The organism is Nocardia sp. NPDC055053 (assembly GCF_053608285.1).
The window spans coordinates 1-57,671 of record NZ_JBSGVD010000026.1; the positions used below are offsets into that span (position 1 = coordinate 1).

Below are 57,671 nucleotides of genomic sequence, written 5' to 3' on the forward strand. Positions count from 1 at the left end.
ATGTGGTCGACGTGCTCGATATCGACCGGGCACTGCTCGACGCAGGCACCACAGGTGGTGCAGCTCCACAGGACTTCGGGGTCGATGACGCCGTGGACGTCCTCGGCACCGATCAGCGGACGCTCGGCCTCGGCGCGGGCGGCCTCGGAGATCTTGGCCAGCTTCTTCTCGTCTGGCTTGCCGTCGGCGTCGACCAGACCGATCTCGTCACCACCGGGATCCTTGCGGCCACCGGCCAGCAGGTACGGGGCAGCGGCGTAGCCGTGGTCGCGCAGCGACATGATCAGCAGCTTGGGCGAGAGCGGCTTGCCGGTGTTCCAGGCGGGGCACTGCGACTGGCAGCGACCACACTCGGTGCAGGTGGAGAAGTCCAGCCAGCCCTTCCAGGAGAAGTCCTCCATGCGGCCGACGCCGAGGTTGTCGACATCGGGGTCGACGTTCTCCATGTCGAGGACCTTGCCGTTGGACATCATCGGCTTGGCCGCGCCGAGGGCGACGCTGCCGTCGGCCTCACGCTTGAAGTAGATGTTCGGGAAGGCCGAGAACCGGTGCCAGGCCACGCCCCAGGTGATGTTGCGGCCGACTACGAGCAGCCAGACCATGCCGGACATCAGCTTGACGAACGCGAAGATCGAGATCAGCGTGACGTTGGCCGGGATGATCTTGGCGAGCTGGCCGGTGACCGGGTCGGTCCAGGTGGAGTGCCCGGTCAGCGACAGCACACCGGCCTTCACCAGCACCATGCCGATGCCCTCGGTGAGCACGACCCACTCGACGAAGTACGCCGGACCGAACTTCGAGCCGCTGAAGCGGGAGAGACGCGCGGGCAACCGCGGGTGGTTCAGCTGGCGGATGATCATCAGCGTCGCGATGCCGACGACGGTGCCGACGCCGAGGATCTCGTCACCGAGATGGAACCACCAGGTCTCGCCGATGAACGGCCACGACCAGGTGGGCTCGAAGGTCTGCCCGTAGGCCATGAACCAGAACTGCGCGCCGGCCAGGAAGCCGAACATGACCAGCCAGTGCGCCCAGCCGACGGTGCGGAACTTGTTCATCCGCGTGTGCGCGATGAACTCGACGAGCATGGTCTTGAACCGCGGGAAGAACGGTCGCCACCGGTCCGGCGCGGACTGGCCGATTGTCACGGCCTTGCCGATGTTCCATGCGCCGCCGAGGAACGACGCCCAACAGAACAGGCTGAGCACTGCTCCAATCGTGCCCAACGTGATTGTCAGGGCATTCATGTCGCGACCTTTCTTTAGAGGCAACACGAGGGTCTTGGGGCGAGACGAACTCACCCGGTTGGCTCGTATCGTAACCGGCGCTAAGTTACCGGCCAGTAACTACCGGTGTCCACCGTAGGATCGGCATTCGTGCTCTGACCTTGTTTACTGCGGCTTGACCTGGGGTTTGCCTGTGAGCAATATCACATAAATGTTTGCCACAAGGTATCCAAGTCCGCTGGTGAACACCGTAAACCGTGCGTGATCTGCGGCGAAGCTAAGGTCAGGCTTACTTGGGCGACCGAGATTGCTTCTGGCTTCCCAGGTTTCGGTCCATTAGGCTCCAGCTGTTCTGCTGCTGTGCCGGTCTTCACACTGCTCGGGGAGAAGTAAGGGACACCTCATCGTGTGTCCCTGCTTGACGGGTCTCGCGTGTCGCGGATCGCACCGCACCACACCTGATGGATTGGAACCCAAATGAACTTCCGTAGGACCACTGCGGCAGCCGCACTGGTTATCGGCGCAATGACCGTGGCTATGGGCACTGCCCACGCCGAAGAGGCCCCGAAGGACATCAAGTACTCGGTGAAGCTGGTCGACAAGACCGTTGTCGCCACTCTGCAGAACGGCACCTTCTCGCTCGTCGAGGAGGCCGGCGAGACGCCGGAAGCGCCCAAGACCAAGGTTGCCGAGATCAAGGACAGTCGGGGGGCTGTCGTGATCTCGCTGCCCATCGAGTACACCATCGGTGGCACCGCGATCCCGATCAAGACCGAGGTCGACAAGGACTCGTCGACCCTGTCGCTGACCCCGGAGAAGCCGGCAGGCGTCGAGATCAGCCGTGATCAGCTGGCCCCGTCGCCGGTGCTGAAGGCCGCCCCGATCGCGTCGGTTCAGGAGAACCAGCGCGCGATCAACGACTTCTCCGGCAAGTTCAGCATCGGCACCGCCATCGGTACCTTTGTCGGCACCGCGATCGGTGCGCTGGTCGGCTGCGTTGTCGGCGGGATCATCATCCCGGCGATCGGCTGCATCCCGGGCTTCGGCACCGGTGCCGCGGTCGGTGGCATCCTCGGCATGGTCGCCATCGGTGGCCCGACGATGGCGGTTGCGGGCTTCGAGCTGCTGCAGGTCATCCAGGCGCCGGACGGCACCACCGCGTGGGCCGACAAGCCGCAGGCGAAGTAAGGCGGCGCTCAGCCGAATAACTATCGCGAAGGCCCCGCTCCGATCCGGAGCGGGGCCTTCCGCGTTCTCAGCCGAGATCGACGACCCCGGACAGTGATTCCGAGCCCCCCGCTTCGCCATGACGGCCGAACGTACGCTCGGCCATGGTGTAGTGACCGTCCTCGCGCACCAGCAGCACCGTGCTCGCGCGGGTGCCGTGCAGATCGTGGGCGACGAAGCGAGCCGAGGCGGCCCGCTCGAACTCCAGCGGGATGCCGGTGCGCGGCAGGAGCTCGTCGGGCGCTTCGGTGCGGTCGGCGAGCAGCGTGAAGTAGTCCTCGACGGAATGCGGCGCGGTCGCGACGATGTCGTGCAGACCGGCCAGCCCGGTGGCGACCTTCGGCCACAGCGGGGGCGCGCCGGTGACCACCGGAGCCTGGGGACGGGTGTGGATCAATCCGGGCTCCGAGGCCAGGTGGGCGGAATTGGACAGCGCGTGCAGACCGGGCGCCAGTTCGGTGGGGCCGGTGCCGCTGCGATTGGAATGCCACCACAGCCTGCGCAGGTCGCCGACGAGCAGGTTGTAGCCGATGTAGTCGTCCGGCGCGGCGGCGATCCCGGCCAGGTAGTCCGACGGCGCCGCGGCACCGCGCAGGTAGTCCATCAGCAGTGCGCCACGGGAGCGCGGGTGCGGCGGGGTGTCGTGCGGATTGCGGACATTGGTGACCGTGGCGAACCGCGGGTCGTCGGTGCGCAGACCCAGCCAGGTACCCGGTGCGACGGCGCCGAGATCACGCCCGGCCAGCAGCATTTCCCCTGTCCAGCGGCGTAGCGACTCGGTGTCGCGGGTGTAGAACTCGTCCCGGTTGGCGGCCACGATCAGCCGGTACTCGGGGTGCGCCCGCCAGGCGAGCAGAACCAGACACATGCCCCCAGCATGCCCTGGACGCCGGAAAGGCCGGTAGCGCACTGCTACCGGCCTTTCCGAGCTGCTCTGTGCCTGCGGAAACCGCGATCAGTTGGTGCGGACCGCCAGGCCCGGGTTGTCCGAGAGGACGACGCTCAGCGGCTGCGCGAACAGCTGCGGGACGTCACCGGTGATCGCGCCGATGATGTTCGGGATCTCGCAGATCGGGTAGTCGGCGACCGACGACGCGCTGGAGATGCCGAGCGCGAGGCGACCGGTCACGATCGCGCCGCCCGAATCGCCGGGCAGGGCGCAGATGTTGGCCGAGAAGCTCTGGGTCATCTGACGATCGCCGACCTGCACCGTCTGGTCGACACCGTTGATGATGCCGCAGCTGAAGCCGGTACGCGCACCCGACTTGCAGACCGGGGCGCCGACCACCGGGGTGGCAACGCCGTCGACCGCGATCGGGGCGTTGCCCGGCACGCGTACGAGGTTGTTCTCGAAGCGGGGACGGGAGTTGTCGTTGATCCGGATGATCGAGTAGTCCTGCGCGCCGAGCACCGACTTCTGGAAGGTGCCGACCTGGGCGCCGGCGCGATCACCGTTGAGCTCGTAGACGGCGGCCGCGTCGGCGGTACCGGCCGTACCGAGATCGGGGTTGCAGTGACCCGCCGAGATGTTGACGACGTTGCCCGCGCGGTCGGTGCCGTTGAAGCCGAGCGAGCAGCGCAGCGAGCTGCGGCCGACCACCGAGGCGTAGCCGTCGCCGCCGGCCAGTGCGCCGTTGCCGTCGCCTGCCACGGGGGTGGCGTTCAGCTCGACGCGCTCGCCTGCCACGGGCGGCGCGGTGACGACGACGCGGGACGGGTCGATGAAGCTGGGCAGCGGCAGCCCGGCCTGGTCGACACGCACCGCGATCGCGTTGTTCACGGGATCGACGACGACGCCACGCACGAGGGCGGCGACCTCCGGCGGCGCGGCGGCCAGCCAGTTCTCGAACGCGGTCTTCTCGCCGCGCAGCGCGGACTCGCTCTTGGCGACATTGCGGACCTCGAAACCGGCCGACTCGGCGGCGTCGCGGGCCTGGTCGATGCCGGGGCCCTGCGCGAGCGCGACGACGGCGTTACCGGCGTCGTTCAGCCAGGCGCCGGCGAACGTCGCCGGGAACTGCCGCTGGGCGGTGGTGGAGAACGCGGCGACCTGCTGCGCGATATCGGCGCGGCGCAGGTACTCCTCCGGCGAGATCTTCAGATCGCGGGTGACCGCCTCCACCAGCTGGGCGGGCAGGTCGGGGGTGGGCTGCGCATCGGCAACCGCCATCGTGGGGCCGAACAGCAGAATCGCCGCCGAAGCGGCGATCACGGACTTCCGAGCTCTTCTCGAGCTTCGCGCGGACGGGGTGCGACCCATACGTGGCAGGAGCATGATCGAACTATATGGGCTGGAGCGGGTTATGCCTACTCGGACCGGGCAAGAGATTTCGCTCACCCGGTCCGTGTGTTCACTTCGTTATCGGCTCAGCCTGCGTTCGGCTTGGTGCGCACCGTGATTCCGCTGCCGAGACCCCCGCCGGAGGTGGCCTCGATATCGGCCAGAATGGGCCGGATCGGGATGCCGAGCGAGGCGGTGCCGCCGTAGGGGGCCAGCTGGGTGTTGGCCTCGGTGCAGTTGGGCGCCTCGGAGGCGTTGGAGCCGCTGGTGATGCCGAGCGCGAGGGTGCCGGAGACGATCGCGCCGCCGCTGTCGCCGCCGAGGGTGCAGGCGGTGCTGGCGAAGCCGCGGATGGTCTTGCTGACGCCCTCGGCGGTGAACAGCTGGGTCTCCACCCGATCCGCCGAGACGAAGCCGCAGGTGAAGGTGGACGACTGACCGGTCTTGCAGACCGGGGCGCCGGTGACCGGCTCGGCGGTGCCGGTGATCGCCAGCGTCGTGCCGTTCGCGCCACGCACTCGTGGCTGATCCATGCCCGCGTTGACCGCGCGCTCGTTCAGCGTGATCACCGAGTAGTCCAGCGCGGCGGGCCCGCCGAGCACGGCCTTGACGAACGAACCGACCTCGGGGCTGCTCGGGATGTCGCGCACGTTCGGCACGTAGACCGGCGCGCTGCCGCCGTTGTCGATGTTCGGGTTGCAGTGGCCCGCGGAGATATTGAGCGCGTTGCCCGCCGCGTCGGTGCTGTTGAAGCCGAACGAGCACACGTCGACGCCGCGCAGGGTCGCGTCGTGCAGGTCCTTGGTCGCGGTGATGTAGGTGTCGCCGCCCATCGGCTTGCGCTCGACCGGCCCGCCGCCGCCGGGGGAGAGCACCACCTTGATGGTGGCGATCAGGGTCGGCAGGTTCAGCAGATGACCGGTGCCGGTGTTGGCGACGTTGAGCACCAGCTGGCTGTTGAGCGCGTCGATGGCGATCGAGCTGATCGGCGCGGAGATCTCGCGCGGCAGGCTCGCGATCCACTGGCTCAGTTGCAGCAGCGCGCCTTCCAGGCCGCCGGCCGAGATCGGCGCGAGGTGGGTCTGGTACCCGTCGGCCGCGGCGAGCTTGCCCGCCTCGGCGTTGGTGACCGCGACGACGGCCTTGCCTTCCGGGGTCAGCCAGGCGCCCGCGAAGGAGTCGGGGTTCTCGGCGCGGAAGTCGGTCGCGTAGTCGCGCAGCTGCTGCGCGCGGGCGGCGCGGTCGAGGTATTCGGTCGGGGTCATCCCGAGGTCGCGCGAGAGTGCCGTCACCAGCTCGGCGGGCAGGGCGTCCGCGGAAAGCTGAAGCGGCGCAGCGGGTTCGGCGGAAGCCAAACCTGAGCCGACTAGTGGTGCCAGAAGAACAGTCGCGGCGAAACCGGCGGAGGCTGCCTTGACTGCGGCGCGACGCGCCACCAACTTGCGCATGAAATCCCTTCGTCGGCACGAGTGATCGAGACCACCGCCGGCGGCTGTGATGTCGATCAGCGCATCACTCTAGGGCACGATCGCGCAGCGGGCGCGGTTACGGTACCCCCGCACCGGATCAGTTGTAGCCGGGAATCCGCATGGGTGACGGGAGGGTGCCCGGCGGGTAGTTCTCGAACGGCAGCAGCGGACGGGTGGTGCTGCGGCCGGGTGTGGTCGACGGGGCGGTGGTTGTCGGTTCCGGCGTGGTCGTCGGTGGTGCTTCGGTGCTGGTCGTCGGCTCCGGTTCGGGCTCGGTGGTCGCGGTGACGACCGGCGCCGGCGTGGCGGTTTCGGCGACCGGCGGCGGGGGCAGCACGGGCGTCGGCGTCACGGTGAGCGAGTCGGGGCGCGCGTCGGAGATCGGCGGCGGCGGGGTCGGCTCGGCACCGCCGAGCACCACCGAGACCGCGACGCCGCCGAGCAGCAACCCGACGAGCGCGGCGGCGGCGATCAGCAGCGGGGTCCGGCTGCGCTGCGTCGGCGCCGGCGGTTCCACGGGCACGACCGGCATGGCCGTGGTCGGGTTCAGCGCCTTCGTCGGCTGCGACATCACCGGCATCGCCGCCGAATACGCCTGCGCGGTCGCCGCCGGACGCTGCAGCGCAGGCATCACATCGGTAGCGACCATCGCGTTCTCGGTGACGATCGGATCGGGCGGGGTCGCGCCCGCTGGCGTCGCCAGCACCGCGACCAGCGCGGCCTCGGCGGCGGCCGTCGCGTACGAGCGGCCCGCGTCGGCATCGGCGGCGGCGGGCGGCAACTCGTCCTCGCCGAGCAGCGCCACCGACTTCAGGCCCAGATAGTCCAGTGCCTCGCGCACACCGCGCACGATCTCCGGCGACCAGTGCGCCGGATGCGTCGCGTAGAACTCGGCGGGGCCGCTGAGGTGCTCGGTGGTGAGATCGATGAGACAGAACATGGCCGTCGCCAGCAAATCCTCGGCGCGGTAGGCCTCGCCGCCGTCGACATCCACCCCGGCCGGGTCGCCGACCGCGCGGACGAAACCGGCGATCGAGTGGGTGTGCCCGGAGGGCGCAGGCCCGCCGAGCGCCGCGTCACCGTCGTCGGACATGTGCAGCACCGCATCGCGCGCGACGATCCGCACCGTGTCGTCCTCGGTGACGACCGCGGCGATGCACTCGTCATCGGCCATGCGCAGGCCGACCCCAGTGGCCATCCGATTTACCTCGCTTCGGCGTCGACGTCGTCCGCGTCGAGTTACACCAGCAGTGAACCGTGTCCCATGGCGCGGAGCATTGACAATAATTCCGATCGTGAGCGCGCGCCTATCCGGCGTCGGATTCGCGCGACGTGATGCTCCACGGTTTTCGCGGAAATGTACAGCCGTGCGCCGATCTCCCGATAGGTCAGACCGAGCAGCACCAGCTCGGCAACCTCGCGCTCGCGATCGCTGAGCGCGGCGGCCTCGCTGGTCAGCGGCGCGGGCCCGTCCGGTGTCTGCGGCAGCGGCTGCGCCGTGGGTCGCGACGGTTCGACGGGCTGGGATTGCACCCGCACCGACCTGGCGAGCTTGAGCAGGGTGGTCGCGGTCGCCGAATCGCCCGCAGCGAGCGCGGCCTCGCTGGCCAGGCGGGCGGCGTCCCAGGTGAGCCCGAGTTCGGCCAGCGCCGACACCGCGGCCTGCACCTCGGCCGCGGCCACATTGCCGCGCAGCACGAGCACCCAGGTGCGTCCGGCGTCGGCCAGCACGCCCGCTTGCCGGTCGCCCGCCTCCGCGGCCGTCTTCAGCGCGTGGGCGTGGGGTAGTAGCTCCTGTGGCGATTCGTCGGCCAGCGCGGCCTGCACGCCGTACCAGTGGAAGGAGTTGGTCCAGGCTGGTGCGCGACCGAGCTTGCGCAGCAGGGTCTTGGCCGCGTCGACGAGCGGGTCGATCCGGCGCGCATCGCGCAGCCGGATGCCGGCCAGCCACAGTTCGCCGATCGGCAACAGGCTCAACAGGTCGGCCTCGAGCTGGTCGAAGAGCGGGCAGGCGGCTTGCCAGGCGCGCGCGAGGGCCGCGTGATCGCCGCCGCGGCGGGCCAGCCCCACCGCGAGCGCGTGCGCGAGGAGCTGATCGCGCGGGGCGAGCGCGGGGATGTCGATCTCGGCCAGGGTGCTCGCCGCGCCGCGTTCGTCGCCGCCGAGCAGGGCTGTCCAGGCCGCCAGCACCGGCAGCTGAGAGCCGGCCGCCCTGGCCAGCGAGTCCCTGGCACGGCTCGGCTCACCGGCGCCGAGGCAGAGCAGTGTGGCGATCGAGACCGCGGTGCAGGGCAGGTATCGATCGTCGCCCGCGTTGCCCGCTTGGATCAGTGCGGAAATCGCGGCGGCCGTGCCCGCGCCGTGCGGGTCGAGCGATTCGTGCAGCGCGGAGGCGATGAGCCGCGCGCCCGCGTCGGCCTCGGTCGGCGGCCAGTGCTGTGCGGCGCCGGACATCCGCGCCGCGCCCGCGAGGTCGCCCGCGAGGGTGAGCACCATCGCCGCGGAAGCCCAGTCCGCGCCGACGCGGTCGGGGCCGAGCCAGGTGTACAGCCCGGCCGCGCGGCTGACCAAGCCGCGCCGGGTGAGCACGCCCGCGCAGATGCGTACCGCGGCAACGAGTTCGGTGTGCGCGGCGTCGGCGGTGGTCAGCAGTGGTTCGGCCAGGCGGAGCGCGGTGTCGGTGTCACCGGCGTGCGCGGCGGCTTCGGCCCAGCGCACCGCGATCGACTCGACCGGGGCACCGGCCGCGGCCGCGGCGGCGTAGTAGCGGGTCGCCTGATCGGACTTCTCCGCTGTGCGGCACAGGAATTCGGCGAGACGAGGGTCGACGACGCCGGACTCGGCCAGGATCAGTGCCGTCCGGTCGCGCAGCAGGCCCGAGTCGATCCGCGCGGTGAGCAGCCTGCGCTGCACAGCGACATAGCGGCGGTCGCCGAGCAGGGTGCGCAGCGGGGCCACCGCGGGCGCGAGCAGCAGGTCGGCATCGGTGACCAGTGCGCCCGCCCTGGCGCGGTCGATCAGGTCGTGCGCGGTGTCGGCGCCGACACCGAGTACTTCGGTGAGTTCGGTTGCGTCCAAGCCGGTTCCGGTCGCGGCGATGACCAGAGTCTCGAGCAGGTCGGGTTCGATCGTGTCCAGGATCGTGCGCGTCCAGGCGGCGATGGCGTCGTCGACGGCGCTCACGCACGACTCGAGCGGCGCCGAGCGGGCCGCGGTCAGCGCCGCGACGACGCCGCCGGGGATGCCCGCGGTCAGCTGGTGGATGTGCAGTGCGAGTGGCTGGGACACGGCCATGCCGAGTTCCCTGGCGAACGACGCGATGTCGGCGCTGCCGAGCGCCCGTAGGTCTACCGTGCGGCCGTGGCGCGCGACGGCTTCGGACAGGGCGCGCAGCCGGGGGTCGTGGGGGCGCGGCTGGGTGGCGAGAACGATCGATCGATTCCCGGATTCGATTGCCGCGCACAGGGTGTGTAGCTCGGTGTCGGTGTAGCGGTGGACATTGTCGGCGATGAGCACCGAACGGCCGTTGTCGCGCGCGGATTCGGCGACCGGGATGTCGCGGCCACGAAGGTGCGCGCGAACGGCCTTGAGCAGCACCGACTTTCCCGTACCCGCCCGGCCGCGGATCAGTAGCAGTACCGGCTGCTGAGCCGCGGTGTCGAGTTCGCGGAAGATGGTTCGGGCGTTCGGGAAGGTGTCCAGGGCGATATCAGCCACCGTTTCCTCCGAGGACCCGGCCCGGCAGTTGCGTGCCCGTTTCGATGGTCTCCTCGACCGCGCCGCCGACGCCGTCGAGCAGGTCACCGGGGTTCACCTTGATGGGCGGGACCTGCGGGCGCGGGGCTGGGGAGGGCGCGGGTGCGGGGGCAGGCGCGGGAGCGGGTGCGGGGGACTGCGGCTGTTCGGCGGGTGGAGCCTGCGCGGGTTGCCCGGTAGCGGGCTGTCCACCCGCCGGTGCGGGTGCCGTTGTGCCGTCGGTGGTCGCACCGGCAGGCGCCGGCGTGCCCGCGGCGGGCGTGCCGACGGGTGCCCCGGCTTCGGTGGTGCCGACCGGGATCGCACCCGGCGGCACGGCGGCGCTGGTCGCGCCAGGCCGGGATGGATCGGCGATGGTCGAGTCCGTGGTGTTCGGCGCCGACCCGGGAGTTCCGCCGGTGCTGGTCGACGCGGCGGCGCCGGGGGCCGGCGGCGCGCTCGTCGTCGCGTCGGGTCCGCTCGGCGTGGGCTGGTTGACGCCGCCGATCGCGAGGGTGCCGGTGGCCAGGGCGGCCATGGTCAACGCCGCCGCGGCGACGAGCGCCGCGCGTTTCGCGGCCGACATCCGGGCGGGGGCTGGATCGGCAGGCGGCAGCGCGAGTTCCTCGACGACCGGTGCCGCCGGTACCGGGGCCATACGCACGGCGGGGATGGCCTCGGTGGGCACGGAGATCGCGGCCACATCCAGCGCGATCTCGGCCGCGCCGTGCGCCGCGCTGGTCGCCGGGTCGGCGCAGGCGGTGACGGGCAGCCCGAATTCGGAGGAGATCAGCTCGGCGACCAGCGGGATCGCACCGCCGCCACCGGTGAGCAGCACCCGGTTGACGTCGCCGGGGGTGAGTCCGGCGCGGCGCACCGCGTCGCGGAGCAGGTTCATCGAGTCGAGCAGGATCGGCCGCAGCAGATCTTCGAGTTCGCCGCGGGTCAGCCTGACCTGTTCGATGCGGCCGGTTGGGTCGAGCATGCCCACTGGAACCACCGTCGCGGTAATTCTGGAGAGCTCCTCTTTCGCATTTCCGCAGCGGGCTCGCAATGCCGAAAGTTCTTCTTCGACGACCGGGTCGAATGGATCGATATCATTTCCGTCCAGAATATTTGCCAGGACGTAGCGCATCGTCAGCAAATCGAATTCCGAGCCGGCGATCGCGGTGCTGTGCACCGGCGCGCCCAGCAGGCCCGCCTGTTCGCCGGTGCGTAGCACGGTGACCGTCAGGCCGCTCGCGCCCAGGTCGTACACGGCCAGCGCGCCGTCGTCGAGCAGGCCGTTCTCCATCTCGTACCGGCGCACCGCGGCCAGTGGCTCTGGGACCAATGTCACTTCGGGCAGTCCCGCGCGCGCGAGCGCGGCGCGCGCGTTCTCGATTGTGTGCTCCGGCCACCACGCCGGGCAGCACGCGACGATGGTCGCCACCTCGGTGGATTCGCCTGCGGCGCCGGACAGTTCGGTGACCAGCGCGCGTGTCGCTGCGGCGACGAGGTCGGCCGCGTCGTGCGTGGAACCGTCTTCTGCCAGCATGTCTACCGGGTCGCCGACCCTGGAAAGATAGTCGTCGACGACCACTCCGCGCGCGTGACGCGTTGCGTCGGCGAAGCCGATCGAGCCGTCCGCGCCGAGTAGCAAGGTGCTTCGATGTCTGCGGACAGTGGCACCAGCCCCGTCGGCGGTCGTGGCCGCGGCGACTGAATTCGCGGCTCCGACAGTGATGCCGAGCGCCAGACGCTCTGTCATTGGACAACCCCGTTCGCAGGACTTCCGGTGGACCGGTAGGCGGTGTGGACAACGAGATCGCCAGGGTGGCCGACGTCCCACCCGATCTGTCGGTTGCCGGTAGGCCGCTGTTACCTGCGCCGGGGCAAATACGGGGAAATGCCCCTAATCGGGGACAAGCCCCTAATGGATGCGCCCCGAGTGAACTAGGTATTCGCCCCATTACCTGTAACGACTGGCGGACCTAGCGTGAAAGACATTCCGACGACAACGGATCGGGCACCACCGCCCATGATCTGGAGGAGCTGACTTCGATGACCCCCAACGCGATTCTGGAATTCATCCTGAACCTGCTGCGCGACCCCGACGCGGCGGCGAGCTACTGCGCCAACCCGTGCGTCGCGCTGGCCCAGGCGGGACTCGAGGTGACCCCTGAAGACATCTCCGCCGTCGCCCCGATGGTGGCGGAATCCGCGCTGGTCAGCGGCGGCTCCCAGCTCCAGTCGATCGTCGCCGCCGGCGCCGCGGCAGGCACGAGCGCGGCCCTCGCTTCCACCGCGACCGCAGCCGCCGCCGTCACCGCCGCGGCCGCCGCCGACGCCGAACTCGGCATCGGCCTCGACGTAGGCCTCGGCGCGGCCGCCTCGGCAGTCGCCGACGCCGCCGCCCAGGTCGGCGCAGGCCTCGATGTCGCACTGTCCACCGTCACCGGCGCCAACGTCGACGTGAACGCGGCCGCCGACCTCGCCGCAGGCCTGAACGGCGCGCTCGGCGCAGGCCTCGGCCTGAACGGCGCGATCGACACCGCCCTCGGCCTCGGCGCAGGCCTCAACGGTGCCCTGAACGGAGCCGTGGGCGCAGGCGTCGACCTCGCTGCGGGCCTGAACGGTGCGCTGACCGGCGCGGCAGGCGTGGGCGCTGGTCTCGGAGGCGCCCTGAATGGCGCGGTGGGTGCTGGCGCGGACCTCGCTGCCGGTCTCGGCGGTGCCTTGAACGGTGGGGTGGGTGCTGGCGCGGACCTCGCCGCGGGTCTCGGCGGTGCCTTGAACGGTGGGGTGGGTGCTGGCGCGGACCTCGCCGCGGGTCTCGGCGGCGCATTGAACGGCGCCGTCGGCGCAGGTGTCGACCTGGCTACCGGCCTGAATGGCGCATTGAACGGAGCGGCGGGCGTTGGCGCCGGTCTCGGCGGCGCCCTGAATGGCGCGGTCGGCGCAGGCGGCGACCTCGCTGCCGGCCTCAACGGTGCCCTGAACGGCGCCGTAGGCGCAGGTGTGGGCCTGGACGGTGCGTTGTCGGGTGTTGTCGACGCGGGCGGCGACGTCACTGCGGGATTGGGCGGCGCGCTGACCGGTGCGGGTGCCGGTCTCGAAACTGGTCTCGGGGGAGCCCTTAATGGTGCGGTTGGCGCAGGCGGCGACCTCGCTACCGGTCTCGACGGTGCCCTGAACGGCGCGGTAGGCACTGGCGCCGGCCTGGACGGCGCGTTGGCAGGTGTCGTGGACGCGGGTGGCGACATCACTGCTGGACTGAGTGGCGCGGCGGGCGCGGGCGCCGGTCTGGAAGCTGGTCTCGGGGGCGCCTTGAACGGCGCGCTGGGCGCAGGCGCCGACCTCGGTGGTGCGTTGTCGGGTGCGGCTGGTGCGGGCGCCGACCTGGCTGCAGGCCTGAACGGCGCGGCTGGTGCGGGTGCCGACCTCGAAGCTGGCCTTGACGGCGCCTTGAACGGCGCGGTAGGCGCTGGCGCCGGCCTCGGTGGTGCGTTGTCGGGTGGGGTGGATGCGGGTGTCGATGCCGCTGCCGGTCTGGGGGGCGCGCTGAATGGAGGGGCTGGCGTGGGTGCTGGCCTCGATGGCGCCTTGAACGGTGTGGTGGGCGCTGGCGCCGGCCTCGGTGGTGCGTTGTCGGGTGCGGCTGGTGCGGGCGCCGACCTGGCTGCAGGCCTGAACGGTGCGTTGAACGGCGCGGCGGGTGTTGGTGCTGGCGTCGAAGCCGGCCTCGATGGCGCACTGAATGGTGCGGTGGGCGCTGGTGCGGGCCTGGACGGCGCGTTGTCGGGCGTCGTGGACGCGGGTGGCGATGTCGCTGCCGGGCTGGGCGGCGCATTGAGTGGTGGAGCCGGCCTCGGTGGTGTGCTGTCGGGTGCGGCTGGTGCGGGCGCCGACCTGGCTGCAGGCCTGAACGGTGCGTTGAACGGCGCGGCGGGTGTTGGTGCTGGTGTCGAAGCCGGTCTCGATGGAGCCCTGGACGGTGCGGTAGGCGCTGGTGCCGGCCTCGGTGGTGAGCTGTCGGGTGCGGCTGGTGCTGGCGCCGACCTCGCTGCAGGCCTGAATGGCGCGGCGGGTGTGGGTGTCGGTGCAGAGGCCGGCCTCGATGGCGCCTTGAACGGTGCGGTAGGCGCTGGTGCCGGCCTCGGTGGTGCGCTGAACGGCGCGGCTGATGCCGGCGCGGGCATCGGGGCCGGCCTCGATGGTGCGCTGTCGGGTGTGGCTGGTGCGGGAGTCGGGATCGGCTCCGGCGTCGAAGCCGGCCTCGATGGCGCCCTGAATGGGGCCGTAGGCGCTGGCGCCGGTCTGGACGGCGCGTTGTCGGGTGCAGTCGACGCTGGTGGCGATCTCACTGCCGGAGTGGGCGGTGCCCTGGCTGGTGCCGGCCTCGATGGCGCGCTGACCGGCGCCGCTGGTGGTGGTGCCGGTCTCGACGGTGCCTTGGAGGGGGCGGCCGGTGTCAGTGGGGATGTAGCCGCTGGACTGGGCGGGGCTCTTACCGGTGCGGCAGGTGCCGGTGTGGACGGTGTGTTGTCGGGTGCGGTTGACGCTGGTGGCGATCTCACTGCCGGATTGGGTGGCGCCTTGACCGGCGCGGCTGGCGCTGGCGCCGGTCTCGATGGTGCCTTGGGGGGTGCGGTCGGTGTCGGTGGGGATGTAGCCGCTGGACTGGGCGGGGCTCTTACCGGTGTGGCAGGTGCCGGTGTGGACGGTGCGTTGTCGGGTGCGGTTGACGCTGGTGGCGATCTCACTGCCGGATTGGGTGGCGCCTTGACCGGCGCGGCTGGCGCTGGCGCCGGGCTCGATGGTGCCTTGGGGGGTGCGGTCGGTGTCGGTGGTGATGTCGCCGCGGGACTGGGCGGTGCGCTGACCGGTGCGGCTGGCGCCGGTTCCGATAGTGCGCTGGCTGGTGCGGCTGGTGTTGGCGCAGGTGTCGATGGCGCCCTGAACGGAACGGTCGGTGTTGGTGGCGATGTCGCCGCGGGACTCGGCGGTGCACTGACCGGTGCGGCTGGTGTCGGTGCAGGTGTCGATGGTGCGCTGACCGGTGCGGCTGGTGCGGGTGGTGATGTCGCGGCTGGGGTGGACGGTCTGGTCGACGGGGCCGCTGGGCTCACCACGGACTTCGGCGCGAACCTGGGGGGTCAGCTCGGTGGCGGCCTGGATGTGGGGCTGAGTGGTGCGACCGGTGCGGTTGGTGGGCTCGGTGCCGGGGTCACCGGCGGTCTGGGTGCGGCGGCCAATGCCGGGGCCCAGGCGGCGGGCAGTCTCGGTGCTGCCGCGACCACCACGGCGATCACCGGTCTCGACGGTGCGGTCGGAGCGGGCGCGGAAGTCGGCACCGGGCTGGAAACCGGTTTCGGTGGCGCTGCGTCGGCGGGCACCGACCTCATCGGCGGTCTGACCGGTGGTGCCGGCGGTGGGCTTGGCACCGGCATCGGTGTCGACGGGCTGATCACCGGCGGCGGTGCCGCGGAGGCCACCACCGGACTGGACACGGCACTGTCCGCCACGACAGGAATCGGACTGACCACCGGTCTGCAGGGCGGCCTCGATACCGGCGCGACCTTCGGGACGGGCCTTGCCGGCTCAGTCGCCACCGGCGCGCAGGCTGGTCTCGGTGCGGCTGTGGAGACCGGCGCGGGCCTGTCCGGTGGCGCACAGGCAGGTTTGAACAGCCTCGCCGAAACCGGTGTCGGCCTTGCTGGTTCGGCTGCCACCGGTGCGCAGGCTGGTCTGGGTGGTGCCGTTGACACCAGCGCGGGTTTGGCGGGTTCCGCGGCGGGTGGCGCGCAAGCTGGACTTGGCGGTCTCGCGGAAACCGGTGTCGGCCTTGCTGGTTCGGCTGCTGGTGGTGCGCAGGCTGGTCTGGGTGGTGCGGTAGACACCAGCGCGGGTTTGGCGGGTTCCGCGGCGGGCGGCGCGCAAGCGGGTCTGGGCGGTCTCGCCGAGACCAGCACCGGCCTGGCGGGTTCCGCGACCGGTGGCGCGCAAACGGGCACCGGCCTCGAGACCGGCCTCGGCGGAACCGCCGAAGCGGGCCTGTCGAGCACGATGACCGGCGGCACGCAGATCGCAGGCGGCCTCGGCAGCACCGTGGAAGGCGCGGCGCAGACCAGCACCACCGCGACCACTGAATTCACCGGAACAGCCCAGGCAGGCACCCTCGACACCACCCAGGGCGCGGTCACCACCGCGGCCGACACCTGGTCCTCGGTCGACGTGTCGAGCGCGTTCGGTTCCGGCCTGCACGGTTCGAGCCTCGGCGGCGAGACGTCGCTGTTCGGCGAGTCGAGTACTGTCGCCGAGACCGGTGCCGACGTGCACTCCGACGGACTGTTCCACTGAGCGAAACGGGCGCTGCGATGGGGACTCTCGCACCGAATGCGGTGCCGCTGACGACGGTGCTGGCCGACACCGTCGCGGCGGCCCGCGCCGCGGGCCGCGACGATCTGGTCGGTCGCCTGGAGAAGGTCACCGAGCGGGTGCGCGATCCGCGGCACCGCATCGTCGTCACCGGCCAGCTCGGCCAGGGCAAGAGCCGCTTCGTGAACGCACTGCTCGGGCTCGACGTGTGCCAGGTCGGCGACGACGTGACCACCGTCCTCCCGTTGCAGCTGTCCTATGGCGCGCAGCAGCGGGCATACCTGGTGCTCAGCGCGCCCGGCGCCGAGGACGAGCGGGTGGAGATCCCGTTCGACGAGATCGGCGTCATCGATCAACGCAGCCCGCTGGCCCAGGGCAGGCAGATCATCCGGATCGAGGCCGAGCTGCCCAACCAGCTGCTGGCCGACGGCATCGTCCTGATCGACACCCCCGGTGTCGGCGGTCACGGAAGCGCCTGTGCCGCAGGAGTTCTCGGCCTGGCCGCAGCCGCCGACGCGGTACTGGTGCTCTCCGACGCCTCCACCGAGCTCACCGAACCCGAGCTTACCTTCGTCCGCCAGATCCGCGAACTCTGCCCAACGGTCGCCGTCCTGCTCACCAAAACCGACCTGTATCCGCACTGGCACCGGGTACTCGAGGCCGATCGATCACACCTGACCCGCGCCGAAGCCGACGTCGCCCTGATCCCGGTGTCGGCCCTGCTGCGCGCCCACGCCCTGCGCCTGCAGGACGCGCAGCTGGGCCAGGAGTCCGGGTTCGGCGTGCTCTTCGGTTTCCTCCGGGACCGGGTAGTCGCCCGCGACCAGGCCGTCACACGTCAGGCCGTCGCCCGCGAATTGCACTCGGCAGCAGAACATCTGGCACTGGCTCTCGGCAGCGAACTGGTAGCCCTGCGCGACCCGGCGCTCGGCTCCGCCGCCGTCGACGAGCTCCAGTCCGCACGCGCCGCCGCCGAGGCACTCCAGCGGCGAACCGCGAGCTGGCAGCAGACGCTCGCCGACGGCATCACCGACCTCGTCGGCGACGTCGACCACGACCTGCGCGATCACCTGCGCGGCATCGCCCGCACCGGCCAGGAATGGATCGACGAGAACGACCCGGGCAGGCACTGGGGCGCGATCGCCGAATGGCTGTCCGGCAGCGTCGACACCGCGCTCGGCGACAACCTCCTGCTGACCCACCGCCGCGCGGAACTGCTTGCCGAACGCATCGCCGACCACTTCAAGGAGGTCGGCGCCGTCGACCTGCCCGAGGTCCATGCCGGAATGGACGACGAAACCACCCTCGCCAGCTCGGGTTCCCTTGCCGACCTGGAACCCGACATCGGTTTCACCAGCAAGGTGCTGGTCGGCATGCGCGGCTCCTACGGCGGCGTGCTGATGATCGGCCTCGCCACGACCTTCGCCGGCCTCGCGATGCTGAACCCGATCTCCCTCGGCGCAGGCCTGATCGTCGGCGGCAAGGCCTACCGCGACGACAAGACCGCACGACTGGCTCGCCGCCGCGTCGAAGCCAACGCCGAGGTGCGCCGCTTCCTCGACGACGTCGCGTTCCAGGCGGCCAAGGACACCAAGGACCGCCTGCACCGCATCCACCGCGCCCTGCGCGACCACTTCGCCGGCGTCGCCGAGCGCAGCCTGCGATCGATCGACGCCTCCCTGCGCGCCGCCCAGGAAGCGGCCGCGATGGCCGCGACGCACCGCGCCGAGCGCACCGCCGTGCTCGAACGCCAGCTGAACGCGGTCGCCGAGCTGCGCCGCTACGCGGAAACGATGCAACTCGAACCAGGACGGGCCGACGGTACGGTATCTGGGTGACCCACCGTTTCGACACCGCCGCGCCCGGCGGTCAGGCACCCAGGATCCTGGCCGAGGCGCACGAGCTGGTCGGCGCGGCGGCGCGGGTATTCGGTCGTGACGAGTACGCGCGCACGCTGCTGGCCGACTGCGAATTCCGGCTGCGTGAGCCACTGCGGGTAGCGCTGGCCGGTTCGATCAAGGCAGGCAAGTCGACGCTGCTCAACGCGCTGGTCGGCCAGGCCGTCGCCCCGACCGACGCCACCGAGTGCACCCGGGTCGTCACCTGGTACCGCGACGCCTCGACCCCCACCGTCACCGCCCACGCCGCCGACGGCGCAAGGGCCAACGTGATCGTGCGGCGCGGCGGTGGCGCGCACGGCCTCACCTTCGACCTGAGCGCCCTGAACTGGGATGCCTACGGCCCCCGCGAGGTGGATCACCTCGAGGTCGGCTGGCCATCGGCGGCCCTGGCCCAGACGACGATCATCGACACTCCCGGCACCTCGTCGCTGTCCCGCGAGGTCTCGCTGCGCACCGCGCGTCTGCTCACCCCCTCCCATGCCGAAGGCAATGCGCGCGGCCGGTCGGCGATCTCGGCGCCCGGCGCCGACGCCGTCGTCTATCTGCTGCGCCGCCTGGACGCCACCGATGTGAGCTTTCTCGAACAGATCGGCGCAGGCGCCGGTGGCGCGGGCCCACTCGGCGTGATCGGAGTGGTGTCACGCGCCGACGAGATCGGCGCCGGCCGCATCGACGCGCTGCACTCGGCCCGCGACGTGGCGGCCCGGTTCGCCGGCGAACTGGAGCGAACAGGCCTGTGCCAGGCGGTGATTCCGGTGGCGGGCCTGCTCGCCTTCGCCGCGTCGACACTGCGGCAACCAGAATTCGCGGCCTTCGAGGCCCTGGCCACGGTCCCCGCGGAAGACCTCGGCATCGCCCTGCTCTCGGCAGACCGATTCGCCCGCGCCGACATCGCCCTCCCGGTCGCCCCCGAACTGCGCGCCCAACTGGCGGATCGCTTCGGCCTGTTCGGAATCCGCATGGCCACCATGCTGATCCGCCTCGGCGTCCGCGATTCCTCCTCGCTGGCAGCCGAACTGGCCGCACGTAGCGGCATCGAGGAACTGCGCTCGGTCCTGGAGGTCCAATTCGGCCAGCGCGCAGAAGAACTGAAGGCACACTCGGCCCTGAGCACCCTGAACCGCATCCTGTCGGCCTACCCCGGCACCGAAGCCGACCGACTGCTACCCCGCGTCCGCGCGCGCCTGGCCGACGTCCACGGCTTCACCGAACTCCGCCTCCTCGGCCGCCTGCGCACCGACGAACTCCCCCTCCCCCCACCGGTACTCGCCGACCTGCACCGCATCCTCGGCGGCACCGGCGTAGCACCCCACCTCCGCCTCGGCCTCCCCCCCGAAGCCGACCCGAACACCCTCCGCACCGCGGCCTCCACCGCGGTCCGCACCTGGCGAGCCAGAGCCACCCACCCCCTGGCCGACCAATTCACCACCACCGCCTGCCGAGCCGCCGCCCGCAGCGCCGAAGGAGTCCTCTCCGAACTCCCCCGCTGACTACAGGCGCCGGTGCTAGCTCCGCAGCACCGGGACGATCTCCTCTGCGAGGTACTGCTCCACCCCGCGCCCGGCCCGCTCCGCCGCGACAATGGTGGTCCCCCGCTCATCGGCCCTGGCCGCCAGCGTCTTCCGTGAATCCGCCTCGACCCCGCCGCCGATGACGAGCAGGCGGACCTGCTCGCGGTCGAGGATGCCCAGTGCCTCCTCGTCGAGGGTGGTGCCGAGAGCGCGGAAGCCGAGGCCGTCGATGTAGGCGGTGGAGGTGTCGACCACGCTCTGGCCGCGGCCGACGACGAGAAGATCAACGGTGTGCACGGTTTCTCCCTTGGCTAGGTGGACGACCCGTCCATCGTCGCGCGCAACCGCGCGATCAGGGTCTCGAACTGCTCGAGCTGGTCGGTCGAGTATTCAGCCAGGATCGCGTCCTGCTCGGCATTGACCGCCTGGAAGAACTCGTCGGCGAGTCGGCGCGCCTGCTCGCTGCATCGCAAGGTCACCACCCGCCGGTCGGTGTGCTCGCGGCTGCGGGTGGCGTATCCCGCCTGCTCGAGCCGGTTGATCAGGGTGGTCATCGCCCCGGAGGTGAGGGTGATCCGCTTGCTGAGCAGCGCGGGGGACAGCGGAGTGCCCGCTGCCTCGGCGGCGGCGATCTCCATCAGCGCGAAGGCGTCGGTCGAGTGCACGCCGAGAGTCTCGGCGAACCGGCGGCCCAGTTCGGTGAAGCTCGCGCCGTAACCGATGAGCCCGGCGGCGAGCCGCTGCCGCTGCCTCGCGACATCGCCGGATGTCTTCGCCATGTCGTCCTCTCGTTCGCTGCCCGATTGACAACCTACCGGCTGCAATTTACCTTCATCATAAAGTCACTTGATGATGGAGGTAAATTGCAGACCGGAACCGAGACACCATCGCTGCGGTTGTGGCTGGGACTGATCGCCGTCTCGCTCGGCGTCGCGTTGATCGTGGTCGACCTGACGATCGTGAACGTGATCGTCGCGCCGATCGTCGACGACCTCGCGATCACTTCGATTCAGGCGCAATGGATCCAGGAGTCCTACGCGATCGTCTTCGCGGCGCTCCTGCTGCTCACCGGCAGGCTCAGCGACCTCTACGGCGCACGCGCACTGTTCCTGATCGGTCTCGTCGTCTTCGGCGTGACGAGCCTGCTCGCCGCGCTCGCCCCGAGCGGCGGCCTGCTGATCCTGGCGCGCTTCCTGCAGGGCATCGGCGGGGCGATGATCCTGCCGACCTCCCTTGCCCTGGTGAATTCCGCGTTCACCGGAAAGGCGCGCGGACAGGCCTTCGCGATCTGGGGATCCACGATCGGCGCGGCCGCCGCGGTCGGCCCGCTGCTCGGCGGCTGGCTCGCCGACTTCTCCTGGCGCTGGGCCTTCGGTGTCAACATCCCGATGGTCGCGCTGATCATGGCCGCGGTGCTGATCTATCTCCCGGTGTCGCCGGGCTCGGCCGGCCGCGTGGACTGGCTCGGCGCCGCGCAGTCGGCACTCGGCCTCGGCCTGCTCGCCTTCGCCCTGATCGAAGGCCGTCACTACGGCTGGCTGATCGTCACCGAACCTCTGAGTATCGGTGAATTCGCCTGGCGCAGTGGACCGTCGCCGGTGCTCGTCGCACTGGCCGGTGCGATCCTCGCGCTCGGGATGTTCTGGCGCAGGCAAGCGAGGCTCGCGGACGAACAGCCCCTGCTCGATGTGCGGCTGTTCTCTATCGACTCGTTCCGCAAGGGCAATGTGGTGACCCTGCTCGTCGGCCTCGGTGAATTCGGCATCATCGCGGTCCTGCCGCTGTGGATGCAGTTCGCCCTCGACTACACCGCCCTGCAGGCGGGCTTGGCGCTGGTCCCGCTCGCGATCGGCAGTTTCGTCGCCAGCGGCGCGAGTTTCTCGTTGACGGTCTCGGCGCTGGGCCAGGTCAGGATCGGCTTGCTGCTGGAAGCCGCCGGTCTCGCCCTGCTCGGCCTGTGCGCCGCGGCAGACAGCAGCTGGTGGTCGATCGCCATAGCCCTGTTCGTCTACGGCATCGGCGTCGGCTTCGCCACCGCCCAGGTCACCAATGTCGTGCTCGCCGACGTCCCCGCCGAGAGCGCGGGCCAGGGCTCGGGAATCCAGAGCGCCGCACGCGAACTCGGCTCGGCCCTCGGCATCGCCGTCCTCACCACCGTCTTCTTCAGCACTCTCGGCACCGGCCTGCGCGACCGCCTGACCGACACGGGACTGTCCGAATCCGAAGCACACCAGCTGACCTCGACAGTCACCGACAGCGCCGGATCGATGATCCCAGCTCTCGCCGAAGACGCACCCCCCATCGCCGAGGCGGCACGGGCAGCCATGGCAGCGGGTATCGAGGTGTCGAGCTACCTGTGCGCGGCCCTACTCGTCCTCGCCCTGGCGACAACCGCCTTCGTCAAACCCACGCGACACGGATAGCGGCAGAGCTGCGGTTGAGTGGGGTCGTGGCAAGAATGGCCCGGGGGCCGAAAAGATTTTTCGGGTGGCGGGAATGAATCGCCGCAGCTACCGGTTGTGCTGATCAACGACGTTGAGTGTGATGGACTCAAGTTCGGGTTGACGCCCGGAGGCCTCGAAAGGCAGGATTGAGCCCACCACACTCAGCGTTGCTGAGACTATGCCCCAAGTACGTCACACAGGAGGAAATCACTATGGCTCGTGCGGTCGGAATCGACCTCGGGACCACGAACTCGGTCGTCGCCGTTCTCGAAGGCGGCGAGCCGGTCGTCGTCGCGAACTCGGAAGGCTCGCGCACCACCCCTTCGATCGTCGCGTTCGCGAAGAACGGCGAGGTCCTCGTCGGCCAGCCTGCGAAGAACCAGGCCGTCACCAACGTCGACCGCACGATCCGCTCGGTCAAGCGCCACGTCGGCACCGACTGGAGCACCGAGATCGACGGCAAGAAGTACACCTCGCAGGAGATCTCCGCGCGCACGCTGATGAAGCTGAAGCGCGACGCCGAGGCCTACCTCGGTGAGGAGATCACCGACGCGGTCATCACCGTCCCGGCCTACTTCGAAGACGCCCAGCGTCAGGCCACCAAGGAAGCGGGCCAGATCGCGGGCCTGAACGTGCTGCGCATCGTCAACGAGCCCACCGCGGCCGCGCTGGCGTACGGCCTGGACAAGGGCGACAAAGAGCAGACCATCCTGGTCTTCGACCTCGGTGGCGGCACCTTCGACGTCTCGCTGCTGGAAATCGGCGAGGGCGTCGTCGAGGTCCGCGCGACCTCCGGTGACAACCACCTCGGTGGCGACGACTGGGACGAGCGCGTCGTGACCTGGCTGGTCGACAAGTTCAAGGCCAGCTCTGGCATCGACCTGACCAAGGACAAGATGGCGCTGCAGCGTCTGCGCGAGGCCGCCGAGAAGGCGAAGATCGAGCTGTCCTCCAGCCAGAGCACCTCGATCAACCTGCCCTACATCACCGTCGACGCGGACAAGAACCCGCTGTTCCTCGACGAGCAGCTGACCCGCGCCGAGTTCCAGAAGATCACCTCCGATCTGCTGGATCGCACCCGCGCGCCGTTCCAGTCCGTCATCAAGGACGCCGGTATCAACGTGGCCGACATCGACCACGTCGTGCTCGTCGGTGGCTCCACCCGTATGCCCGCCGTCTCCGACCTGGTCAAGGAACTGACCGGTGGCCGTGAGCCGAACAAGGGCGTGAACCCGGACGAGGTCGTCGCCGTCGGCGCCGCCCTGCAGGCCGGTGTGCTCAAGGGTGAGGTCAAGGACGTCCTGCTGCTCGATGTCACCCCGCTGTCGCTGGGCATCGAGACCAAGGGTGGCGTGATGACCAAGCTCATCGAGCGCAACACCACCATCCCGACCAAGCGTTCGGAAACCTTCACCACCGCTGACGACAACCAGCCTTCGGTGCAGATCCAGGTGTTCCAGGGTGAGCGCGAGATCGCCTCGCACAACAAGCTGCTCGGCTCCTTCGAGCTGACCGGCCTGCCCCCGGCCCCGCGTGGCGTGCCACAGATCGAGGTCACCTTCGACATCGACGCCAACGGCATCGTGCACGTGACCGCCAAGGACAAGGGCACCGGCAAGGAAAACAAGATCAAGATCCAGGACGGCTCCGGCCTGTCCAAGGAAGAGATCGACCGGATGGTCAAGGATGCCGAGGCGCACGCCGCCGAGGACAAGGCCCGCCGCGAGGAGGCCGAGACCCGCAACCAGGCCGAGTCGCTGGTGCACCAGACCGAGAAGTTCATCAAGGACAACGAGGACAAGGTGCCCGCGGACGTGAAGTCCAAGGTCGAGGAGGCTATCGCCGAGGCCAACACGGCACTCGCCGGTACCGACATCGCCGCGGTGAAGTCCGCCGTGGAGAAGCTGGCCACCGAGTCGCAGGCCCTTGGCCAGGCGCTCTACGAGGCCGGTGCCGCCGAGGGCCAGTCCGGTAACGGCGCGGGCCCGAGCCAGGCCGACGACGACCAGGTCGTCGACGCCGAGGTTGTCGACGAGCCGGTGGACACGGAGAAGAAGTGACCGAGGCCAACTCCGAGCAGGAGCTGATCGAAGACATCGTCGAAGACACCGAGACAGACTCCACCGCCGAGGTGGCGGAGCCCTCCGGTGACGGCGAGGCCGAGGCGCCGGTCAGCGACGAGCTGGCCGAGCGCACCGCCGACCTGCAGCGGTTGACCGCGGAATACGCGAACTACCGCCGCCGGGTCGAGCGGGATCGTCAGGCCAACATCGACGCGGCCAAGGCCGCGGTGGTGACCGAGTTGCTCGGTGTGCTCGACGATCTGGACCGCGCCAGGGCGCACGGCGACCTGGAGACCGGCCCGCTCAAGGCCGTCGCCGACAAGCTGGAGACCGCGCTCACCAAGCAGGGTCTCGTCGAGTTCGGCGCGATCGGTGAGTCGTTCGACCCGACGCTGCACGAGGCAGTGCAGCACGAGGGCTCGGGCACCGATCCGGTCATCGGCGTTGTGATGCGCAAGGGCTATCGGTTCGGCGAACGGGTGCTTCGGCACGCGCTGGTCGGGGTAACCGATGCCGAGGCCGTGGGGGCATCGGATTCGGATGCCGACGGCGACGACCAATAAGGACGCGAGAGGAGGAGATGCCCGGTGAGCCAACGGGAGTGGATCGAAAAGGACTTCTACAAGGAGCTGGGTGTCTCCTCCGGCGCCTCGCAGGACGAGATCAAGAAGGCCTACCGCAAGCTCGCTCGTGACCTGCACCCGGACTCCAACCCGGGTGACACCAAGGCGGAGGAGCGGTTCAAGGCGGTCAGCGAGGCCAATGCCGTGCTGTCGGATCCGGCCAAGCGCAAGGAGTACGACGAGACGCGCCGCCTGTTCGCGGGCGGTGGCGGTCGCGGCTACGGCGGCGGGTTCACACCCGGTGCCGGCGGCGGCTTCTCGCAGGACTTCAACATCGGTGACATCTTCGGTCAGGCCGGTGGCGCGGGCGCCGCGGGCGACGGCGGGCTCGGCGATCTGCTCGGCGGCCTGTTCAACCGGGGTGGCGCGCGCGGTTCCAGCCGTCCGCGCCGTGGCGCCGATGTGGAGACCGAGACGACGCTGGGCTTCCGCGAGGCGGCCCAGGGTGTCACCGTCCCGCTGCGGATGACCAGTCCGTCGCCGTGCACCACGTGTCACGGCAGCGGCGCCAAGCCGGGCACCAGCCCGCGAGTGTGTCCGCACTGCAACGGTTCCGGCGTGGTCAGCCGTAATCAGGGCGCGTTCGGTTTCAGCGAGCCCTGCGACGACTGCCGCGGCACCGGGTCGATCATCGACGACCCGTGCACCGACTGCTCGGGCACCGGCATCCAGAACCGCACCCGCACCATCACCGTCCGTATCCCGCCCGGTGTCAGTGACGGGCAGAAGATCCGGTTGGCCGGGCAGGGCGAAGCGGGCCTGCGTGGGGCGCCCTCGGGCGATCTCTACGTGACCGTGCACGTCAGCCAGGACAAGGTGTTCGGCCGCCAGGGCGACGACCTGACCCTGGTGCTCCCGGTGAGCTACAGCGAATTGGTGCTGGGGACAACTGTTTCCGTGCCGACGCTGGACGGCCGGGTCGGCGTGAAGGTGCCGCCGGGCACCGCCGACGGGCGTATCCTGCGGGTACGCGGTCGTGGTGTGCCCAAGCGCGGCGCGGCGGGCGGCGCCGGTGACCTGCTGGTCACGGTGAAGGTCGCGGTTCCGCAGAACCTGGACTCCGACGCCACCGAGGCGCTCAAGCGCTACCAGGAGGCGGAGAAGTCCGGTGGCTTCGATCCGCGTGCGGGATGGGCGGGTGCTTGATGGCCCCGCGCATCGAGCTCAGCGCCCGGAGGAGGTAGCGCAGCGTGACCACTGAGGGCGCCGGGAGAGGCGCAAATCCGATACCGGATCCGAAGTCCGCGTCGGGTGGGACCTCGCGTGCCGAGTTCTTCATGATCTCGGTGGCGGCTCAGCTGGCGGGTATGCACGCGCAGACATTGCGCACCTATGACCGGCTGGGTTTGGTCACGCCCCAACGCACTTCGGGTGGCGGGCGCCGTTACTCGACCCGCGACGTCGAGCTGCTGCGCGAGGTGCAGCGGCTGTCGCAGGACGAGGGTGTCAACCTCGCGGGCATCAAGCGCATCATCGAGCTCACCAATCAGGTCGAGGCGCTACAGCAGCGCGTCGAGGAGATGAGCGCGGAGCTGGAGCGGTTGCGGGCGGGCTACCGGCCCGACCTGTCGCCGCCCCAGCGCAGTACCGCGCTCGTGGTGTGGCAGCCGCGGCACCGGCGGTAGAGTTCCACGATTCGCCCGAGCCCCCGGCTCGCGATCCCGCTCCGGCGGACGCGGCCCGGGGGCTCGATCGTGCCCGGTCAATCCCCGGCGATCGGCTGGTGACTATTCAGCAACCTATTTATTCGTGAGCTTGGCCGGGGCTTGTACGGCCGCAGGGCTCTGAGGTGGGCATATATCTCGGGATCATCACGAAAGGTTGCTGGTGGGACGCTGAATTCGGCTCGATCGGAGGCCAATTCTCCGTCGTCGACCAGCCACTCCGGCACACCCTCCCCGCGTGTCGTGGCACGGCGCGTCGGACCGGAGCGTGCTGGGTTCGTAGCGGAAAGGTCGCTCTACCAGGCACATTGGGTCGCTATTGCGGCAATTGCCGGGAAGGGTGGGGAATCTTAGGGTCATGTTCACCCAGGATTCACGGTCCACTGGTATGTTTTTAGCTGGTACTGATCAGGTACCGACCGGTTTTAAACGAATTACATGCGTGATGTTTAAGAGTACGATTCCTAAGCTGGCAAACCTCGCCTAGACTTCTCGCATCGGCTGCTGACGAGTGTCCTCCCAGCCCGTCACTCGCCGGCGCGGCTAGCGTTCGATGGCGAAACGAGGTTGTGACACATATGGATTCGCGGACTGTCGCTTTGATCCGTACTACGTTCAAGGCGGTTGCTGCGGAAGACGGTGGGCCCGAGAAGCTAGCCAGGTCGTTCTACTCGATCCTGTTCACGGACTATCCAGGCATCCGTGACTACTTCCCGGCGGCCATGGATTCCCAGCGTGAACGGCTCGTCTCGGCGATCGGCTACGCGCTGGACCGGCTGGAAGAGCCGGACAAGCTGCTGCCTTTCCTCGCCCAGCTCGGGCGCGATCACCGCAAGTACGGTGTGCAGCCCGCCCACTATGTCGCGGTGGCCAACTCGCTGAAGTCGGCCATGCGCCAGTTCGCCGGCACCGAGATGTGGACCGACGAGGTCGCCACCGCCTGGGACGAGGGCCTGGCCACCATCAGCGGCGCGATGATCAGCGCCGCCGACAAGGAGACGACGCCTGCGGCATGGTCCGCGAGGGTCGTCGAACGCCGCGAGGTGCTGCGCAACCTGGCCGTCATCCGCGTCCAGCTCGACCAGCCGATGCAGTACGCCGCGGGTCAGTACCTCAGCGTGCAGATACCGGCGCGGCCCCGCATGTGGCGTTACCTCTCCCCGGCCAACCCCGCGAATGCCAACGGCGAGATCGAGTTCCACGTGCGCAGCGTGCTCGGCGGCTGGGTCAGCCCGTCCATGGTCTCGCACACCGCCGTCGGCGACCAGTGGCTGCTCGGCTCACCGCTCGGCGGCCTCGGCGTGCCGCGCAACACCAAGCGCAAGATGCTGATGGTCGGCTGCGGCACCGGCATCGCGCCGCTGCGCGCCCAGATCATGGCGATGGCCCAGCGCCGCGTCAACCCGAAGGTCCACCTGTTCGTCGGTGGCCACCACCCGTGCGACCTCTACGACCTCCAGGTCCTGAGCCAGCTGGCCATGGCCAACAAGTGGCTCTCGGTCACCCCCGTCACCGAGAACGACGAGAACCCCTGGTGGTACTACGAGTCCGGCGAACCGCAGGGCGACCTACCCGGCCTCGAACCGCGAATGACCGGCCAGATCGGCAAGGTCGTCGCCAGCTACGGCTCGTGGGCGGATCGCGATGTGCAGATCGTCGGATCGCCATCGATGGTGCAGACCACCAAGTTCCGCCTGATGGCCGCGGGCACCCAGGCCAAGTCGATCCGCCACGACCCACTGTTCTGAGCGCGCGCCCCGCACCGTGAATCGACCTGTCGGTTCGCTTCGTCCTGGTTAGAGTGGTCTGACGAGGATGATCACAGTGAGGGAGGGCGGATCGATGGATGACGTTGTGCTGGTGATCAATTCCGGGGGGCGTCGCGATGCCGAGTGGCTGGACGAGGTGACCGGCGAGCTACAGGCCGACCTGTCCGAGATCGGTGGACTCCACGTCAGCCGGGTGACGACAGCCGCGGCGGACGGTCAGAAATCCGGCGCGGTCGAGCAGATCGGTCAGCTGCTGGTGTCCAGCGGGGCGATCGGTGCCGTGGTGTGGTCGATCCGGGATGTCAGCCTCAAGTTCCTGGAGCGAACCAAGGCGGATTCGATCACGATCAAGAAGGGTGATCGGGAGGTGACCATTGTCCGGCCGGGCCTGGCCCAGGTAGACAATGCCATCGAGAAGTTCGGCGCACTGCTGGCTGATGAGTAGTCCGACCGGACGGCGCATCGCGCTCTTCGTCGCGAACGACACCTACCACTTCGACGGCTTGTCCCGGCTCTACGCGCCGATCTCGGACGCGGAGCAACTCCGGGAACTGTTGCGCGACCCCGAGATCGGCGGCTTCCGCCCGACCGAGTTGCTGATCAACGAGTCCAAGGCCGAGATCGAGCGCAGCATCGAGCGGGTCTTCCGCGGCGCAGAACCAGACGACGTCATCCTGTTCTATTTCTCCGGCCACGGACTGCGCACCCGCCAGAATCTGTACCTGGCTGTCGGAAATACCGACCCGCAGCTGCTGAGCAGCACGGCGGTGTCCTCGACGTTCATCCGCGAGCTGATCCGGGAGTCCGCGGCCGCGGCGAAGATCATCGTGCTCGACTGCTGCTACAGCGGCGCGTTTCTCGGCTCCGAGGTGATGAAGTCCGCACCGACCATCGACGATGTCGCCCAGCAACTCGCGGCGGGCGACGGCATCTGCGTGCTGACCGCGACGAGCGCGGTGGAGACCGCGGCCGAGGGGCGCGCCGACGGCGACTCGGCACCCCTTTCGGTGTTCACCTCGGCGCTGGTGAAGGGAATCGGCACCGGTCAGGCCGACAACGGCAGCGGCCTGATCGGCACTCACGATCTGTGGACGTTCGTGCACGCCGATGTCCGCAGCCGGACAACCAGGCAGACGCCGAACCACTACGGCGTATTCAAGGACGAGGTCTATGTAGCCCGGGTTCGGCGGCGGCAATCGACCCTCATCGAGGTGGGCGATCGAGTGCAGCTCGGGTCGCTCGTCGGGCGGCTCGAACAGACGCCCGACAGTGGACTGCGGGCGGCGAACTGGTGGGGGACCGGCCGCTTGAAGGTTCCCATCGGGCAGGAGCGGCGCACCGACGGTGTGCCGGGCGAAACCGTGTGGCTGGATCTGGCCGGCGCGGATCGCAACCTCTTCATCGTCGGCCGCGCCGGCTCGGGCAAGAGCACGCTGCTGCGGACGCTCACCGGATCATTGGCGCTGACCCATTCACCCGATGAGGTGAAACTGTATGTGCTCGAATCCAGCAACCGCCTCGGTTCGATGAGCGCGTTGCCCCATATCGCGAGCGCGGTGGGCGACGACGAGCTGGACAAGGTGGGCGCGGTTCTCGACCGGGTAGCCGCCGAGATCCGGAGCCGCAAAAGACTGTATCGGGAATCCGGTATCGATTCCCCGGCCAGTCTGCGCGCCGCCCGGCCGTCGCTGGCCGGGCCGGTGCCCGATGTCTTCCTGCTCATCGACCGGCTCGGCGATTTCCGCGAGCAGATCCCCGGGTTCGACGGCCGCATCAAACAGATCGCGAGCGCGGGCCCGGAGTACGGCGTCCACCTGGTGGTGACCGCGCGCGACTGGAACGAGGCGCCCGGCGAGCTGGTCGACTTGCTGTCGGCGCATATCGAATTGCGATTGCACCGCCCCGCCGATTCGCGTCTGCACCCGGAGCGCGCCGCCCGCCTTCCCGACGGACCGGGGTGGGCGCTGTTCGGGGAGCGGCCGTTTCGCATCGCCATGCCGGATCTGCGCGAGTTGCAGCCGGAGTTGCTGAGCGCGGCGGAAATCTCCGACGGCGCCGCCGAATTGGTCGATCTGGTGCGGGGATACCAGCAGGAGCTCGTTCTCGACGGCCTCGGCCGGTCTCCGCTGGACGGCGAGGTGGACTTCACCGATCTGCTCGGCATCGGTTCCGGTCAGGACTTCGACATCGATGAGATGTGGCGGCCGAGACACGGCCGCGACCGGCTGCGGGTGCCGATCGGGGTCACCGCCACCGGCGACGTCGTCGAATTGGATCTCAAGGAGGCGGGCCAGTACGGCATGGGCCCGCACGGGCTGTGTATCGGCGCTACCGGTTCCGGGAAATCGGAGTTCTTGCGCACCCTGATCCTCGCCTTGGTCACCACCCATTCCCCGGATGCGCTGAATCTGGTTCTGGTCGACTTCAAAGGTGGCGCGGCCTTTTCCGGCCTGGAATCGCTGCCGCACGTGTCCACCGTCATCGCCAACGTGGAACAAGATCTGTCCCTGGTCGACCGGTTGCAGGACGCACTGGCCGGCGAGCTGAAACGCAGGCAGGAGATACTCAGGGCGACAGGTAAATTCGCCGACGTCGCCGATTACGAGAGCGCCCGTGCGGCGGGTATGCAGGTGAGCCCGCTGCCAGCGCTGTTGATCGTGGTCGACGAGTACTCGGAGCTGCTCGCCCAGAAACCGGACTTCATCGAGCTGTTCGTGATGATCGGCAGGCTCGGACGTTCGCTGCACGTGCACCTGCTGCTCGCCTCGCACCGATTCGAGGAGGACAAGGTGCGCGGACTGGAAAGGCATCTGTCCTACCGGATCGTGCTGCGCACGTTCTCCGCCGCCGAGTCGAGAGCCGTCATCGGCACCGCCGACGCCTACCATCTGGCCAGCGATCCCGGCTCCGGCTATCTGAAGGTCGAAGCTTCCGATCCGCTGCGGTTCAAGTCGGCCTATGTGAGCCGGTCGGAACGGGTCGGCCCCGGCGCGAGCACGGGCAGTGTCGAGCAGCGCACGTTGCTGGAAGCGGTGGTGTCGCGGATCCACGGGCACGGCAAGGCGGCGTATCCGCTGTGGGCGCCTCCGCTGGACGCCTCTCCGACGCTGGATCAGCTGTTGCCCGACCGGGATTGGCGTTCGTCCGTGAATCGGGCGGGCCGGTTGCGGATGCCCATCGGGGTGATCGACAAGCCGTCCGAGCACCGTCGCGAAGTGCTGACGATCAATCTCTCCAGTGCCAAGGGGCATGTCGCCGTGGTCGGCGGTCCGCGCGCGGGCAAGTCGACGACCTTGGAGACGATCGTGCTGGCCGCGGCGGTGACACACACTCCGGAGCAGATGCAGTTCTACTGCCTGGATTTCGGCGGCGGCGGTCTCATGAGGTTGGCCAGGGTGCCGCATGTTGGTTCGGTGGCCGGCCGTGTGGACGGTGATCGGGTACGTCGCACGATCGCCGAGCTGACGACGTTGCTGCGCAGGCGCGAACAGCGATTCGCCGAACTGGGCATCGAGTCGATCGTGGAGTATCGGCGACGGAATTTCGCCGCCTCCGAGGATTCCGCGACTTCGTCACCGCCGGACAGGTTCGGTGACGTGGTCCTGGTCATCGACGGCTGGCGGGTGGTCGGTGAAGAGTTCGAAGTGCTCGAGCCGCAGATCAATGCCATTGCCACCCAGGGGCTGTCCTACGGTATCCACCTGATGATCAGCGCGTCGCGATGGCCGGAGATCCGGCCGATGATCCGGGATCAGATCGGTACCCGGATCGAATTGCGGCTGGGCGATCCGTCCGACTCGGAAATCAATCGTCGTGTCGCGCAGCAGGTCCCGGACGAACGGCCGGGCCGCGGGATCACCGCCGATCACCTGCACATGCTGATCGCGTTGCCCCGCTTGGATTCCGACTCCGATCCGGCGTCGCTCAGCGAGGGACTCGGCGAGGCCGCGGCCGAACTCAGCGCGCTCTACGGGCGGCGCCGTGCTCCCGAGGTGCGGACGCTGCCGCTGGAATTCAGCCGGGAAGCGTTGCCCGCGCTCGCGGCGGAGCACGGTATCTCGATGGGCCCGACGAAGGTGGTCGTCGGCCTGTGCGAATCCGAGTTGCAGCCGCTGGTACTCGATTTCGTGGCCGAGCCGCACTTCATGGTCTTCGCGGACGTAGCGCACGGCAAGACAACGCTCTTGCGCAATATCATCACCGGCATCATCGAGAACGCGAGTCCGGCGGCGGCACAGGTAGTGCTGATCGACTACCGGCGCAGCATGCTCGGCGAGTTCGGGACTGCTCTGGCGGGGTATTCCACCTCATCGCAGACGACGGCGCCGATGATCGCGGAGGTGGTGAACACCTTGGCGGCGCGTATCCCCGGCCCCGGCATCACCGCGCAGCAGTTACGGGAGCGCGCCTGGTGGTCGGGGCCGGAAATCTACCTGGTGGTCGACGACTACGATCTGGTCGCCCCCAGTGTGGCGAATCCGTTCCTGCCGCTGGTGGAGTATTTTCCGCAGGCCCGCGATGTCGGACTGCATTTCATCGTCGCCCGCCGCACGAGTGGTGTCTCGCGGGCACTGTATGACCCCGTCCTCGGCGCGTTGCGGAACCTGTCCGTCGAAACGCTGGTGATGAGTGGCCCCCGCGACGAAGGAAGAATCATCGGCGACGTCCGTCCGATGAAGCTCCCCCCTGGCCGCGGCATCCTGGCCTCGCGCACCCGGGAGCAGGAAATGGTTCAGATAGCCAATTTTCCCGCACCGCAGTGACTTTCAGGCTCCCTCGGCCATGATGTTGGCCGGGGGCGTGCCCGCGGCGACGAGCTTGTCCACCGTGGTGCCGACCATCGCCGGGGAACCACAGACCAGCACCTGATGCTGGTCGAACGGGCCGTGGGCGGCGGCGACGTCGGCGAGGGTGCCGTGCAGCATCTCCGTCGGGGCGAAGCCGATGTCGACGCGGGAGTGCTCGTGCCATTCGTCGCGGATGGCCGGGTCGTCGGGGCTCTCGACCACCGGAATCACTGTCAGCCATGGCAATTCGCCTGCCAGCAGGAACAGCATGTCCGAGGCGTAGAGGTCGCGGGGGGAACGGCCGCCGTAGAACAGGTAGGTGCGCGGCGGGGTCTCGCGCCGGGCCAGGTCGAGGATCTGTGCGCGCAGCGGCGCCAGACCGGTGCCGCCCGCGATCATCACGACCTCGGCGGCCTCGGGATCGATGTGGAAAACGCTGTGCGGCGCGTTGATTCGCCACTGATCGCCGGGCTGGGTGTCGGCCACGATCGAACTCGAGCACCAGCCACCGGGCACGATGCGCACGTGGAACTCCAGCTTGCCGTCGAGCGAGGGCGGCAGCGCGGGGGAGAGCCTGCGCCGCACGCCGGGATGCTGCGGCACCTCCACCTCGACCGACCCGCCCGCCGCGAACGGCACGAAATCACCGATCAGCCGGATCACGGCGAGGTCGTTGCGCAGGCGGTGATGACCGACAACGGTCGCCGTCCAGCCGGTCTCGGGAAACTCGCTGCTGCTCATCGGTCTCTTTCACGAAGGGCGGGAAGGGTTCTCAGCCGACCGGGTCGGCGGCGATGATCTCGGGCGGGGTGCCCGCCCTGATCAGGGCGCGGCGGGTGTCGGCGATCATCCGGGGCGAACCCGCGATCTGGATCTGGCGGTCGGACCACGCGCCGAAACTGGTTACCACCGCACCCAGATTACCGACGAGACGGCGGTACATACCCGTCGACGGGGAAGGCGGCGCCTGCGGATACCACCACGGATCGTCGCGTTCCTCGCACACCGGCACCACGGTCAGCCACGGGTTGGACTGCGAGAGCTGCCACATGTTGTCCACGTCGTAGAGGTCGCCGGGGAAGCGGCCGCCGGTGAAGAAGTGCACCCGCGGGTTGATGCCGCGCTGACTCATCTCGATCAGCTGCGCGCGCAGCGGCGCGATCCCGGTGCCGGAGCCGATGAGCAGCACATCGCGCCCCGACTCCCGGTCGATGTGCAGGCCGCCGAGCGGACCGGCGATCTTCCACCGGTCACCGACCTTGGTGTCGTTGACGATGGCCGGGCTCACCCAGCCACCGCTGATCCGGCGCACATGGAACTCGATCTCACCATAGGGATTGGCGGGGATCGCGGGGGAGAGATAACGCCACATATTCGGCCGCTGCGGCACCTGTACCGGCACGTACTGGCCCGCCTTGAACGGGATCGGCCCGTCGGCCTGCAACCGCACGATCGCCAGGTCGTCGAGCACCCGACGGTGCCCGACCACCGTCGCGCCCCAGAACGGCTGCGACTTGTCCTCGTTGGCGCCGATCGCCATCGACGCGGAGACGAGGATGGTGATGTCGCTCCAGCCCTCGTGCAGTTCCCTGGTCCAGCGGTTGCCGTGGAAGGTGCGCAGCGCCGAGAGCAGCGCCCGGCCCGCCATGTCGTAGTGGTCGGCCTCGACCCCGTATTTTCGGTGGTCGCGGGCCAGTTGCTCGAGGAACTTCTGCGCGCGCTCGAAGTCCTCCAGATTGTCCAGGACATACTGCAGCGCCGTCACGAGACGCTTGGGCATCATGTCCATGGCGGGTGGGAAGAGCTCCCGTAACGCCGGGTTCTGCGCGAACAGGTGACCGTAGAAAGCGCTGATCAGCCGCTCAGGACCACCGGGTGTCTCCGACACCCCGCGGAAATCGGCGCGGACCAGCGCAAGCGAACGCGCATCCACGTCGTCAAGCTCCCTTTCCCTGGAATTGCTGCAATGTGGCCCCGCCTCGGAGCGGGTGCCGTGTCAAGTATCCCCCGAAACCTGCCGCTGGGTGCAGGGATGCTCGTCACGGTCCCATTCGCCGGACGGATCGTAAGCCCTCGACCGCCCCTTGGCGAGGGGTCGCCGGCATCGATATGCGTCGGTGACCTTCCATGGAAGACTTTGATACTTGGAAATCTTGCAGACTTAAAGCGTTGGAGTTAGTATGGTGTGTGGAGGCAAGCATGGAACATGAGATCCGCGTAGACGATGACGTGTATCGGGCACTCGTGCGAAATCGTCAAGGATTCGAGCAGCCCAACGACGTCCTGCGGCGCCTCTTGCTCGGTGGGGAATCCCCGAGGGGGGCGGTGGATGATCGGGCTGAAAGGGGCCCCCGTATCGGGCGGCTGTCGGCACTCGTCGATGCGGGTTTGATTGATATCGGAGACCAGTTGCGCCACGAGCGTGTGCGGAAGGGGCAAGTGCTCGTCGGCGAGGTGGTCGAAGGTGGTTCGATCCGCACAGTGAACGGTGTATACAGTGCGCCATCGCCCGCGCTCAAGAGCTTGGTTGGAACCGATATTGATGGTTGGCACAACTGGGTTCATGTCCGGTCCGGCAAGAGCCTCAGGGAACTACGAGCCAGCCTCTAGCGCGACGGTTGTGTGACCTACGAGAGAACCGACCGCCCCTCCCTGGTGCGGGAGTGGACGATCGGCCATGTAGTTAGATACTAGCAGGGGGTTGGGGAAATCAGCGCACAACCGCTCGTGACCAGCTACAACAAACCGTTCAAGACATTGCCGGAGCAGGTTGCACTGCTTCGTGACCGAGGGCTGACGGTCGGCGATGAAACCGCTGCGACAGCTCAGCTGCTGGCGATCGGCTACTACCGGCTGAGTGGTTACTGGTACATCTTTCGCGAGCACGCCGTGACGTGTGCGGCCGCCTGCGATTGCTCCCAGCGTACCGACGCATTTGTCAGTGGCACCACGTTCGACCAGGTCATCGACCTGTATGAGTTCGATCGCAAGCTGCGGCTGCTCGTCCTGGACGGGATCGAACGCGTCGAGGTGGCATTGCGTATGCGGTTGGGGTACATCCTTGGTGAGGGCGGTGCATTCGCCCATCTCGACCCGGCGTCGCTCGAACCCGCGTTCACCCGTTTCGACGAGCGTAGGCCGCTCGCCAGTAGATCGCATTGGCTCGGAAGCGAGCATGCTAAGTGGCTCTCGAAGGTGAAGAACGAAGAGGACAGGTCCAAAGAAGACTTCGTCACGCACTTCAAAGTCAAATATGGTATGCCGCTGCCCGTTTGGGTGGTTACCGAGCTTCTGACCTTCGGCAGTCTGGTAGTGCTGATCGGAGGGCTGAAGTCACGTCAGAAGAGCCTGATCGCTGAGATGTTCGGCGTCTTCGATGCGGACTGTGACGGCGATGGGGCTGCGCTCGGCAGCTGGATCTCGAACCTGGCCTACATACGGAACGTCTGTGCTCATCATGGTCGGCTGTGGAACAGGAACATTATCGATCAGCTCGGCCGGCTGGAAGGTACTCCTGAGCTCGTCCATGCGTCCGACCCCCGACCCAAATCCCGGATCTACTCTTCCTTGGCGGTCCTCGCCTTCCTTACCGCGCAACTTGACCCTGCTTCGACGTGGCGGCGTCGGGTGGTCGATTTGGTGGCCAGAGATTTCGGTGGCCTCGGATTGTCGGACGATCACCTGGGTTGCCCGAAGGGGTGGACGAGCGAGCCCATCTGGTGCTCCAGCTACACTCCCCGCGCTGATCCTGTCGCTGCTGAGCATCGGGAAATCCTGCGGCACTTCGAATGTATGGGTACAGCCGAAGCCGGCCTGAACATCGACGTCAGCACGGTGCCGAAACGCAGGGCGAGTGCAGTGCGCTACTTGCGGTCGCGGAACCAACTACTGGCGCTACCGATCGGCAAGTCGTTCCGATTCCCAAGCTTTCAGTTCGATACAAACGGTGGTGGCATTCATCCCGAGGTTCGGCGGATCAATTCGGCGCTGAAGGCAGGTCAGCGACCGTGGGATGCCGCCGACTGGTGGATCACGGCGAACCCGGGCATCGAGGGGACGGCGCCGATGACGCTGTTGAAGTCGCCTGAGGACCGGGCCCGCCTGCTTGTTGCAGTCATTGGCGTGAGTGAAGAATCCGAGGTCATGTCGGTAAGGGTCCGTGATCTCCCCGAGTAGTCAAAGCTGGTAGGTGTAGGTGATGGCACGTAAGGACGGTGAACGGTCGTTCGATGTCGCGTGGCCGCTGGCCGACGCCAAAGCCAGGTTCTCGGAATTGATCGACACGGTGGAAAGGGAGGGTCCGCAGGTGATCAGCAAGCATGGACGTGAGGTCGCTGTTGTCGTTCCTGTCGAACAGTGGCGCCGCGCAACCGCGCGCACCGGCACTTTGGCCAAGTTCTTCTCCACATCCCTGCTGGCCGGATTGAGTGACGATGAGCTGCGACTCTTCGATCGCGAGCGCAGCGACCCGGCGCACCGGGCCGTCGAGCTGTGAACTACCTGCTCGACACCAACGCCATATCGGAGCTGGTGAAGCCCCGTCCCGACCGTGGATTACTGAGCTGGCTGGCCGAGAACGACGAAACCGAACACGCCTGAGTGTGGTGACAATGGGCGAACTACGCAGGGGCATAGACCATTTGCCCGACGGGAAACGTCGTGCTCGACTCGAACGCTGGCTCGCCGAGGAACTCCCGGCGCGATTCGAGCGCAGACTGCTGCCTGCGGATGTGAACGTGGTGCTAGATTGGGGCGCCTGCCGGGTGAGCGCGGACCGCGCAGGCCGTCCGATCGACCCTGTCGACGCACTCATCGCGGCGACAGCGATCACCCACCGCCTGACGGTGGCCACCCGCAACGTCCGGCTTTTCCAGGCCGTCGACGTTCCGGTCATCTGTCCATGGGAAGGCTGCTAGAACGAGCAAATTCCGAGACCATCCCGGGTGCAGCCTTCCCTCGTAGGGCAAGATACCGGCGGTAGGCAGGTGCGGTCTGGGAGGTGTCGTGGGTTCGGTTCACGAGGTGATCGAGGCGTTGCGGCAGGAGCCGTCCAACTCTGAACGCGGAACGAAGTTCGAGCAGTTGATGGTGCGTTTCCTCGAACTCGACCCCACCCAGAATCAGCAGTATGACAAGGTCTGGCGCTGGATCGACTGGCCAGGTCGTGACGGTAAGCCCGACACCGGCATCGATCTTGTGGCCCGCGCCCGCGACACAGGCGAGTTGACCGCGATCCAATGCAAGTTCTACGAGCCAACGCACACCTTGTCCAAGAAGGACATCGATTCCTTCTTCACCGCGTCCGGCAAGAAGGAATTCGCCGACCGCATCATCATCTCCACCACCGATCGGTGGAGCCAGCATGCCGAAGACGCCCTCGACGGCCAGTCGCTGCAGGTTCGGCGCATCGGGATGGCCGAGATCGCCGATTCGCCGATCAACTGGGATGTGGCCTGGCCCGCGGGCGAACTGCGGGTCACACTGAGTCCGGCGAAAAAGCATGGCCCGCGTGAACACCAGCGCGAAGCGATCGACGCGGTGTTCGCCGGCTTCGAGACGGGCGTCGACCGCGGTAAATTGGTGATGGCCTGCGGTACCGGCAAAACCTTCACCGCGCTCAAGATCGCCGAACGCACCGCGACCGAGAACGGGGGCGGCGCCCGGATCCTGTTCGCTGTGCCGTCGATCTCCCTGCTGTCGCAGACGCTGCGCGAATGGACCGCCCAGGCGGAACTGCCGCTGCGTGCTTTCGCCGTCTGCTCCGACAGCAAGGTTTCGCGCGCCGCCGAGGACATCGCCGTGCACGATGTCGCGATCCCGGTGACCACGACCCCGCAGACGCTGGCCACGGCCATGAGCCACGGCAAGCGAGCCAAGGGCTTGACCGTCGTCTTCACCACCTACCAGTCACTGCCGGTGGTCGCCCAGGCGCAGGACCTCGGCATCGACACGTTCGACCTGGTGATCTGCGACGAAGCGCACCGCACCACCGGCGTCACCCTCGATGGCGCCGACGAGTCCCATTTCGTCCGCGTGCACGATGCCGACTACGTGCGCGCACGCCGCCGCCTCTATATGACCGCGACGCCGCGGCTGTTCGCCCAGGCCGCCAAGGACCAGGCCGAGGAACATTCGGCCGTGCTCGTCTCGATGGACAACGAGTCGCTGTATGGCCCGGAGTTCCATCGACTCTCCTTCGGCAAGGCGGTCGCGGCCGGCCTGCTCACCGACTACAAGGTGATCGTGCTGACCGTCGACGAACAACTGGTCGCCTCCCCGCTGCAGCAACAGCTGGCCGGGCAGTTCGCCGAGCTGCGTCTCGACGACGCCTCCAAGATCGTCGGCTGCTGGAACGCCCTGGCCAAGCGCGCGGGCAGCAGCCCCGACGGCGCGGGCTTCGGTGCCAACGAGGCGCCGATGCGCCGCGCGGTGGTCTTCGCCAAAGACATCGCGGCGTCCCAGCAGGTGGCCGAGGTGTTCCCGAACGTCGTCGACGCCTACCGGGAACTGCTGGCCGACAGCGAGGCCGATGGCCACGCCGTCAACACGACCAACCTCGACTTGCACTGCGAGGTCCACCATGTCGACGGCACCTTCAACGCGCTGCGTCGCAATGCCGAACTGCAATGGCTCAAAGCCCCCTTCCCCGAAGGGGAATGCCGCATCCTGTCGAATGCGCGCTGTCTGTCCGAGGGCGTAGATGTGCCGGACCTGGACGCGGTGATGTTCCTCAACCCCCGCAATTCCCAGGTCGATGTGGTGCAGTCGGTGGGCCGGGTGATGCGCCGCGCCGAGGGCAAGAACTACGGCTACATCATCTTGCCGGTCGCGGTGCCGTCCGGGGTTTCCCCGGCCAAGGCACTGTCGGACAATCGCCGTTTCCGCGTCGTCTGGGATGTGCTCAACGCCTTGCGTTCCCATGACGAACGGTTCAACGCCGAAATCAACTCGATCGGACTTAACAGCGGCGCCGACACGGCCACCGGTATCGGTACCGACCACTTGCTCGGCGGCCATATCGGCCCGACCAGCGACGATCTGCCCGCCGACGACCAGCCCGCCGACACCGATCCGGCGGCGAGTGGTGCTGATTCCGATTCCGCGCTGGTCACCCAGATGGCCCTGTTCTCCCTGTCGGAATGGCAGGAAGCGATCGTGGCCAAGGTCGTCGACAAGGTCGGTACCCGCACCTATTGGGAATCGTGGGCCAACGATGTCGCCGATATCGCGACCACGCTGGTAACCCGGATCCGGGTCCTGCTCGACGGCACCGACGACGCCACCGTTACCGAATCCTTCGACCAGTTCCTGGCCGGCCTGCGCGACAATCTCAACGACTCCATCACCGCCGCCGACGCGATCAGCATGCTGGCCCAGCACCTGATCACCAAACCGGTCTTCGACGCCCTGTTCACCGACCACGATTTCGCCGCGCACAACCCGGTCTCCAAGGTCATGCAGGGCATGGTCGACACCCTCGGTGGCGCCGGCCTCGGCGCGGAAACCCAGAAGCTGCAACCGTTCTACGATTCGGTGCGGGTACGCGCGGGGGATGTGCAGACCGCCGAGGGCAAACAGAAGGTAATCGCCGAACTCTACGAGAAGTTCTTCCGTATCGGTTTCACCAAGCAGGCCGAGGCGCTCGGCATCGTCTACACGCCGACCGAGGTGGTCGATTTCATCCTGCGCGCCGCCGACGCGGCCCTGCGCGACACCTTCGGCCGCGGCCTCACCGACACCAATGTCCATGTGCTCGACCCGTTCACCGGCACCGGCACCTTCCTGGCTCGCCTGTTGCAATCTGGCCTGATCCACCGCGACGACCTGGTCCGCAAATACACCAGCGAACTGCACGCCAATGAGATCATGCTGCTGGCCTACTACATCGCTGCGGTGAATATCGAGGCGACCTATCACGCCCTACTCGACCCGGCGCAGTCCACCGGCTACGAGCCGTTCCCCGGCATCGTCCTGGCCGACACCTTCCAGATCAGCGAAGCCGGCGACAGCATGGACGCGCTGATGTTCCCGCAGAACAACGACCGCATCGTTGCCCAGCTCGACACGAAAATCAATGTGGTGGTGGGTAATCCGCCGTATTCGGTGGGCCAGACCAGTGCCAACGATTTCAACGCCAACCGCCCGTATCCGAACCTGGACACCCGCATCGCGCAAACCTATGCGGCCCGGTCCACCGCGACGAACAAGAACAGCCTCTACGACTCCTACCTGCGCGCCTTCCGCTGGGCGACCGATCGGATCGGCGACGCGGGCATTGTCGCGTTCGTCTCCAACGGCGGCTGGATCGACGGCAACACCGCCGACGGCATCCGCCTGTCGCTGGCCCAGGACTATTCCCGGATCTACGTCTACAACCTGCGCGGCAATCAGCGCACCGCGGGGGAGCAGTCCCGGCGCGAGGGAGGCAAGATCTTCGGCTCCGGTAGCCGCAACACCGTCGCCGTCTTCCTCGGCATCAAGGACCCGGACCATGTCGGCCCGTGCGAGATCCGCTACCGCGATATCGGCGACTATCTGTCCCGTGAGGAGAAACTGAGCATCGTCGCCGACGGTTCGCTCGACACCGTCGACTGGCAAGCCATCGCCCCCAACACCCACGGCGACTGGATCAACCAGCGCAGCGACGACTTCCAGAACTGGCCGGTACTGGGCGACAAGAAGCCCACTCCTGGATCGGTTCAGGTCTTCCGGGCCTACTCCTCGGGACTGAAAACCGAACGCGACAGCTGGTGCTACAACTCCTCGGTCCGTGAGCTGACCGCGAACGTGCGCGCGATGATCGACACCTACGAGGCGATCCGCCCGATCTTCCAGCAGTTCCTGGCCGACAACGACATTCGCAAACCCACCGACAAGACCGTCGACACATTCCTCGCCGCCAACCCCGACTTAACCCGGCCCGACCGCATCAGCTGGAACAGCAACGCCAAGAAGGACCTCGCCGCGAACCGCCCCTACCGTTTCCATCCCGACCGGGTGCTGACCGGGCAGTACCGGCCGTTCTATCGGCAGGCGGTCTATTTCCACCGCGATATGAACGCGAGGCTCTACCAGCTGCCGACGATGTTCCCGACGAAGGATCATTCCAACTTTGGCTTCTATCAGGTGGGAACGGGCTCCGCGGTTCCCTTCTCAGTCATCGCTTTCGAGTCGCTCCCTGACCTCCATGTAACCGGAGCAGGCAGTGGCGGCCAGTATTTCCCCCGCTGGACCTACACCAAACCCGAACCCCCCGAGGGTGAACTCGATTTCGGCGCCATCACCTCCGACGACCTCGACGAACACGGCTACCAGCGCGTCGACAACATCACCGACGCCATCCTGGCCACCTACCGCGCGGAGATCGGCGACCAGCTCACCAAGGACGACATCTTCTACTACGTCTACGGCATCCTGCACGACCCCGCCTACCGCACCACCTACGCCGCCGACCTGAAGAAGATGCTCCCGCACATCCCCACACCCACCACCCACGCCCGCTTCACCCAGCTCGCCACCGCGGGCCGCGCCCTGGCCGCCCTGCACATCGACTACGAGTCGGTGACCCCCTACCCGCTGACCGTCACCGTGCGCCCCGGCGCCGACCCGGCCGACCCCGACACCTGGCGTGTGCAGAAGATGAAGTGGGCCAAGCGAAAAGACCCGATATCGGGCAAGAACATCGACGACCGCACCACTTTGATCTACAACACCCACGTCACCATCTCCAGCATCCCTGAAGCCGCCGAGACCTATCTCCTCGGCGCCCGCTCGGCCCTGGCCTGGCTCCTCGACCGCTACCAGCTCAAAACCGACAAGGACTCCACCATCACCAACGACCCCGGCAACTGGCAGGCGAACACGCCCAAGTACCTGGTCGACCTCATCGCGAAGGTCACCACGGTCAGTGTGGAAACCATGCGGATCGTGGACGGCCTGGCGGAATAGGACGCCTGCGGCGCGGCCACGACCCTATCGAGCACCCAGGGGTGCCGGTGTCGTCTCCCCACTGCCCCGGACTCCCGATCACCGTGCCCCGATAGACCCTCTCGGCCAACACTTCTGGCCCCGCGTCGAATCGACGCGCGGCTGGTTGGACCATGTCGAAGGTGTGCACGCCCGGCCGACACGGTGCGTACGTGCGAGGCGTACGACAGTGGTACTCGCAGACGGCTGGTGTGACGGGGTTGGCGCTCCCCTGGTCGGGCTCGTCGGTGACGACCAGGAACGGCTCGCGGGCCCGAGAACGAAACGAGACAGCTCACACCCGGACGCGGGAGCCATCGGCTCCTGGCATCAGACGGGCGGCCCCGGCCTTTGAGCACGCCGAGGTGTTGGCGGTAGGGTTCCCCCTACGGTGCGAACAGTTGCAGTCTGTTTCGTACCCAGGCTCTCGGTAGCGTTGGTAGCGCTGCCGGGAGCCGTTCTTCGTTCGCGACGGTACACCCCAAACCCGTTGGCGAGCAACAATGTCCACACGGCATAACCCCAGGCCGCCGCTCGTCGCCAGCACATAGCTGGCGCGGCCACGTTGCTTTCCGAGCACTGACAAGCCCGATCGCCAGGACAGGTTCTAGATCCAATTCGGTTGTGGTGCTTCACGCCTTGGTTGGCATCGCTCCCAACTGGTCAGCCGACAACCAACCGCACCGCCGCCTGCCTCGCGTCCTCGGCGACCTCCCCGATCTCGAAGTTCTTGCCGACGATGTGCTGGACCAGCGCCGGTTCCGGTGGCAGGCCGTACTTGCGCAGGTAATGCGGGACTGCGCCGGGCCACACGAACACCCCGTCGGTGTGGAAGTTCATCGGCACATCCCGAACTTGCGCGTCGAAGTCGTCGGTGTCGTAGCTGCGTGCGCTCAAAACCACCGGCGCGTGGGCGAGGTAAGACAGGACTCGATCGCGGATCTGTGGGTCGACGGCAGGTCGATTCACCACCGGTTTGCCCTCGGGATCGCGCCCGTCGAACGGGGTGGAAAGTCGAAGTTCGCTCATGGTTGACCAACCTACGCGGCCGGGGCCGACCGACGTTTACCATGCTAATGTCCCTGGTCAGAGCGGCGGATGGCTGGAAGGGGCGGGATGAAACGCGCAGGTACAGCAGTGGTGGTGGCCGGCTTGGCAGTGATCGGGCTGGTCGGGTGCGACTCGGGGGAGACGTCGTCGAAGGGGACGACCACTACGGCGAAGCCGGTGCTGTGGAATCCGTGTACGGAGATCTCGGATGATGCGTTGCGGGCCGCGGGGGTGGATCCGGCGACCGAGGAGAAGGGGGTAGCCGGGATTCCGCAGTCGGGGTGGGAGATCTGTGGATGGCGCGGGTCCGAATACTCCCTCACCGTCTACACAACTGCCAAAACGGTGGCGTATTTCGAGCAGAGGCCCGGAAACATCAACTTCACGGACGTCACGATCGCGGGCAGGCCCGGTCGCCAGTTCAAGGTACAAGGCGATTCGCGCAACCTGATCTGCGATGTGGTCTTCCCCACCGATCGAGGTGTGGTGCAGTTGGAGGTCGGCAACTCGGCGATCGCCGACGGGCCGTTGGACGACCCCTGCGAGAACCTTCAGCGTGCTGGTGCTGTGCTGGTTCCGACCTTCCCAAAGTAGGCGTTGACCATGGCGGAAACGACTCTTTACAGCCAGTTGGCCGCGCAGGCTCGAGCTGGCGAGGTCTGCTTGAATGACGATGCAGCGGCCTACCACATGTACAAGGCATGTGATGTGCGGCTTTCCGATCTCCAGGGCTTGCTCGATGTCGCGAGAACCGTGCAGAACGTCACCGGTTTCGGTGATTTCGACATGGCGAGGATGCTCGAGGCGAAGTTCCGCGCCCAAGCACTCGGAGAGCCGAACTCGATCTACGAGGTCATCCTCAAAGACATCGAAGCGGTCAAGCAACTGCGCGAAGTCTTCTCCATCTCCTTCAAACGCTTAACCGGCCAGGACATCGAAACCGCCAACGCCCTCGACTACACCACCGAGCAGGTGCAGTAGATGCAACCCAACATCGCAGGACTCGACCTTTTCGGCGGCCTCCGCGACTTCGTCTTGTCCCCCTTCGCAGATGACGACGGCGAACTCGATGGCTCCGAGATCTCCGACATCCAGAATCGGTACAACGATCAGCGAGCGACGAACCGTCAGAACGCCGCCGACCTCGGCTTCGACGGGGAGTACCGCCCCAAAGTGGTGACGAAAACCGATGACTTCGAGGGATCCGTCGCCGAGCTGCGCGCCAAGGTCGACAAGATCGACCTCGACGCCGTCAACGACCTGATCAGCGCGTGGAACGAGATCTCGACCCGCAACAGCACCTCGCTCGACGAGTTCCGCAAGCAGATCACCCGCGGCATGGCCCCCGATGTGTGGTCCGGTGCCGCCGCGACCGCGGCAGCGGAAACCGTTGCGGCATACGACGCTACGGGCAAGAAGGTCACCACCGCCGCCGCGCTCACCAGAAGCAAGCTGGACGAACTGCGCACCGGCCTCGAACCGACGAAGCGGCTCGTCCCGTTCGAACCCGAGCATCGCAGCGGCCTGGACAACTTCGGCGGTCTCTTCACCGGCCGCGCATGGCGCAATGACAATGTCGCACAGGAGAATGCGCGAGTCGAGGCCGTGCGCGTCCTGAAGACCGTCTATGCCCCGGTGATTCACGAATCCGATACCAAGGTTCCGGTCATTCCCATCCCGAAGACCGTCGAGAACAACGGCGGCGATCCCGGTGTCAACGGTGGCCCGACGACACCCACCTCGAACAACCCGAATACGTCGACGCCGGTCACCGATCAACCAGCGACGAACCCCGCGGCCGCAACTCCCGAACCGACCACCCCGTCCGACGACGACACCATCGACGACACGACCGACGACACGTCGGCCGACGACGATTCGACGACCGACGACGACGCGACCACGCCTCAGTCGACTGATCCCGCTGCGACCACACCGACAGCGACGACCCCGAGTGCGGCAAATCCGGGTTCAGGGTCTCCATCCGGTTCACCCGGCGGCGGCGCGGGCGCTCCCGGATCCGGTTCTCCGAGCTCTCCCGCCCCCGGTAGCTCGGTCCCCGGCGCCGGCGCAGCCACGGGCACCACCGCCGCGGGCGGCCGAGCAGCGGGTGCGGGCAGCGGCGCAGCTGGCCGTGCCGGCATGCCGGGTATGGGCGCCCCCGGCGCGAGAGGCGGCGGCAAGGACGACGAATCCACCAAGGGCATCCCCGACTACCTGATCACACAGGAACACGGTGACGAACTCACCGGTCTGGACAACGTGCCCAAGATGGTGCCGCCCGTCATCGGCGCCGACTGAATCGTGAAACCCGATGGAACAGAGTAGATCTCCCGTGCGTACCTGGCATCTCACCGCTCTAGACTTCCGCACCCTGTGGGAGGCGGCAGGCCGCGATGTCCTCCCGTATCCCCTGCATCATCGCCACACCGACGTCGAATCCCAGGCAGAGATCCTCCGGCTCCGCAGCAAAGCCGCCGAGAACATGATGGCCGAGTTCGACAGCGACCTCGACGCGGCCATGGCCGCCCTGCTGGCCCCGCACGCCCGAGTCGAGGTAGCAGGCGCCGCCGGTCGCACGAGAACGATCCGCGCGCACGGTGGTACCCGAGACACCTACGCCGCCTTGGCTATCCAGGCACCCGGCGACGAATCCGACCCGGGCGACGTCACCCTCCACCTGATGGCCCCCGACGCCCTGGCCGCGGCGGTCCTGTCGACCCTCCCCAAAGTCGGCCCCGGCAAGGGCCGCGAAATCAAAGTCACCGCAGCCGAACTCGCGGCCCCGCGCCCTCACGTCCGTGACCGCTGGAACCCCACCCCCCGAGAACAACTCGAAACCTTCCTCGCCAAACCCACCGACACCCTCACCCACATCGGCGTCTATGCCCACGGCAGCGTCGACAACCGCCACACCGAAGGCCGCGACGACTTCCAGCTCCACGACCTCACCAACGACGGCCGCTACGTCTTCTACGGCGAAACCACCTTCATCGCCAAACCCACCACCCCCACCCGCCTCCAGGCCACCCTCACCTCGATCCTCACCACCACCGCCACCAAAGCGCGCCAGGGCGCCTACCGCTCCCACTGACCGGATCCGCGGCCGCGATGATCCCGTCCTGGGAAGTCCAGAAACCTATGGCGCGTGGACCGATACCGGAGCCTGCCATCGCCGCCGCCGAACAAGTCCGGCCGTCAGGTGAGCCGGTACTCGCGGTCGCCGAAGTTTGCGACGATGTTCAGCTTGCCGCCCAACGCCCGCACATACGCGCGAAGCGTCGACAGCGTCACCCCATCGAGTTCACCTCGTTCCAAAGCGCTGACTCGGGGCTGGCTGACACCCATCGCGGCCGCCAGTTCGGTCTGGGAGCGGTCCTGGTCTGCCCGCACCTGAGCAAGGTGCCACGCACGCACGTGATCGTCTACGACCTGGCTCGCGCGGCTCAGATCATCGTCAGTCAGATCCAACTCGGTGAACAACTGCTCGACACCGTCGTATGACGGCCATTCCACATGGTCGGGCGAATCCGTCATCATGCCCTTCCTTCCTGCATCTGCTGTGCCGACAAATACTCGGCATAACGGGATTCCGCGAGCGGAATCGCCGATCGATACCATTCCTGCCACCTGCCGGACTTGTCGCCGCCGACCAACAGGACCATCTGTCGCTCGGGGTCGAAGACGAACAACACCCTGACTTCCGTGTTGCCGCTGCTCGGCGGTCGCAACTCCTTCAGGTTGTGCAACGCGCTGTGCCCAACACCGCGATCCACCAACGGCCTGCCCTCGTCGGGCCCTCGACCGGACAACACCTGCTGTAGTGCGGCGCCGATCAACGCGGCGGTCGCATGGTCAGTCTTGCGAACCTCATGCAACCACTCCCTCACTTCAGGATGTACGACAAGCCGCCAGCTCGACATACTGCGATTATAATGAATATGTTATGGACTGCAACCGCGGCGGCGGACCGTGTGGTGCGGGCCCGCTGGGTGCTGGGTGGTTCCTGCCGTCAGGCGCGGTCGGCTCCGGCGCCTGTCGAGTGTGGCGAGGAGCCCCCGACGATTCCGGGTAGTGGGATCGGGCGGCCATCTCGACGGGCGCGCCCGACCTCCAGAACCGCCATCGTGACGGTCCTGCCCCAGCCGTCAGTGTGGGCCAGCGTTCCGCATCCTTCCTCCACCGCGACTGCATCCGAGGAGACCACAGTCAGGACATCGCGAAGGAATTCGGCGACTGAACTCCACACCTCCTCCCGGTCGAAGTAGACCTCGAAACTGCAGTAGATGACCTGCCCGGCGTGGCCTGTCGAACCTGGGTGGGTGTCGACCGCGATCGCATGGTCGGAGGTGGCGAGCAGTGGGCACCACTCGCGATCCCACCACACCATGCGAACCGCGCCGTCGGTCGAGCCGTCCAATTCCTCGTAGGGCACTCCGGGGCCGCTGGACTCGGCCTCATCCGCACGGGCGGCGCAAAGTTGACCGGCCGATTCTGCGCCTTCGAGGCACATCCCGAGGATGTCGCGGCCACCGAGCACCGACCACAGTTCGGCGACCTCGGTCGGGGCCGGTACTCCGGTCAGCTCCTCGTACCGGCTGGGGTCTTGGGTTCCTCGCCGCATGTCTGGCTCGAAACCCTTCTCCACCAGCGCATCCCAGATTCGCTGTGCTGAGATCGTCACATCACCCATCGGTCGCCCTTTCGAGTTCGATCAGCTGTTCACAGGTCCTGTGGCCGAAGGATCTCCACCAGCTGTGCATTTCAGCCCCACGCACTCCTGCCCCTGTGCGGCGAGCAACTTGGTCGAATAAGTCTGCACGCGGCGGTCGATGTCATGGTGGTCGAAAAGGTCGAGATTCATTCCTTCGTCGCCCCGGTAGGCGACCACTTCCCAGGTGCCGACCCGCGCGAGGGCGGGACCCTCGTCGATACCGCGTAGGTCCAATCCGGATATGCGAGCGTGGCAGCCTCGCCGGTTGCCTGAACCAGTTCCGCTAGGAGCCTGGACTCACTGATATCGGCCACGAAACCTTCCTCGGGCTGGCTAACGGCTTGCCACCCAATCGGGGAGCGAGACGTTGTAGAGCTCGGCAAGCTGTACTTCTTGCCGGTAGTCATCGGCCGAAGGCGGAGTGGTCCATTTCGGCTCTGTGGGGCCGAACATGTTGAACTTGTGCGCGCCGTCGTACCAGACCTCGATGCGGGCGGAGAACCACACCGCTGGACGAGAACGCGTTGCTGCGCGGTACTCGCTGAACCTATCCGCCACCTCGGATGGCGGTGTCCAGGGGATCATTCGCCCGGTAATATCCTGGATCAGTCCACTTATTTCCCGGTGATTGCCAATTTCGCTGAAGTGAACCTGTGCGTAGGTTGTTCCGGAGGGAAAGGCAATTTTGATCTGTGCTTCGATCTGATCCACGCCGGGCTCGGGGTCGCCTGGAGTAACCGGCGGCAATGGCACGTCCGGGTTCAACTTCTGTTTCAGCCATCGCGGGATGTTTTGTTCTGTTCGTGGAAAATACCGCAGGTCTTCAGCATATGCCTCTGGCGGAATCGGTGGTTCCCAGATGGGGTCGACCCATGAGTTGTATATGGCATTCATGAAGTCTGGCGGGTCGAGGAACATCCGCATTGAAAACCATGTTCCAGTGCCATCCTCTTCGTACCGAAGGTGGCGCATGTCACTGAATGCGCGCATAGCTTGCGTTGGTATGTCACCTATGCCTACTGAACCGTCTTCCTTCAGTATTGAATACTTGACGTCAAAGTCTGCGCCGGAACCGAGCACATCCACTTCGATACGCCGCCAATCTTGTTGGGCGGCCTTAATGAATTGCATCGATACCCAATCTAGGATAAGCCTGCTCTGTGAAAACCTATCGTCTTTCGTTTGACGTGGGATTCCCAGTCGATCGAGTGGGTGTGGCAATGCCATGTTTCGGCTCCTAAAAATTCTGGTGGCTTCTGAAATGTAGAACTATCTGACTGCTGCCAGGCCTCGTTTCCTGAACCATCCAATATAGGTAGTCGGGTGTTACGCCAACGGATGCCGAGCTCGGGAAGACTCGTACGCGCTCGAGACTATGGCCCGCGTCGTGCGCATTCTTGCGATCGAGCTCCGATCGGCGCCAGCTGTCGTTGTGAAGGCTCAGTGGGTCGGTAGAAGGCAGCAGAATATTGTTCTCTCGATAGAGTTGTGCGACAAGGCCAAGTGCTTCGTTGATCGATCCTGCCACGTGGTCGTGGGTATGGCCGCCCCGGTAGGCTGCCCCAGGGTAATCGAGCTCCCCGGCGTGTCCAGTGCGGCCCTGCACAGTACCGTTGCGACCGGGGTGGCCGCCGGGGCTGTAGTCGGGCCTGAACGACACGGATCCATTTGCTGATTCATCGGTGTGGAATTGTCGATCATCGACCTCGTATCGCGTATTCGTCAGAGGGAGTCCATCGGCGAGAGGAGCTCCGGGCGTGGGTCGCTCATCATTTCTGCGCATGGTCTGGGTGTTGCCCAGTTCCGGGTTGTTACTGGTCCATGTCTTAATGTGGGTTAATTGCGCATTACCATTGGCATCGAGTTCTGGGCTGGTATAGAAGTCGCCATGCCAATTTCCGTCGGAATCATATACCGAATACCGGCGGTTCGGTTCCAGATCGGTGCGCAAGCTGAAGGGTCGACTTCGGTCCCAGTCATCGATTCTGCGGTAATTGTCACCGGCAGGCTCGAAGTCAGGTCCTTCTGGGCGACCGAAATTGTCGATTTGGAACTGTGGACGGCCGTCATCGCCCGTGCGGAAGGTGAAGGGCTCGGGATGGTTGGTATCGACTCTGTAGTCGACGTTGGCGATGGGATAGCTGGCATCGGGGTTGGCGACAGGGCTGCCCGGATAGCCGGTCCGCTTGTTATCGACCGAGGCGTCGATGTGTGTAATACGCGGTGGATTCGAGTCATCGGTATAGACCACAGTTCGGCGACCACTGGAGTCGGTAATTTCATATCGAGTACGAGGTTCTAGCGTCGGGTTGTCGGCCGGAGGCCGGTGATCGCTGTAGAAGGGTTCGCCATCTTGTACGACGCTGCGGACAGTCTGGTCGAACGGGGGTTCCTGCCAGTCGATGTCGTTGTGGGACGGGTTCGCACGGCCGCCAGGCCGAGCAGCGCGGCTTACCGCGGTGTCGGGATGGAGGTCCTTCGGGTGGGGGCCGGGTGCCGAAGGATTGGTATCCGTGGCTGTGGTGGCGCCGTTGGGGTGGTGGGTCTGCCACATCCCGTCTGGGGGTATGCGGGGGCTGCGGGTGCCGTCGGGGTTGGTGACGGTGCTGGCGCTGAAGACGTTTCCGTTGGCGTCGGTCCACGCTGCTTGCGTCGGGGCGAGAACTTCGACACCCAGGTGCTGGGCGAGGCGGTCGGCGAAGCCGTTCGAGGAGGCGTCGCAGCCGATTAGGCGGATGGGGGTTACGCCGTCCCAGCCGGAGCGGCGGAGGAGGTCGCCGTATTGCTCGGGGGTGAGGGTGTGGGGGCCGATTTGGGCTTGGCCATCGGGGGTGATGTGGGTGTCGGCGGTGAAGCGGGTGGGGTCGGCGGGGACTCGGTGGGGGAGGTCGCCCATGGTGGGGTCGCCGCGGTGGTGGGAGACGCCTGCGGGGGTGTTTTCGGCGAACTGGTTGTGGATGGCGTCGAGGTCGACGGTGGTGTCGGTGTCGGTGTCGGTGTCGAGGTCGGTGTCGGTGTCGGGCGTGGGAGTGGAGTCGGTTGGGGGTGGGGTGGAGTCGGTGTGTTGGTCGGCCCAGGATGGGGTGGTTGATCTGGACAGGTCGGCTCGGGAGATGTCGGCGCCGAGTTGTCTGATGTCTTCGGGGGTCAGGGTTGGGGTGGAGGTTGGGGGTAGGCCGAGGTTGGTGCGGACCGTGTTGGCCAGGTCGGTGAGGGTTGGGTCGGTGTCGGCGTCGATGGTGAGGTCGGCGGTGGTTGGGTCCGTGGTGGGGACGACGTCGACCATGAGCCAGTCGCCGAGGGGGAATTGGCTGCCCTGGTTGAAGGTGTGGTCGGTGGCCAGTTGGGTGCGGTCGGTGATGGTGGCGACGGTGTCGGGGGATGTTGTGGGGGAGCTGGTTACGGCTGCTGTTACGCGGACTACGCGGACTGGTGCGCCGAGGGCGTTCGGGTAGCTGGCGCTCAGGTAGGGGCGGCCGGTGGTGGGGTTTACCTGGAGGGCTTGGTTGTTTTCTGGGGAGAGCGGGCGTAGGGATTCGCGGGCTTGGCGGGCGCGGTTGGCGTTCTCCAGTTGTTGCGGGGTGAGGTTGGTGTTGTGGGTCGGCCGGGTGTCGGTTGGCGGTGTGGGGTTGGTGCTCGGGGCCGGGTTCGTTGCGGGGGTGGATTCTGACGGGGTCGTCGAAGTGGCTGCAGGCGAATTGGTATCGATGCGTGCAGGCCCGGCTGATCGTTCCGGCTCGGTATCGGCAGTGCTGCTCCCCGGCCGGGAAGTGGCTGGAGTAGGCGTTGTTGCCGGAGTTGATGTCGGTGTGGGGGTGGGGCTTGGCGTGTCTCGTGGCGATGCACTCGGCTGGTTGCCTGTGGACAACTGTGGAGTATTCGTCGTTGCCGGGTGATTCGTCGGCGGCGTGACCGGAGTGGTGCCGATCGGCGGGGTCGATCCAGGGAACGCGGAGGCGGGGTTGGAGGGTATTGCGGCTGTCGGTGGGGGAGTCGTCGTCGGTGCGGTGGGTGTCGGGGGCGGAGCAGTTGTTGTCGCGGCCGCGGTGGTGTCTGTGTCGGCCGACTGGTTCTGACGGCTGGGGTCGGCTGGCGCCTGCGTCGTCGGCGTTACGGCCGGAGTCGACGGGTTGCCGGATTGCGGAGTCGTTCCGGGCACCGTGGTCGAAGGGTTGGTGCTGGGGTTCGGGGTGGTGGCGGTCGGCTCGGTCGGATTCGCCGGCTGGGTTACGGGCGTGGTTGTTGTGGGGTTGGACGGCGGGGTCGAGTTCGGTTGGGCTGGGGATGTATCAGTCGGCGTGGTGGGTGCCGTCGGCTGAGTGCTCGGTGGGGTGTCGGCTGGCAGAAGGTCCGGCGATGACGGGCTGGGAGACGGTGTAGCGGGTGTGCTGGGCTGACCGGCTGTGGTGGGAGAGAGGGATTCGGCTGGTGTCGCGGGGCTCGCAGGCACGCTGGGGTTTCCGCTGCTGGGGGGCGCAGCAGGCGCGGTCGAGCCGCCATCATTCGGTGCGGCGGGTGCGGCGGGTGCGGCGGGTGCGGCGGGTGCGGCGGGCGCGGCGGGTGCGGCGGGTGCGGTGTTACCGCCATCGCTCGGTGCGGCGGGTGCGGTATTGATGCCACCGTTCGGCGCGGGCGACGCGGTATTGCCGCCATCGCTCGGAGTGGGTGGCGCGGCATTTCCGTTGTCGCTCGGCGTCGAAGGGGCTCCGGTGCCAGTCGGGTTTGTAGGAGTGGTGTCGCCCTGCGGCGACGGGCCAGGACTCGATTCGGCTGGCGTGGTGGGTGAATTGGTGTTCGGAGCGGGGGTCGAATCGCCAGGCGAGGCCGGGGTGCCGGGCTGTGTTCCGCTGGGCTCGCTCGGGGCGCTCGGCGTGCTCGGATTGTTCGGTGCACCGGAATCAGACGGCGAACTCGGAGCGCCGTCGCTGGGCGTGTTGGGGCTGTCGGCTGGACCATCGTTCGACGGAGTCCCGCTGGCTGGATCGCCGCTCTGTCCAGTCCCGGCCGGATTGGTCGAGGGCGATCCCTCACCCGGTGACGAGGGCGTTCCCGCTCCATCAGGCTGAGTTCCGTCACCCTCTGCGGCCGACGGCGTCCCCGCTCCGGCTGACGCGGGAGAGGTGGCTCCCGGATCACCCGTCGACGCGGGTGAAGTCGGCTCCGGCGCTGAATCTCCCGGCTCACCGGTGCCCGCGGGTGTCGTGGGCGCGTCGGTATCGCCGGGCACATCATCGCCCAACTCGGGAACGGTCGGCGCGGGCGAGTTCCCGTTTCCACCACTGGATTCCAGCGCGCTCTGCACACCACCCGCACCCGCGCTGGTGAACGTGTCCACCCCGATATCGAGGTTGAAATCCTGTCCCATGAACAGGGTCGCCGCTCCGGCGGAGGCGACCTGAGCGGACAGGTCGGCGCCGAGCTCGGTGGCCGCACCGGTCGCGGACTTCGCGGCGAGCTTGCCCAGCCCGGACGTGATGCCGTCGCCGACACCATCGAGTTTGCTGCCGAGGCTACCGCCGACAGCGCCACCGACCGCGCCACCGAATGTCGCCAATCCCAGGTCGGACCAACCGAATTCGTCCATCGAACGGTCACCGTTGGCGACCTGGATGGTGCGCGCGATGCCGTCGATCCCGCCTTCTTCGAGCGCTTCGAACGCAGCTCCGCGCAGTGCCGCTCGGGCGGCCGCCTTGGCGATGCCGCGGGCGATCATGCGGGTGAGCAGCGATTTCATCGCGATGCGCACCGCGACCTGCGCCGCGACCCGTGCGGCGACACCGGCGACGGCACCGATGCCGGTCCACGAGGTCGCCAGTGCGACACCGATTTCCACGGCCGCCACGATCATCGTGCCGATGATGACCATCTTGGTGTGCTCGATGTCGTTGGCGCCGTCGTCGAGGAGTTCGGCTTGCTTCTCGCACCATTTGCGGATCGCGGTGAACGCGGCCTCGTCACCGGCGAGGAGCTTGTCGCGGTAGGCGGCGAGGGCGTTGTGGGTCTCGCCCTCGGACAACGCGGTCAGCGCGGAGTTGAGCGCCTTGGCCGCCTCGTCGTCGACGGTGTTGAGGGTTTGCGCCATGCTGGTCCACGCGTCGGCGGCTCGCCGCATGGCGGTTTCGTCGCCTTCGGGCCAATCACCCGCGCCGAGAATGTATTTCGCTACCCATTGCAGCGAATCGGGGATTTCGATGCCCACGTGGTCAGGTGCCGGTCTGGTTCAGTTGGGCTGCCGTCGCTGTGTCCTGCTCGGACAACTCGGTGGCGATGGTGACCATGTTCGCCCCGAGCTGGGTCATCGACTTCGCCAGATTGGTGACCGAGGTCTTGCCCTTTTCCACGCCCGGTGTGTAGTTCTGGGCGAACGCCTGCCCGATCTCGTCCCCGCCCCAGCACTCGCCTTCGGCGGCGAGGGCGGCCGCGAGTTTGTCGACTGCGGTGGTGATGGTCGATGCGACCGCGTCGAACGAGGGTTGCGTGCTGCGTAGCGCCGCGGGATCAGCGTTGATCGAACTCACGGCAGGAGCCTCCGGAAAGGCTTCGCCGCCAACGAATCCGACGGCGAGCCCATCTCGGTTCGCGCAACGTCGTTTCCGGCCCGCATCGCCGCGGGCAGCTCGTCGATCATCGAAAGTCCCACTCTCGGCACCAATGCTGTCGAGATATTGGACGTTCCGAATCAGACCGCGGATCCCAATTGTGCGCTATGTCTCGATCGTTGATCGCTCGCTATCAGCGCCCCATCCGCACGTCGATGCTCTTGGTTCGCGCCAGCTCGTCGAAGGTCAGGGTCGCGGTGAAACCTGGTCCGGTGACGGTGGATTGGGAGTAGTCGGGGGACCAGGTGATGGTGAGGCCGCGATGGTTGGCGTAGGCGTGGAGGGCGCGGCGGTGGTCGGTGAGGGGGAATTCGGTGAGGCCCTGCTGGAGGACTCGGGTGATGCGCGGTGCCGCGGGTGCGGGGAGCTGGAAAAGCGGGTGTTCGATGAGGAACGCGGCTCGGGTGCCGCCGCCCACGGGGCCGTTGTAGGCGGTCCAGACGCCGGAGATCGCTTCGCAGGCGTCCATGAAGGTGTTCACCGCGCCCTCGGCCTGGGTCGGGCCGCCGGGCAGGGCCGCGAAGGGGACTTCCACGTTCGCGAGTTCGCTGATGCGGTGGTGGATTCCGAAGTCGCGGGCCGATTGGGCCAGGCCGGTGACCGTCTCCGGGTAGCCGGCCGGATTTCCCCACGACCACAGCCAGGACTGCGGACCGGGAGCGGCCGAGCCGAGCAGGTGGACGGCCGAGCATTCGATCGGCTGCTCCCCGGTGAAGGTGAATCGGCCCGCGCGCAGGTCGACGCTCCACGGGCGATCCCCCACCACGTCCATCAGATGCAGTTGATGCTCGAACGAGAACAGAGCCGCATCGTCCAACAGGTTCGCCAGTGTCACTCCAGACATGGCGGCGAGCGTACCGAGGTAAACGGCGAATCAGATTGCCAGGACGGTCTTTCCGCGGGCGCTGCCTGCGCCGAGGACGGCGGGGGCGGCTTCCAGGGGGACTGTCGCCTCGACCGGTACCACCACGTCCCCGGAGGCGACTCGGCCCAGTAATCGGGTCAATTCCGGTCCGCGGCCCTTGGATTCGAAGTTGCCGCCGGTGATGTCGCGTTCGCGCAACGAGTTTTCGTCGGCGGCCCAGGTGGTGGAGTATGCGCGGCCGCCGTGGCGGACGAGGGTGGCGTGGGTGGCGAAGTCGGCGGGGCCGCTGATCAGGTCGAAGAGGACGTCGATGCCGTCGGGGTGGGTGAAGCGGACGGCGCCGGTGACGCTGGAGTCGCGGCGGGTGGCCGGGTCGGGGTCGACGACGTCGGGGTCGGTGGGGCGGGTTCGGGTGTAGTCGATGGTTTCCGTGGCGCCGAGGCGGGCGACCTGGTCGGTGGCGTCGCCGCGGGCGGTGGCGATCACGTGGCCGCCCGCCATATTGGCCAGCTGGACCAGGAAGGAGCCGACGCCGCCGGTCGCGCCGACGATCAGGACCGTCTGGCCGGGCCGGATCTGGGCGGTGTCGACGAGGTCCTGGGCGGTGACGCCGGCGACGGGCAGCGCGGCCGCGGCCACCGAGGTGACGCCGTCGGGGATCGGGACGAGGGTCGCGTCCTCGGGCAGGGTCGCGTACTGGGCCCAGCTGCCGTGGCCCGCAGGCGCGGTGAGGAACTTGCCGACCACCCGGTCGCCGACGGCGAACGAGCGCACGCCAGGCCCGATCGCCGAGATCGTGCCCGCGCCGTCCACGCCGAGGATCATCGGGAAATCGGTGGGCATCTTGCCCTCGAGGATGCCGTCGGCCATCTTCAGGTCGAACGGGTTGACTCCCGCCGCGTCCAGCGCGACTTGCACCTCACCTGGTCCCGGCTCCGGCACCGGGACGTCGGCCAGCTCAGGGGTGGCGCCGAACTTCTGAACCACGATCGCGCGCATATGTCTCCTGTGTCTGTGGAGCCGGGTGGTCGTCGAGCGCGCCGCGAAACGGGTTGCGGCAGATCAAGCATCTCGTTGCGCAATCTTAGGTGTGCAGGGCTGCGACGTGCGGTGATTGATCGTCTTCGGTGGTGTCGCGGCGTAGCGTGAACACCGATTCCGGCGTCCATCGGGAAAAGTTGGAGTTGAGCGGAACAGACTCAACTTTGTGCGCGTTGAACCAGTCGATACCGGACACACCCAAGGAGATCTGTGGACTCGTTCAATCCCACCACCAAGACACAGGCGGCGCTGACCGCCGCCCTTCAGGCCGCCTCGGCGGCAGGCAATCCGGAGATCCGTCCGGCGCACTTGCTGGTGGCGTTGCTGGATCAGACCGATGGCATCGCCGCCCCGCTGCTGAAGGCCATCGGAGTCG

The 57,671-nt window shown here is 67.5% G+C and carries 42 protein-coding genes (1 of these 42 running past the window's edge); 22 read left to right on the forward strand and 20 right to left on the reverse strand.

The features are described 5' to 3' along the window. Nucleotides 1-1,247 (reverse strand): 4Fe-4S dicluster domain-containing protein (locus ACWF82_RS24130; protein ID WP_452504555.1); only part of this gene is annotated, 1,247 nt, incomplete at its 3' end. A 516-nt stretch (nucleotides 1,248-1,763) separates the two neighbouring features. Here ACWF82_RS24130 and ACWF82_RS24135 point away from each other — a divergent pair. Continuing rightward, nucleotides 1,764-2,414 (forward strand): hypothetical protein, encoded by a 651-nt coding sequence (locus tag ACWF82_RS24135; RefSeq protein ID WP_452504557.1) that lies wholly within the window; start codon nucleotides 1,764-1,766, stop codon nucleotides 2,412-2,414. A 67-nt stretch (nucleotides 2,415-2,481) separates the two neighbouring features. On the opposite strand, the gene ACWF82_RS24140 is transcribed toward ACWF82_RS24135, so the two are convergent. The 6 genes from ACWF82_RS24140 to ACWF82_RS24165 all read right to left on the reverse strand — a co-directional run bounded on the left by ACWF82_RS24140 (nucleotide 2,482) and on the right by ACWF82_RS24165 (nucleotide 11,688). Beyond that, nucleotides 2,482-3,321, reverse strand: coding sequence for an NRDE family protein (locus ACWF82_RS24140; protein WP_452504559.1), 840 nt, complete (start codon nucleotides 3,319-3,321; stop codon nucleotides 2,482-2,484). A gap of 87 nt (nucleotides 3,322-3,408) precedes the next feature. After that, nucleotides 3,409-4,665 (reverse strand): S1 family peptidase, encoded by a 1,257-nt coding sequence (locus tag ACWF82_RS24145; protein WP_452504561.1) that lies wholly within the window; start codon nucleotides 4,663-4,665, stop codon nucleotides 3,409-3,411. A 155-nt stretch (nucleotides 4,666-4,820) separates the two neighbouring features. Beyond that, the gene (locus tag ACWF82_RS24150) at nucleotides 4,821-6,182 is read right to left on the reverse strand and encodes a S1 family peptidase (protein ID WP_452504563.1); all 1,362 of its coding nucleotides are present in this window, start codon (nucleotides 6,180-6,182) and stop codon (nucleotides 4,821-4,823) included. A gap of 118 nt (nucleotides 6,183-6,300) precedes the next feature. Beyond that, nucleotides 6,301-7,401, reverse strand: a complete 1,101-nt coding sequence (locus ACWF82_RS24155; protein ID WP_452504564.1) for a hypothetical protein — start codon at nucleotides 7,399-7,401, stop codon at nucleotides 6,301-6,303. 41 nt (nucleotides 7,402-7,442) lie between these two features. After that, nucleotides 7,443-9,920 carry a LuxR C-terminal-related transcriptional regulator gene (locus ACWF82_RS24160; protein WP_452504566.1) on the reverse strand — a complete coding sequence of 826 codons (2,478 nt, stop codon included), beginning with the start codon at nucleotides 9,918-9,920 and terminating at the stop codon, nucleotides 7,443-7,445. After that, nucleotides 9,913-11,688: an Hsp70 family protein gene (locus ACWF82_RS24165; protein WP_452504568.1), complete on the reverse strand. Its 1,776-nt coding sequence runs from the start codon at nucleotides 11,686-11,688 to the stop codon at nucleotides 9,913-9,915. Before ACWF82_RS24165 ends, ACWF82_RS24160 begins: the two co-directional genes overlap by 8 nt. Nucleotides 11,689-11,981: 293 nt before the next feature. On the opposite strand from ACWF82_RS24165, the gene ACWF82_RS24170 reads away from it, so the two are divergent. From ACWF82_RS24170 to ACWF82_RS24180, 3 genes are read left to right on the forward strand one after another with little or no spacing between them, the layout of a single operon-like run. Then, nucleotides 11,982-16,280: an IniB N-terminal domain-containing protein gene (locus ACWF82_RS24170; RefSeq protein ID WP_452504570.1), complete on the forward strand. Its 4,299-nt coding sequence runs from the start codon at nucleotides 11,982-11,984 to the stop codon at nucleotides 16,278-16,280. Between the two features lie 17 nt (nucleotides 16,281-16,297). Then, complete coding sequence (locus ACWF82_RS24175) at nucleotides 16,298-18,136, forward strand: dynamin family protein (protein WP_452504572.1); 1,839 nt, start codon at nucleotides 16,298-16,300, stop codon at nucleotides 18,134-18,136. Continuing rightward, on the forward strand, nucleotides 18,133-19,689 hold the full coding sequence (locus tag ACWF82_RS24180; protein ID WP_452504574.1) for a dynamin family protein: 1,557 nt from the start codon (nucleotides 18,133-18,135) through the stop codon (nucleotides 19,687-19,689). The genes ACWF82_RS24175 and ACWF82_RS24180 overlap by 4 nt, the downstream gene beginning before the upstream one ends. A gap of 15 nt (nucleotides 19,690-19,704) precedes the next feature. Here the strand turns inward: ACWF82_RS24180 and ACWF82_RS24185 are convergent, their stop codons facing one another. Together ACWF82_RS24185 and ACWF82_RS24190 are read right to left on the reverse strand one after the other, a co-directional pair. After that, on the reverse strand, nucleotides 19,705-20,007 hold the full coding sequence (locus ACWF82_RS24185) for a hypothetical protein (RefSeq protein ID WP_452504576.1): 303 nt from the start codon (nucleotides 20,005-20,007) through the stop codon (nucleotides 19,705-19,707). 14 nt (nucleotides 20,008-20,021) lie between these two features. After that, nucleotides 20,022-20,489: a MarR family winged helix-turn-helix transcriptional regulator gene (locus ACWF82_RS24190; RefSeq protein WP_452504578.1), complete on the reverse strand. Its 468-nt coding sequence runs from the start codon at nucleotides 20,487-20,489 to the stop codon at nucleotides 20,022-20,024. An 84-nt stretch (nucleotides 20,490-20,573) separates the two neighbouring features. On the opposite strand from ACWF82_RS24190, the gene ACWF82_RS24195 reads away from it, so the two are divergent. From ACWF82_RS24195 to eccCb, 8 genes are all read left to right on the forward strand, one after another. Then, nucleotides 20,574-22,133, forward strand: a complete 1,560-nt coding sequence (locus ACWF82_RS24195) for a DHA2 family efflux MFS transporter permease subunit (RefSeq protein WP_452504580.1) — start codon at nucleotides 20,574-20,576, stop codon at nucleotides 22,131-22,133. A 233-nt stretch (nucleotides 22,134-22,366) separates the two neighbouring features. Next, nucleotides 22,367-24,214: a molecular chaperone DnaK gene (gene dnaK, locus ACWF82_RS24200; protein WP_452504583.1), complete on the forward strand. Its 1,848-nt coding sequence runs from the start codon at nucleotides 22,367-22,369 to the stop codon at nucleotides 24,212-24,214. Next, complete coding sequence (gene grpE / locus ACWF82_RS24205; protein ID WP_452504584.1) at nucleotides 24,211-24,780, forward strand: nucleotide exchange factor GrpE; 570 nt, start codon at nucleotides 24,211-24,213, stop codon at nucleotides 24,778-24,780. Before dnaK ends, grpE begins: the two co-directional genes overlap by 4 nt. A gap of 24 nt (nucleotides 24,781-24,804) precedes the next feature. Continuing rightward, entirely contained in the window at nucleotides 24,805-25,986 is a 1,182-nt protein-coding gene (dnaJ, locus tag ACWF82_RS24210; protein WP_452504586.1) for a molecular chaperone DnaJ, read from the forward strand. 131 nt (nucleotides 25,987-26,117) lie between these two features. Next, on the forward strand, nucleotides 26,118-26,465 hold the full coding sequence (locus tag ACWF82_RS24215; protein WP_452504692.1) for a heat shock protein transcriptional repressor HspR: 348 nt from the start codon (nucleotides 26,118-26,120) through the stop codon (nucleotides 26,463-26,465). A 617-nt stretch (nucleotides 26,466-27,082) separates the two neighbouring features. Next, nucleotides 27,083-28,252: a globin domain-containing protein gene (locus ACWF82_RS24220; RefSeq protein WP_452504588.1), complete on the forward strand. Its 1,170-nt coding sequence runs from the start codon at nucleotides 27,083-27,085 to the stop codon at nucleotides 28,250-28,252. Between the two features lie 94 nt (nucleotides 28,253-28,346). Next, entirely contained in the window at nucleotides 28,347-28,718 is a 372-nt protein-coding gene (locus ACWF82_RS24225) for a hypothetical protein (protein ID WP_452504590.1), read from the forward strand. Next, nucleotides 28,711-33,036: a type VII secretion protein EccCb gene (gene eccCb, locus ACWF82_RS24230; RefSeq protein WP_452504592.1), complete on the forward strand. Its 4,326-nt coding sequence runs from the start codon at nucleotides 28,711-28,713 to the stop codon at nucleotides 33,034-33,036. The genes ACWF82_RS24225 and eccCb overlap by 8 nt, the downstream gene beginning before the upstream one ends. A gap of 3 nt (nucleotides 33,037-33,039) precedes the next feature. On the opposite strand, the gene ACWF82_RS24235 is transcribed toward eccCb, so the two are convergent. Next, nucleotides 33,040-33,801 carry an FAD-binding oxidoreductase gene (locus ACWF82_RS24235; RefSeq protein WP_452504594.1) on the reverse strand — a complete coding sequence of 254 codons (762 nt, stop codon included), beginning with the start codon at nucleotides 33,799-33,801 and terminating at the stop codon, nucleotides 33,040-33,042. Between the two features lie 31 nt (nucleotides 33,802-33,832). Beyond that, entirely contained in the window at nucleotides 33,833-34,993 is a 1,161-nt protein-coding gene (locus ACWF82_RS24240; RefSeq protein WP_452504596.1) for an FAD-binding oxidoreductase, read from the reverse strand. Between the two features lie 266 nt (nucleotides 34,994-35,259). On the opposite strand from ACWF82_RS24240, the gene ACWF82_RS24245 reads away from it, so the two are divergent. The 5 genes from ACWF82_RS24245 to ACWF82_RS24265 all read left to right on the forward strand — a co-directional run bounded on the left by ACWF82_RS24245 (nucleotide 35,260) and on the right by ACWF82_RS24265 (nucleotide 43,008). Further along, nucleotides 35,260-35,670, forward strand: coding sequence for a restriction system modified-DNA reader domain-containing protein (locus ACWF82_RS24245; RefSeq protein WP_452504598.1), 411 nt, complete (start codon nucleotides 35,260-35,262; stop codon nucleotides 35,668-35,670). Nucleotides 35,671-35,787: 117 nt separating this feature from the next. Beyond that, the gene (locus ACWF82_RS24250) at nucleotides 35,788-37,236 is read left to right on the forward strand and encodes an Abi family protein (protein WP_452504600.1); all 1,449 of its coding nucleotides are present in this window, start codon (nucleotides 35,788-35,790) and stop codon (nucleotides 37,234-37,236) included. Nucleotides 37,237-37,258: 22 nt separating this feature from the next. After that, entirely contained in the window at nucleotides 37,259-37,555 is a 297-nt protein-coding gene (locus ACWF82_RS24255; RefSeq protein ID WP_452504602.1) for a type II toxin-antitoxin system Phd/YefM family antitoxin, read from the forward strand. Between the two features lie 115 nt (nucleotides 37,556-37,670). Beyond that, the gene (locus tag ACWF82_RS24260) at nucleotides 37,671-37,976 is read left to right on the forward strand and encodes a PIN domain-containing protein (protein ID WP_452504604.1); all 306 of its coding nucleotides are present in this window, start codon (nucleotides 37,671-37,673) and stop codon (nucleotides 37,974-37,976) included. Between the two features lie 88 nt (nucleotides 37,977-38,064). Continuing rightward, nucleotides 38,065-43,008: a DEAD/DEAH box helicase gene (locus ACWF82_RS24265; protein WP_452504607.1), complete on the forward strand. Its 4,944-nt coding sequence runs from the start codon at nucleotides 38,065-38,067 to the stop codon at nucleotides 43,006-43,008. Between the two features lie 681 nt (nucleotides 43,009-43,689). Here the strand turns inward: ACWF82_RS24265 and ACWF82_RS24270 are convergent. Further along, on the reverse strand, nucleotides 43,690-44,055 hold the full coding sequence (locus ACWF82_RS24270; protein WP_452504609.1) for a hypothetical protein: 366 nt from the start codon (nucleotides 44,053-44,055) through the stop codon (nucleotides 43,690-43,692). Between the two features lie 87 nt (nucleotides 44,056-44,142). Here ACWF82_RS24270 and ACWF82_RS24275 point away from each other — a divergent pair, with 87 nt between their 5' ends. The 4 genes from ACWF82_RS24275 to ACWF82_RS24290 are packed head-to-tail and all read left to right on the forward strand — an operon-like array spanning nucleotide 44,143 to nucleotide 47,170. After that, complete coding sequence (locus ACWF82_RS24275) at nucleotides 44,143-44,670, forward strand: DUF3558 domain-containing protein (protein WP_452504611.1); 528 nt, start codon at nucleotides 44,143-44,145, stop codon at nucleotides 44,668-44,670. A gap of 9 nt (nucleotides 44,671-44,679) precedes the next feature. Then, complete coding sequence (locus tag ACWF82_RS24280) at nucleotides 44,680-45,057, forward strand: hypothetical protein (RefSeq protein WP_452504613.1); 378 nt, start codon at nucleotides 44,680-44,682, stop codon at nucleotides 45,055-45,057. After that, a complete protein-coding gene (locus tag ACWF82_RS24285; RefSeq protein ID WP_452504615.1) occupies nucleotides 45,058-46,377 on the forward strand; it encodes a hypothetical protein in 1,320 nt (439 codons plus the stop codon). It begins immediately after the preceding gene. Nucleotides 46,378-46,411: 34 nt separating this feature from the next. Next, nucleotides 46,412-47,170, forward strand: a complete 759-nt coding sequence (locus ACWF82_RS24290) for an ESX secretion-associated protein EspG (protein ID WP_452504616.1) — start codon at nucleotides 46,412-46,414, stop codon at nucleotides 47,168-47,170. Between the two features lie 104 nt (nucleotides 47,171-47,274). Here ACWF82_RS24290 and ACWF82_RS24295 read toward each other — a convergent pair whose 3' ends face one another. From ACWF82_RS24295 to ACWF82_RS24330, 8 genes are all read right to left on the reverse strand, one after another. Further along, nucleotides 47,275-47,613: a helix-turn-helix domain-containing protein gene (locus ACWF82_RS24295; protein WP_452504618.1), complete on the reverse strand. Its 339-nt coding sequence runs from the start codon at nucleotides 47,611-47,613 to the stop codon at nucleotides 47,275-47,277. Continuing rightward, nucleotides 47,613-47,999, reverse strand: coding sequence for a type II toxin-antitoxin system RelE/ParE family toxin (locus ACWF82_RS24300; protein ID WP_452504620.1), 387 nt, complete (start codon nucleotides 47,997-47,999; stop codon nucleotides 47,613-47,615). The genes ACWF82_RS24295 and ACWF82_RS24300 overlap by 1 nt, the downstream gene beginning before the upstream one ends. Before the next feature lie 89 nt (nucleotides 48,000-48,088). After that, entirely contained in the window at nucleotides 48,089-48,769 is a 681-nt protein-coding gene (locus ACWF82_RS24305) for a hypothetical protein (protein ID WP_452504622.1), read from the reverse strand. A 354-nt stretch (nucleotides 48,770-49,123) separates the two neighbouring features. After that, nucleotides 49,124-49,921 carry a hypothetical protein gene (locus ACWF82_RS24310; protein WP_452504624.1) on the reverse strand — a complete coding sequence of 266 codons (798 nt, stop codon included), beginning with the start codon at nucleotides 49,919-49,921 and terminating at the stop codon, nucleotides 49,124-49,126. A 106-nt stretch (nucleotides 49,922-50,027) separates the two neighbouring features. Beyond that, the gene (locus ACWF82_RS24315; RefSeq protein WP_452504626.1) at nucleotides 50,028-54,989 is read right to left on the reverse strand and encodes a WXG100-like domain-containing protein; all 4,962 of its coding nucleotides are present in this window, start codon (nucleotides 54,987-54,989) and stop codon (nucleotides 50,028-50,030) included. A gap of 4 nt (nucleotides 54,990-54,993) precedes the next feature. Next, nucleotides 54,994-55,308, reverse strand: a complete 315-nt coding sequence (locus ACWF82_RS24320; protein ID WP_452504628.1) for a WXG100 family type VII secretion target — start codon at nucleotides 55,306-55,308, stop codon at nucleotides 54,994-54,996. 214 nt (nucleotides 55,309-55,522) lie between these two features. Further along, nucleotides 55,523-56,233: a DUF6882 domain-containing protein gene (locus ACWF82_RS24325; RefSeq protein WP_452504630.1), complete on the reverse strand. Its 711-nt coding sequence runs from the start codon at nucleotides 56,231-56,233 to the stop codon at nucleotides 55,523-55,525. Between the two features lie 30 nt (nucleotides 56,234-56,263). After that, the gene (locus ACWF82_RS24330) at nucleotides 56,264-57,253 is read right to left on the reverse strand and encodes an NADP-dependent oxidoreductase (RefSeq protein WP_452504632.1); all 990 of its coding nucleotides are present in this window, start codon (nucleotides 57,251-57,253) and stop codon (nucleotides 56,264-56,266) included. A gap of 252 nt (nucleotides 57,254-57,505) precedes the next feature. Between ACWF82_RS24330 and clpB the strand changes: the two genes are divergently transcribed. Next, a protein-coding gene (clpB, locus tag ACWF82_RS24335) for an ATP-dependent chaperone ClpB (protein WP_452504634.1) crosses the window boundary here: on the forward strand, nucleotides 57,506-57,671 show its 5' portion. The gene runs 2,408 nt beyond the window's last position; only the first 166 of its 2,574 coding nucleotides appear in the window; the start codon lies at nucleotides 57,506-57,508; the stop codon falls past the right edge of the window.

Coding starts and splice junctions, on each gene's coding strand:
- ACWF82_RS24325 (WP_452504630.1), bottom strand. CDS start 56,233: ATGTCTGGAGTGACACTGGCGAACCTGTTGGACGATGCGGCTCTGTTC.
- ACWF82_RS24285 (WP_452504615.1), top strand. CDS start 45,058: ATGCAACCCAACATCGCAGGACTCGACCTTTTCGGCGGCCTCCGCGAC.
- ACWF82_RS24295 (WP_452504618.1), bottom strand. CDS start 47,613: ATGACGGATTCGCCCGACCATGTGGAATGGCCGTCATACGACGGTGTC.
- ACWF82_RS24220 (WP_452504588.1), top strand. CDS start 27,083: ATGGATTCGCGGACTGTCGCTTTGATCCGTACTACGTTCAAGGCGGTT.
- ACWF82_RS24215 (WP_452504692.1), top strand. CDS start 26,118: ATGATCTCGGTGGCGGCTCAGCTGGCGGGTATGCACGCGCAGACATTG.
- ACWF82_RS24235 (WP_452504594.1), bottom strand. CDS start 33,801: ATGAGCAGCAGCGAGTTTCCCGAGACCGGCTGGACGGCGACCGTTGTC.
- ACWF82_RS24270 (WP_452504609.1), bottom strand. CDS start 44,055: ATGAGCGAACTTCGACTTTCCACCCCGTTCGACGGGCGCGATCCCGAG.
- ACWF82_RS24300 (WP_452504620.1), bottom strand. CDS start 47,999: ATGTCGAGCTGGCGGCTTGTCGTACATCCTGAAGTGAGGGAGTGGTTG.
- ACWF82_RS24140 (WP_452504559.1), bottom strand. CDS start 3,321: ATGTGTCTGGTTCTGCTCGCCTGGCGGGCGCACCCCGAGTACCGGCTG.
- ACWF82_RS24260 (WP_452504604.1), top strand. CDS start 37,671: ATGGGCGAACTACGCAGGGGCATAGACCATTTGCCCGACGGGAAACGT.
- ACWF82_RS24305 (WP_452504622.1), bottom strand. CDS start 48,769: ATGGGTGATGTGACGATCTCAGCACAGCGAATCTGGGATGCGCTGGTG.
- ACWF82_RS24310 (WP_452504624.1), bottom strand. CDS start 49,921: ATGCAATTCATTAAGGCCGCCCAACAAGATTGGCGGCGTATCGAAGTG.
- ACWF82_RS24155 (WP_452504564.1), bottom strand. CDS start 7,401: ATGGCCACTGGGGTCGGCCTGCGCATGGCCGATGACGAGTGCATCGCC.
- ACWF82_RS24255 (WP_452504602.1), top strand. CDS start 37,259: ATGGCACGTAAGGACGGTGAACGGTCGTTCGATGTCGCGTGGCCGCTG.
- ACWF82_RS24275 (WP_452504611.1), top strand. CDS start 44,143: ATGAAACGCGCAGGTACAGCAGTGGTGGTGGCCGGCTTGGCAGTGATC.
- ACWF82_RS24245 (WP_452504598.1), top strand. CDS start 35,260: ATGGAACATGAGATCCGCGTAGACGATGACGTGTATCGGGCACTCGTG.
- ACWF82_RS24165 (WP_452504568.1), bottom strand. CDS start 11,688: ATGACAGAGCGTCTGGCGCTCGGCATCACTGTCGGAGCCGCGAATTCA.
- ACWF82_RS24225 (WP_452504590.1), top strand. CDS start 28,347: ATGGATGACGTTGTGCTGGTGATCAATTCCGGGGGGCGTCGCGATGCC.
- ACWF82_RS24175 (WP_452504572.1), top strand. CDS start 16,298: ATGGGGACTCTCGCACCGAATGCGGTGCCGCTGACGACGGTGCTGGCC.
- eccCb (WP_452504592.1), top strand. CDS start 28,711: ATGAGTAGTCCGACCGGACGGCGCATCGCGCTCTTCGTCGCGAACGAC.
- dnaK (WP_452504583.1), top strand. CDS start 22,367: ATGGCTCGTGCGGTCGGAATCGACCTCGGGACCACGAACTCGGTCGTC.
- ACWF82_RS24150 (WP_452504563.1), bottom strand. CDS start 6,182: ATGCGCAAGTTGGTGGCGCGTCGCGCCGCAGTCAAGGCAGCCTCCGCC.
- ACWF82_RS24170 (WP_452504570.1), top strand. CDS start 11,982: ATGACCCCCAACGCGATTCTGGAATTCATCCTGAACCTGCTGCGCGAC.
- ACWF82_RS24135 (WP_452504557.1), top strand. CDS start 1,764: ATGGGCACTGCCCACGCCGAAGAGGCCCCGAAGGACATCAAGTACTCG.
- ACWF82_RS24280 (WP_452504613.1), top strand. CDS start 44,680: ATGGCGGAAACGACTCTTTACAGCCAGTTGGCCGCGCAGGCTCGAGCT.
- ACWF82_RS24330 (WP_452504632.1), bottom strand. CDS start 57,253: ATGCGCGCGATCGTGGTTCAGAAGTTCGGCGCCACCCCTGAGCTGGCC.
- ACWF82_RS24190 (WP_452504578.1), bottom strand. CDS start 20,489: ATGGCGAAGACATCCGGCGATGTCGCGAGGCAGCGGCAGCGGCTCGCC.